Below are 57,244 nucleotides of genomic sequence, written 5' to 3'. Positions count from 1 at the left end.
CGGTGAGGATCGCGGCGATCTCGGCGGCCGCCTCGGCATGATCGAAACGCGCCGCATCGACGATCATCCGCGCCAACCGCGGCGGCAGCGCCATCGCCCGTAGCGCACGGCCCTCGTCGGTGATGCGGCCGTCGGCATCCAGCGCGCCGAGCTCGCGCAACAACTCGCGCGCCTCCTTCAGCGCGGGCGCCGGCGGCGAATCGAGGAACGCCAGGGAGGCCGGATCGGCGACGCCCCATTGCGCCAGATCGAGCAGCAGCGACGACAGATCGGCGCTGAGGATTTCCGGCTGCGTATAGGCCGGCAGCGACGCGGTCTGCGGCTCGTCCCACAGCCGGTAGCACACGCCGGGCTCGATACGGCCGGCACGGCCGCGGCGCTGATCGACCGCCGCGCGCGAGGCCCGCACCGTTTCCAACCGCGTCAGCCCGAGATCCGGCTCGTAGCGTGGCACGCGGGCGAGCCCGCAATCGACCACGATACGCACGCCCTCGATGGTCAGCGAGGTCTCGGCGATCGAGGTCGCCAGCACCACCTTGCGATGCCCCTTCGGCGCCGGCTGAATGGCGCGGTCCTGCACGGCGGCGTCGAGCGCGCCGAACAGCGGCACGATCTCGACCGCCGGGTCCTGCACCCTTTCGCGCAGCATCGTCTCGGTGCGCCGGATCTCGGCGGCGCCGGGCAGGAATGCCAGCACCGAGCCGGCATCGCCGCGCAATGCCGACGCGATCGCCTCTGCCATCTGCCGCTCTATCGGCGCATCGCTGCGGCGGCCGAGATAGCGGGTCTCGACCGGAAACGCGCGCCCAAGGCTTTCGACCACCGGCGCATCGCCGAGCAGCCTGGCGACACGCGCCCCATCGATCGTCGCCGACATCACCAGGATGCGCAGATCTTCACGCAGGCCCTGCTGCGCGTCGCGCGCCAGCGCCAATCCCAGATCGGCATCGAGCGAGCGCTCGTGAAACTCGTCGAACAGCACGGCGCCGGCGCCGGACAGTTCCGGATCGTCGAGGATCTGCCGGGTGAAGATGCCTTCGGTGACGACCTCGATCCGCGTCGCGCGCGACACTTTCGAGCCGAACCGGACGCGGTAGCCGACGGTCTCGCCGGGCTTCTCGCCAAGTGTCTTGGCCATCCGCTCCGCGGAGGCGCGCGCGGCAATGCGGCGCGGCTCCAGCACGATGATCTTCTGCCCCTGCAGCCACGGCGCATCGAGCAATGCCAGCGGCACCCGCGTGGTCTTGCCGGCGCCCGGCGGCGCGACCAGCACGGCGGTGCTGCCGGCCGCGAGCGCGGAGGTCAGATCACCGAGGGCATCATCGATCGGAAGCGGCGTGTCGAAAGTTCGGGGCAAGGATCACTCGGGGGCTGAACGGCGCGGTTGGTTAACAGAAACCATAATCCGCGGCAAAACCGCCGCGGCGATCACAATCCACCAAACCCGGCACATTCCTTGATCCGCGCAACACTAACGCAACCGATCATGCGGAAGATGCGACCGAGCCGCATCAGACAGGAACAATGATGACCGCGAACGGCACACATGCTCCGGCGCGCATGCACGGCGACCGCGTCGACTGGGTCGATTACGCCAAGGGGATCTGCATCATCATGGTGGTGATGATGCATTCGGTGCTGGGCGTCGAAGCGGCCGCGGGCCAGACCAGTTTCATGCACTACGTGGTCGAGTTCGCCAAGCCGTTCCGGATGCCGGACTTCTTCCTGATCTCCGGCCTGTTCCTGGCGGTGGTGATCGACCGCGACTGGCGGACCTATCTGGACCGCAAGGTGGTGCACTTCGCTTACTTCTACGTGCTGTGGGTGACGATCCAGTTCGCCGTCAAGGCGCCGAGCTTCGCGGCCGAGATGGGCTGGGCGGGCGTCGCCAAGCTGTATGCGCTGTCGTTCATCGACCCGTTCGGCACGCTGTGGTTCATCTACCTGCTGCCGATCTTCTTCGTCGTCACCAAGGCGACGCGCGGCCTGCCGCCGCTGCTGATCTGGGCAATCGCGGCGGTGCTGGAATCGCTGCATGTGCAGACCGGCTGGATGGTGCCGGACGAATTCTGCGCGCGGTTCTTCTATTTCTACACCGGCTATCTGTTCGCCCGGCATGTCTTCGCGTTCTCGGATGCGGCCCGCGCCCGGCCGGCGTTGGCGCTCGCGGGACTTGCGGTCTGGGCGGTGGTGAATGCCGCGCTGGTCCATGTCGGCGTCAGCGAATGGCCGCTGATCTCGCTGGTGCTCGGCCTCGCGGGCGCTTGCGCCATCATCACGGTCGGCACGCTGCTGGCGGAGAAGCGCTGGCTCGATGGCCTGCGGTTCTGCGGCGAGCATTCGATCGTGATCTATCTGGCGTTCTTTCTGCCGATGGCGATCAGCCGGTCGCTGCTGCTGAAATTCGGCGGCTTCCTCGATCTCGGCGTGATCGCGATTTTGGTCAACATCGCCGGCGTGGTCGGCGCGCTGGTCATCTGGTGGCTGGCGCTGAAAACCGGCGCTCGCTTCCTGTTCGACCGGCCCGATGCGTTCTGGATCGCACCAAAGAAGAAGGCGGCGAGACTGCAGGCGGCGGAGTAGCGCGATCCGAGTCCCGCCTCAGGCACATCCTCATCCTGAGGAGCCGCGCAAAGCGCGGCGTCTCGAAGGATGGGCCGCGGTTTCATCAGCTCATCCTCGAGACGCGGCCAAGAGGCCGCTCCTCAGGATGAGGGTTGTGCCAGTTGTCAGGTCAGCGCTTTCACCGCCATACATCCGCCTGCACCACCGCGTCCTCGCGCCAGGCTTCTCGCGCCGCCTTGTTGGCCATCCAGTTCGGCAGGAAGGTCAGCGCCTCGTCGAGGATGTGCGGGGTGTGGAGCCCGGGCGAGTATTCCAGCGCGCGCTTGTAGTATTCCTTCAGCGCCGGCTTGAAGGTGGGGTGCGCGCAGTTTTCGATGATGACCTTGGCGCGGGCTTTCGGCGACAGACCACGCAGATCGGCGAGGCCCTGCTCGGTGACAATCACCTGCACGTCGTGCTCGGTGTGGTCGACATGCGAGGCCATCGGCACGATGCACGAGATCTTGCCGCCCTTGGCGGCCGACGGCGTCATGAAGAACGACAGGAAGCTGTTGCGGGCGAAATCGCCCGAGCCGCCGATGCCGTTCATGATGCTGGTGCCGGTGATGTGGGTCGAATTGACGTTGCCGTAGATGTCGGCCTCGATCAGTCCGTTCATCGCGATCACACCGAGCCGGCGGATCACCTCGGGATGGTTGGAGATTTCCTGCGGCCGCAGCACGATGCGCTCGCGGTAGAAGTCGAGATTGCGCAGGAATTCGTCGTAGCCTTCGGGCGACAGCGACAGCGCGGTGGCCGACGCGTGGGTCAGCTTGCCCTTGCGCAGGAGCTGCAGCATGCCGTCCTGCAGCACCTCGGTGTATGCGGTGAGGTTTTCGAACGGGCCCTCTTCGAGTCCGGCCATCACCGCGTTGGCGACATTGCCGACACCGGACTGCAGCGGCAGCAGGTTCGGCGGCAGACGGCCCTTCTTCACCTCGTGACCGAGGAATTCGAGAATATGGCCGGCGATCGCCTGCGACGCCTCGTCGGGTGCCGAGAATGCGGAGTTGCGGTCCGGCAGATTGGTCTCGACGATCGCGACGATCTTGGACGGATCGCAGCGCAGATATTGCTCGCCGATGCGGTCGCCCGAGGCGACGATCGGAATCGGCTTGCGATGCGGCGGCAGCTGCGTGCCGTAATACACGTCGTGCATGCCTTCGAGGCGGATGTCCTGCCAGGAGTTCACCTCGAGGATCACCTTGTCGGCGAGGTCGAGCCAGGTCTTGTTGTTGCCGATCGACGACGACGGGATCAGGCTGCCGTCCTCGCGAATGCCCGCGACCTCGACGATGGCGATGTCGAGCTTGCCGAGGAAACCGAACCAGACGTGCTGGGCGACATGCGACAGATGGATGTCGATGTATTCCATCCGGCCGGAATTGATGCGTTTGCGGCAGGTCGGATCGGACTGATACGGCAACCGCATCTCGATGCCGTCGACCTTGGCGAGTGCGCCGTCCAGCTCCGGCGCCGTGGAGGCGCCGGTCCAGACGCTGACCTTGAATTTCTGACCCCGCGCGTGATGTGCGTTGATGCGTTCGGCGAGCGCCAGCGGCAGCAGCTTGGGATAGCCGGCGCCGGTGAAGCCGCTCATCCCGACATGAGCGCCGGACGGAATCTGGGCCGCCGCATCGGCCGCCGTCATGATCTTCGCACGGAGGTGGGGAGCAAGGACGCGAGAGCTGTCGAGGACCATCACGGCGCTTTCTGATCGCGGGCGGACCGCCCGCTGAAGTGGTTGATCCGATTCGTCTAATCGGTTCGCCGAAAAGAGCCATGCAACCATCGGCGAAGACGCCAAAGCGTTCTTGAGAAGCGTGTCGAATCGTTTGCCGAGGCCATCGGGCGGCTGCCGCTCGCGGACCGCTAGGACATTGATTTGTCACGCTCTCTTGGCCACGTCGGAGGCTCATGGATGCGTGCACCACGAGGGGCCGGTTCGGCAGACGCAGACATTCCGCCGTCGCAAGGCTGCTCAGCTTGAGCGCCGGCTCGAGGCGAAATCTCTTCAAGGACGCCAAGCGAGGCGATCTTGGACCCTCAGAAACTCGAAAACCTCCGGCAGGGCATTGCCGGAGGTTTCTTGGAGGTATTACAGAAGGAAAGAAGTCGTAGCGATCTCCTTCGCTCAGGCTCGGCGAGAGCACGCCGCGCATGAACAAGTATATGATCATTTCCGTTGAGTTCAATAGGTGATTTACTCATCTATTGTTCACGAGGCGTTCGGATCTGACATTTCCTCGCAGCGATGCACGCCGTACACACGCGTGGTTTCGAGGTCGTGGCACGTCGTCTGCACATCGTTACCAATCAGCCCGCCACCCGATCATCACCTCGCGGCGCGACTTCCGTCGGACAACTCGCATCGATCGCGCGAATGCAAACGAAAACCCCGGCGGTTGCCCGCCGGGGTTCGATGGCTGTCTGACTGATTTCGTCTCGGGGACGAGGATCAGAACGTGCGCTGAACGCGGAGGTTGCCGCTCCAGACGCCCTGGTCCTTGTACTCGTAGGTCGCGCCCGCCGGCTTGGTGGCGCCCGGCGCCGTCAGGACGACGAGGCCGCTGTTGGCCTGATCGAGGTAGGTGTACATGACTTCGCCCGACAGCGTCAGGTTCTTGACGGGAGTCCAGCGGGTGACGGTGCCGATCTGCGCAATCCGGAAGTTCGGATTGTACGGCGTGCCGTAAGCCGTCGAGATCAGAGCCGTAGCGTTCGAGTTGAAGTCCACCGCGCTGTACGATCCGAACAGCGAGCTCGACCAGTAGGGGTTCCAGTTGTGGTTGAACGCACCACGCACGCCCCAGGCGGTCGTCTTCTCGATGTTGGTCCCGACGACGTTGTTCAGGCCGCCGAACACACCGTCCGGCGCGCTGGCGAAAGCAATGCTCTGATACACGCCGGCGAGGCCGGAGTTGCCGTAGATCGCGAACGAGTTCGGGCCGACGCCGCCGATGACGTAACGGGTCGCGCCGTTCGAGTAGGTGGCGGTGATGTTGAAGCTGTCGCCGGGGCCGGTCGGCAGGTTCTTAATCGACAGGGCGGCCTGGACGGCGTAGCCCCACGTGTCGCTCGGGTGACCCGAGGTCTCGAGCGACGGCGTGTAGTAGCTGGCGCGCAGCTGATGCGCCGCGGCCGACACCTGGAACAGGCCCCAGGCCTGGTCGACGCGCACCTGACCGACGATATCCGGAACAGCGACGCCGGCGTAGGAGTTGGTGCCGAACACGCCAGCCGGATAGGCGGCGTTGATCTGAGCAGCCGTCAGGCCCGGATTGCTGGTGTTGTACAGGCCAGACTGCAGGTAGGACGACGGATCTTCCAGCGAGATCGCGGCCGACACGCCGTTGCCGAACTGCGCGGTGTACGAGATCTGGTTGATGCCGGTGACGTCATCATAACCGCCGATCAGGAAGGACGTGTTGTTGCCCGGGTAGCCGGTCCAGGGCGTATCGAACTGCGACACCGCCTTACCGAAGGTGAAGCCGGCGAACTGCACGAAGGCATAGTAAACGCCGAGCGTACCACCGGCGACGCCGTCACCCGAGGTCCAGTTGAAGGTCGCATCGAAGTACGTGCGGACCACGCCGTATTCGGTCGCGGTGCGGGTGTCGATGTTGAGATCCTGGCGCGACCGGAAGATGAAGTTGTTGGCGAGGCGGTTCTTCTGGCCCGCGTTGCCGTTCCAGGCGGGGGCGTTGTAGGCGCCGGAGCCGTAGAGCGTCGCGTCGGCGCGGGTATAGCCGCCGAGCTTGATGCAGGTGTCGGTACCCGGGATGTAGTAGAAGCCCGCCCCGTAGATCGAGCAGACCTTGACGTACTCAACGGCCTTGGCCTTCAGCGGCAGATCGGCGGCCTGAGCGCTCCCAACGGCGATCACCGCCGCGGCCGAACTCAGGGCCAGAAACTTGATGGTTTTCATACGACCCTCCAGGTCTACAAAGTGGAAGGGCCTGCAGGTCGATGCCTGAGGTCGGCCCTGGTACTTCGATGTCCGCCGGCCTCGATGCGCGGCGCACGTGACGGGACGATTCGTGTTTTGCCCCACCCGTCACGGAAAGATCATGATTGATTTTATCACCTGAGCAAATTCGTTTATGAACTCACTGATCTGATTTGTAGTTAGCGTGGTATTTGCGCAACACGCGCAACACACGCCCGCCCGTCAGCGCTTGCGCGCGCCGCAAGGAATTTATCCTTCGCAATACAGATGCCGCAACGCAGCGAAGGCGGGGCTCGACAGTCCCGCCGATGGCCTCGCGATACAGAACGAGTGGTTGTCTGGAACGGGCTGAAGTGAGCGTCCCGGCAAGCGGCAAATGACGCACTGCAAGGCAACAAGCGCCGCAGTTTTGCCCATTACCTAATCCACTCAACCGTGTAGAATACATTACCTCTCATTCGCACATGGAGCGCCGGAATCGGGATGCGAGAGAAGACCAAGCTCAGCCCTGTACCTTCGCGGTCGTCGGTACAGCCGGAAACAGCACGGCGCTTCACCGCGACGATTGCCAGCATCCACATCTTCCTCGACGAAATCCGGACCTTCTTCGCCAAAGACCTCGGTATCACCGGACCGCAGGTCTCGATCATGATGACCATCAAGGGCCTCGACGAAGCGGACGGCGTTTCGGTCCGCCATGTCGCGCGGGCCCTTCACGTCGACCCGTCGTTCATCACCACTCAGACCAAGCTGCTCGAGAAGAAGGGGCTGGTGCGGCGGCTGACCGATCCGACCGACGCGCGGGTCGTGAAGCTGTCGCTGTCCGACAAGGCCACCAAGCAGATTGCTGCGATGACGGTGGACGAATGCTCGGTCAACGATGTGGTGTTTGCCGATCTGACCGACGACGAGCTCGATCAGCTCAACGATCAGATGAACGAGTTCAAGGAGCGCCTGGAAAAGACCTGCCGGAGACTGGCGGGGGGCTTCTGAGCCGATTGGGACAGAAAGCTCGATAAAGCCAGAGGCCGGCAAGACGAACAGAGCCGAATGGTGCCCCTGGCCGGGATCGAACCAGCACTCCTTGCGGAACTCGATTTTGAGTCGAGCGCGTCTACCAGTTCCGCCACAGGGGCCCGCGCCGCCGGACGAGCCGGCAGCGAAGCGGCCGGGACTATAGCGGCCGGGGAGTCCGGGTCAACCCGGCGGGCCGAGCGCGGCGCCTACACCGCGGTTTGATCGGCGGCCGTCTCGACAGCGCCGCGGCTGCGCGATACGACGCGGCAGATCCGGAGATCACCGTGACGGCCAATCTCGTCGAACAATCCCGCATCGGCGCCCGGCTGGCGCGCGGCGCGCGCATCGCCCAGAACGTCGCGCTCACTTACGCGGTGATCGCCGCCGCGGCGCTCGGTGCCGCCTGGTATTTCCAGCTCGCGCTGGACCTGCAGCCCTGCCCGCTCTGCCTGGAGCAGCGCTACGCGTATTATGTGGGGATCCCGCTCGCAGCGCTGCTGGCCTTCGCGGCGTGGCGCGAGGCACCGGGTTCGCTGCTGCTGTCAGGCCTCGCCGTCGTGGCGCTGCTGGCGCTCGGCAATGCCGGTCTCGGCGCCTATCATGCAGGCGTCGAGTGGAAATTCTGGGCCGGCCCGACCGACTGCAGCGGGCCGGTGCTCGATCTCGGCAAGGCCGGCAGTCTACTCGACCAGCTCGACAAGGTGAAAGTCGTGCGCTGCGACGAGGTGCAGTGGCGCTTCCTCGGCCTCTCGCTCGCCGGCTACAACGTGCTGGTATCGCTGGCGCTGGCGGCACTTGCCGGCTGGGGCATCGTCCGGATGCGGCGCTGACGGCGCAATCTCAATCGTCGAGATCGTCCGGGCTGCGTCCGAACCAATGCACGATCCCTGGCGTCACGATCGACACGTAGATGAAGCGTGACAGATGATGCGCGCCGACGAACACCGGATCGATGTGCAGCGTCAGGGCAAGCGCCATCATGGCGTCCATCGCGCCCGGTGAAAACGCCACTACGAGGTCGGCCAGCCGCACCGGCGTGGTCAGGATGATGGCCACCACGAACACCGTCGAAATCGCGATCGCCACCGCGAACGAGCCGAGCGCGGCGCCCAGATAGCTGAGGATGGTGCGCAGCTTGATCGCCCCGAAGCGCGAGCCGATCAGGGTGCCGATCCCGACCAGCGCCGGCAGATAGGCCCATTGCGGCAGCGTTCCTTCGACCAGCCCGGAGCCGTGCAGCACCGAGGAGCCGAGCATCGCGCCGAACATCCAGCTCGCCGGGAAGTTGATCAGCCGCAGCAGCAGCGACGCGCCGATCGCCACCACGCAGAGCTCGATCAGAACCAGCGGCGTCGCCTCTGGGCCGCGCGACGGCAGCGGTCCGTGCGCCATCATGCCTGTCGCCGCCAGCAACAGCGGCACTGCGCTGGTCAGAATGATCACTCGCATGATCTGCACCACGGCGATGCCCGGCACGTTGGCCTTGCGCTCGGTCGCCAGCATGATGATCTGCGACAGCGCCCCGGGGCTGCCGGCGAGTAGCGCCGAGGTGCGATCCCAGCCGTGGACCCGCTGCAGATAAATGCTGCTGCCGAAGGTGGCGCAGAAGGTCGCGACCGCCAGCAATCCGATCGTCAGCGGATAGGACGACAGATTGTGGATCATCGCCGGCGACACCATCGAACCGAGCGAGACGCCGAGCGCCATCAACACGATGTGCGAGAGCGGCGGAGGCAGCCCCATCTTGCGGCCCGCGAGCCCCGCGGCCGCGACTGCCACCATCGCGCCGGTGATCAGCCCGCCCGGAAGCTGGGTCCAATAGAACAACCCGCCACCGGCCGTGCCGATCGCGATGGTTTCGATCACGTTGATGGTTTTGGACCGCCAGCCCGGGGCGGTGAGGGCAGGATTTTCTGACACGCGACCTTATCGCAAATCCAATTACCGCCGGCAAATGCGAACCACGCGCGCCGCCATGCCGACGACGCACGCGAGCGGTAATCGCCACGAGCTAATCAGTTCGCAATTGTAAGCTCACAGTCCATCGCTAGGATGCTGCCCGCTCATCATCCCCAGGAGACTGGACCATGACGGAACGACGATTTGCAGCGCCCGCCGGCCTTGCCGCAACGGCTCTGCTGTTGCTGGTCAGCGCGACGCCCGGCCATGCGCTCACCGCGCAGGAGTGCAGTGCCAAGTATCAGGCGGCGAAAAGCGGCGGAACGCTGAACGGACAGAGCTGGAACGATTTCCGCAAGGCGCAATGCGGCAGCGACGCCGCAGCTGCTCCGGCCGCGAGCGACGCCAAGACCGCCGAGACCAAAGCGTCCGAGACGAAATCGACGGAGGGCAAGGCCGACGACGCCAAACCTCCCGCGAAGCCGAAGGCTGCCGCAGCTCCGGCCGCGGCCCCGGCCGGGCCGGCCACCTTCCCCACCGCCGTCGATGCGAAATTCGCCAAGGAGCCCGCGGCGCGCGCCCGGCTGCACACCTGCGCCGAACAGTGGAAGGCCAATAAGGCCGCCAACACCACCGGCGGCCTGAAGTGGATCCAGAAGGGCGGCGGCTATTGGAGCGAGTGCAACAAGCGGTTGAAGGGCTGAGGCGGGCGCCCACCCAGCTGCGGCGCGCGGGGCGGTGATTTGACAGCCCCGCGCAAACCGGCTCATCCGTTCGCCTCACGGAAATTCGGGGTGTCGGATGATAGCTAGTCTCGGGCTGATTCTGCTGTGCCAGCTCGCCGCCGAGGTGGTGGTGCGTGCGCTCGCGCTACCGCTGCCCGGCCCGGTGGTCGGGCTATTGTTTCTGCTGCTGCTTTTGCTGGCGCGGGATCGCTTTGGCTGGCTGGCAATCGGGCCGCTGCGCGACAACGGCGTGGAAAACGCATCGAAGGGCATGCTGGCGCATCTGTCGCTGCTGTTCGTGCCGGCGGGGGTCGGCGTCATCCAGCAACTCGACATGATCGCCAGCCATGGCATCGCCATCGCGCTGGTGCTGGCCGGCTCGGTGCTGATCACGCTCCTGGCGACCGTGCTGACGTTTTTGATCACCGCGCGGCTGCTGTCGATGTGGGGCTCGCGATGAGCAGCAATCCGTTCTCGCTGTGGGTGTATCTGTCTCAGACGCCGCTGCTGTGGCTGACCGTGACGTTGCTGGTGTATGCGGCGACTGACGCGGTGTCTCAGGCGTCCGGCCGCAACCCATTGGTCAATCCGGTGCTGCACGCGATGTGGATCATCGGTGCGTTTCTTTGGGTCACCGGCACCTCCTACACGACGTATTTCGGCGGCGCGCAGTTCGTCCACTTCCTGCTCGGCCCGGCAACGGTCGCGCTGGCAGTGCCGCTTTATGAAAACCGCCACCAAGTGGTCGCCGCAGTTGTGCCGATGGCCGTGGCGCTGGTGGTCGGCTGCATCGCCGCCATCGTCTCGGTGGTGGTGCTCGCCCAGCTTGCCGGCCTGCCCGACGTCGTCGTGCTGTCACTGGCACCGAAATCGGTGACGGCCGGCGTCGCGATGGGGATCAGCGAGTCGCTGCACGCCGATCCGTCACTGACGGCGGTCGCGGTGATCATCACTGGCATCATGGGGGCCATCGTGGTCACGCCGCTGATGAACGCGATGGGCATCCGCGATTTCCGCGCGCGCGGCTTTGCGGTCGGCCTCGCCTCCCACGGCATCGGTACCGCCCGCGCCTTTCAGGTCGACGCCATCGCCGGCGTCTTCGCCGGCATCGCCATGAGCCTCAACGCGCTGATCACCGCCCTGCTGGTGCCGGTCTTGGTGACGCTCCTGATGAAGTAAGTGGCTTGCGCCTCGCGGCGCTCGGCTGGAATCGGCGCTGTCTTGGCAGCGCGCCGCCACGCATTGCAGCGCGATAGGAAGTAGCACGACCACTCTGAACAACTGGGTCGCCCGGTCGAGCCGCGCGATGACCTTGGTGCGTGGTTGTCGCCTTGTGATTTGACGCGCCCCTGCAACCCGCTAGGCTGTTGCCAGCCTCTTAGCCTCGAGGGCGCCGACCATGAGCAATGCGACGGCACGATCAGTGGCATCTGTTACTCCGCAGCAGATGCAGGCTCCGACCTATCGCCGAGCCATCGCACTGATCGCCGTGGCTGCCGCGATCGCAGTCGCGCTGCTGGCGTCACCGCCAGACGCCACCGCGGTCGCCATCCGGCAAACCGATCCCGAACTGATCCTGCTCCTGCGCTTCATGGCCGTGGTGAAAGCCACCCTCGCGCTGGCCGCGCTCGGCGTGTCACTGTGGCGGCTCGGTCATCCGGCCTCGCCGGTGCTGGCGTTGGGCTACTCGTTCGCCCCCGCGCTGATGTGCGCGGCGCCGATCGTGATCTGGCAGATGACCCACGTCGCCGCAGGCGCCGCGCTGTTTCAAGCCGGCTTCGCGACGCTGCTGCTGTCACTCTACGCGGATCGCGGCCAAGCGACGGAGCTGGCGAAAGCCGCGGCGCCGCGGCTTGGTCGCGCGTGAACCGGGCTCACTTCAGCCAGTCGAGCAGCGCCGTGTTGATCTCGCGCGGATAGGTGTGGCTGAGATCTTCGATCTCCCGATAGGTCACATCCGCACCGGCCACGACCAGCGCCTGCTGCGCCTGCCGGGCCATCTCGACAGGAAACATCCAGTCATGCCGGCCGTGCACGATCTGGATCGGCAGCCCGCGCAGCCGCTCGGCGTCGGCAATGCTGGCGATCATCGGATGAAAGCTCGCCGCGATCGGCGCCAGGTGCGTGAAGGGCGACGCGGCGCCGAGCCCGCTGACGTAACAGAACGTGCCGCCGTCACTCAGCCCGGTCAGTAGCAGCCGCTGCGGATCGATCGACCAGCGCGACCGCACGAAGGCGACGATTCGTTCGAGGTTTGGCGTATCCGCATCCTCGCCCATCAGTGCCCACGTCGGGCCGAGCGCGGTCGGCGCTACCACGATGGCACCGTGGCTGCGCGCCTCGCGTAGCCAGCTCCACAGGAACAATCGCCCATGGCCGCTGCCGCCGTGCAGCGCCACCACCAATGGCCAGGTCCGGTCCGGCGTGTAGGTCTCGGGCACGTAGAACGAGAAGCCGCCGCGACTGCCCGGATCGTTGTCGTGATGAAACACGCCGCTGTCCGGATGCTTCTGAGTCAGGCGGGCGCGCAGATCCTCGTCGGCGCGCGCCTGTTCGTCGAGAAACAGGTCGGAGACCGGCGGCAATGTCGCGGCCAGCGGATACAGCGCTTCCATCGCGCGGGGCAGATGCCGCAGCGCGCGAAACACGGTGACGAGATCGCCTTCGCCGGCCTCGGCGGCACGCAAAGCATCGAACGACGCCAAGACGTGATCGCCGGCGATCTGCAACGGGCCGCGCAGATGCGCGAAGGCGTCGGGCCAGTTCGCCAGCCGCGGCAGCTGCGCGCGCAGATCAGCGTCTGGCGAGCCCGCCATCCGCATCACCTCGCCGAAATCAGGCGGATGCAGATAGCGCGCAACGAAGCCGAGCGTCTCGACCGACTGCAGCAGCGGCGGCAGCAACGCCACGATGTCGTCGACCACCGCGTCGCTCATCGCTTGTCCTTCCAGATCAACCTCGCCGCGCCGCGTCGGCGCGCGCTCTCCGCGCGACACTGTCAGCCCTTCCGGCAAACCGCAAATCCGTCGGATGCGGCGCGCCGACAAAAAAGCGCCGCGCGAAACCGGTCGCGCGGCGCAGGCGGGATAAGACGATGGAACGTTCGGCAGCGCTCAGGCGGCCCGCACGGTCTCAAGGAATTTCGCGACTTCATTCTTCAGCTTGTCGCTGTCCTGCGACAGCGACCGTGCAGCGGACAGAACCTGATTGGAGGCCGAACCGGTCTCGGTGGCGCCGCGCTGTACGTCGGCGATATTGGCCGACACTTGCTGGGTGCCTTCGGCCGCCTGCTGAACGTTGCGCGAGATCTCCTGAGTGGCGGCGCCTTGTTCCTCCACCGCCGACGCGATGGTGGAGGCGATTTCGGACATCTTGGCGATGGTCTCGCCGATCTCGCGGATCGCCTTGACGGACGAGCCGGTCGCATTCTGGATTCCGCCGATCTGCGCGCTGATCTCGCCGGTGGCCTTCGCGGTCTGTTCGGCCAGCGCCTTCACCTCCGACGCCACCACGGCGAAGCCGCGACCCGCCTCGCCGGCCCTCGCCGCCTCGATCGTGGCGTTGAGCGCCAGCAGGTTGGTCTGCCCCGCGATGGTGTTGATCAGCTCGACCACATCGCCGATCCGCGCTGCCGCCGTCGACAGCTCGCCGACGCTGGCATTGGTGGCCCGCGCCTGCTCGACGGCTTCGCCGGCGATCCGGGCGGATTCCTGCACCTGCCGGCTGATCTCGGTGATCGACGACGACATTTCCTCGGTCGCCGACGCCACCGACTGCACGTTTGTGGAGGCTTCCTCCGAAGCCGCGGCAACTGCGGTGGTCAATTCCTGGGCATGTCCGGCCGTGGCGGTGAGGGTGCCGGCCGAGGCTTCCAGCTCGGTGGAAGCGGAGGTGACGGTCGCGACGATCTCGCTGATCGCGCTTTCGAACTGCCGGGTCGCCGTATCCACCCGTTGGCCGCGCGCGATCTTCGCTTCGGCTTCGCGGGCCGCCGCTTCATCGGCGGCCTTCTTGGCGATCAGCGCTTCCTTGAAGATCTGCAGCGCATCCGCCATCGAGCCGATCTCGGTGGTGATGCCGCGATACGGCACCTCCGCGGTCAAATCACCCTGTCCGAGCGACTGCATCGGCTTGATGATGCCGTCGATGCCGGCGATCACGTCGCGGATCACCAGGAAGCTGGCGACGACGCCGAACAGAATGCTGGCGGCCAGGATGGCGAGAATGATGTAGAAGGCGGACGAGTAGGTCGCGTCCGCCACCACCGTGGAGTCGTCCGCACCCTTGTCGTTCAGCGCCACATCCTTCTGCAGCAGCTCGTCCATCTTCAGACCGAGCGGATTGGCCTGCTTGAACAGGATATCGGTCCCTTCCATCGAGACCTGCCCCAGGGTCTTGCGGGACGCTTCGATGATCTTCGCCCCCACCGCCTTGTATTCGATCCATTGAGCCTTCCAGCTCTCGTAGATCTGTCGCTCCTCGGGGGAAGAGATCAGCGCCTCGTAGGTTTGCTGCGTCTTCTGGATCCGATCGTCGAGCTCGAGGATGCGCTTCTCGACGCCCGCCTTCCCTTCGGCGGTCATGTCGAGCATGTGGTTCCGGAGCGCCGTCCGATAGTTCAAGACATTGTAGCGTAGCTCGCCGAGGATACGGACGCTCGGCAGCCAGTTCTTGGCGATGTCGATCGTCGCAGTATTCATCGATTGAAGTTTGAATATCCCGAGGGCGCCCAGTCCCGACATGGCGATGAGGAGCGCAGCCACGAGCGTCGTGATCTTCGCGCGAATTGAAAATTTTGCCAGCATGGTTGTCTTCCTGCCGTCCGAGGACGTCCGGCGCCTGGTGTGTAGTTACGTGATGATGCCCGTGGTAATACGAGGTTGATACCAACGTCGTTCACCCGCAGCCCCGGAAATCGTCCGGCGTTGGTGAGCTGAATGTTGCGATCTGGAGATTTTTGCTTGGTTAATTATCCGGCTCGTATCTCTACGGAGATACTTGAGGCCAAGAGCGACAGGCCGCCGTGGCTCACGCGGCCGACGGCAAGATGACGCGCCGCGCGCCCTTTGCGCCGCCCAGCATTTCAATTCCCGATGTAATGACTTACCGTGACGCGCGAAGCGCCGGTTTTGCGGCGGCCACGCGAGGGGTTGTACCCCGGCGATCCGGCCCGCCACCCAGACCTGGCGTCGTATATTGTGCAGACCGTCACGGAGCGAATGGCGACCTGGGTCGTTAAGGTCCGCAACGGTCGAGGAGATCAAGTGGGAATGCGCGCGTCGGAGAATCCGTTCTTCATTCTGCTGCTGGTGGCGGTTTCGATCGGCTTCGGCTGGATCCTGCTGCCGCTCTACAGCGCGGTGCTGTGGGGCATGGTGATGGCGATCATCTTCGCGCCGCTCAACCGGCGCCTCGCCCAGCTGTACGATGGCCGCCGCAACCTCGCGGCGCTGACGACGCTGACGATCATCATCATGCTGGTGCTGCTACCGCTGTCGCTGATCGGCGCCGCACTGGCCCAGGAAGCCAGCCAGATGTATCGGCGGGTGGACTCTGGGGACGTCGACATCCTGCGCTATCTGAAGCAGGTCATTGCCGATCCCCCCAGCTGGATCAGCGGTTTCCTCGATCGCTTCAACATCGGCAGCCTCGCCGATCTGCAGCAGCGGCTGTCGAGCGGGCTGATGCAGGGCAGCCAGTATATCGCCAGCCAGGCGATCGGCATCGGCCAGGGCACGCTCGAGGTCGTGGTCAATCTCGGCGTGATGCTCTATCTGCTGTTTTTCCTGCTGCGCGACGGCGATCTGCTGGCTGGCCGCATCCGCCGCGCGATTCCGCTGCCGGTCGAGCAGGAGAGCCAGCTGCTGCGCAAATTCGCCGTCGTGATCCGCGCCACCGTCAAGGGCAACATGCTGATCGCGCTGATCCAGGGTGCGCTCGGCGGCGTGATCTTCTATCTGCTCGGCATCAAGGGCGCGCTGCTATGGGGCGTGGTGATGGCGTTTCTGTCGCTGCTGCCCGCGGTCGGCGCCGGGCTGGTCTGGCTGCCGGTCGCGATCTACATGATCGCCACTGGATCGATCTGGCAGGGCGTGGTGCTGATCGCCTTCGGCACGCTGGTGATCGGCATGGTGGACAACGTGCTGCGCCCGGTACTGGTCGGCAAGGATACGCGCATGCCGGACTATGTGGTGCTGATCTCCACGCTCGGCGGCCTGCAAGTTTTCGGCCTCAACGGCTTCATCATCGGACCGGTGATCGCCGCGCTGTTCATTGCCACGTGGGACATCTATTCGATCGCGCGGCAGCCGGCCGACACCCAGGCGCTGACCGCGAGCACGCCGGCGATCGCCCCTCTGGCCCCGAATGATCCGGCGCGCGCCGACAGCTAGCACGCAACCATCTTCAGGAGAGGGGCGCCGGGGCAGACAAGCTCCCGACCACGGCCTCGCAGCGTCCCTCTACATTCAAACGGAGGCGTGACCGAGCGTCTGGACCAGGCTGACGAACTGATCGACCAGCGGATTCGCTGTCGCGGTTCGCAGCGCATGTACATCAGCATGGATCGGCGCGCCGCCGAGCGGCCGGTACACCACATCCTGATGCGCCAGCTTGCTGACGAATTCCGGAATGATCGCGACGCCGAGGCCGGCGGCGACGAGGCTGGTCAGCGACGCCGACTCGACCACCTGATGGGTGATGCGCGGCGCGAATCCGGCCTCGAAGCAGCATTGCCACAGGTACTTGGCGAACAGCGAGTCATCGAGACGTAGAAACACGAAACTCTCATCGCGCAGATCCGCCAGCATCACCGCTTTGGCCGCGAGCTTGTGGCCCCTCGGCAGCACGACACGGACTTCCTCCATCCAAGCCAAGACGCTGACGATGTCGACGTCCTGCGGCGGACAGCGCAGAAAGCTCAGGTCGGTCTGCCCTGCCTTCAACGCAGCGATTTGCCGGTCGGGCGACATCTCGTGGATCCGCAGATCGACGTCCGGATAGTTCAGGGCGAATTGCTGGATGGCGCGCCCGAGCGGTCCGGTCAGGACCGATCCGGTCAATCCGAGATTCAGGATCCCGGCGGTGCCGGCTCCGATCGAGCGCGCGCGCTGCACGGCATCCTCGGCCCGCGCCAGAATAGCAAGCGCCTGCTTGAGAAAGTCCTCTCCGGCGCGCGTCAGCGCGACCCGCCGCGTCGTCCGTTCGAACAACGTCGTGCCGATCTCGGCCTCCAGATCCTTGATCTGCTGGCTGAGCGGTGGCTGCGCGACGCCGAGGCTCTCGGCGGCCGCCGTGAAGTTGAGGTGCCGCGCGACGGCGACGAAATAACGGAGGTGCCGGATTTCCATAAACGGCAATCATACTCCGAACCTCTCAATCCAGACATAGGAAATATTTGACGTCTAGAAACCCAGCAGTGATTGTTCGGCAGGCTCCAACGCTCAGAACCAGGACCATTCCGATGAGGCAGTTTTTCACGTCGCTGTTCGGGCAGGTGGTTGCTGCCCTCGTGCTGGGTATCGTCATCGGCGCGCTGTGGCCGGAGGTCGGCGTGGCGTTGAAGCCGCTCGGCGATCTGTTCATCAAACTAATCAAGTTCGCGATCGCACCGCTGGTGTTCGGCGTGGTCGTCCACGGCATCGTTGGTGCCGGCGACCTCAAGAAGGTCGGCCGCGTCGGATTGAAGTCGCTGATCTACTTCGAGGCGGTGACGACGATCGCGCTCGCTCTCGGTATCGTCCTCGCTTACGTGTTCCAGCCGGGTGCCGGCATGCACGTCAACACGGCGACGCTGGATGGATCGGCGCTGGATGGCTATACCAGCCACGTCAAGGAAGTCACCGGCTTCGTCGACTTCCTAATGCGCCTGGTCCCGACCACCTTCATTGATGCGTTCGCCAAGGGCGACGTGCTGCAGGTGCTGATCATCGCCCTGCTGTTCGGCGCCGGCCTGTCGATGCTCGGCGAGCGCGGCAAGCCGCTGGCCGACAGCATCGAGCGGATCACCGAGGTGCTGTTCAAGATCATCGGCATCATCGTCAGACTGGCGCCGCTCGGCGTGCTCGGCGCGGTGGCTTTCACGGTCGCCAAATACGGCATCGGCTCGCTCAAGCAGCTCGGCCTGCTGGTCGGCCTGTTCTACGCCGGCGTCGCGCTGTTCGTGTTCGGCGTGCTCGGCGGCATCATGCGGCTGGCCGGCTTCAGCCTGATCAAGCTGCTCGCCTATCTGCGCGAGGAATTGACCGTGGTGGCCGGCACCGCGTCGTCGGACAGCGTGTTGCCGCAGGTGATGCGCAAGCTCGAAGGCCTCGGCATCAAAGACTCGACCGTCGGCCTGGTGATTCCGACGGGCTACTCGTTCAATCTCGACGCCTTCTCGTTGTATCTGACCCTGGCGACGGTGTTCATCGCCCAGGCCACCGACACGCCGCTGTCGTTCGGCCATCTGCTGATCATCCTCGGCATCGCGCTGCTGACCTCGAAGGGCGCCCATGGCGTGCCCGGTTCGGCAATCGTCGTCCTGGCGGCAACGCTATCGGCGGTGCCCGACATTCCGCTGATCGGCCTCGTTCTCGTGCTGTCGATCGACTGGTTCGTCGGCATTGCCCGCGCGCTCGGCAATCTGGTCGGCAACTGCGTGGCCACCGTGGTGATCGCCGCGTGGGAGGGTGATATCGACCGTGCCCAGGCGAAGCGCGTCCTGAATGGCGAAGTCAGCACCGACGCCGCGGCGATCCTCGAAGCGCCCGCCGTGAAAGCACACGCCTGACGGCGGGGCCGGATCGACAGACGATAATGCAAGAAACGACTGGGAGAGGCCCGATGAACGCCCCGATCTACAATCCGGCCTGCGGCGGCCTGCCGCCGCAAAGCGCGCTGCACACCGGACGCGCGGTGTTCACCGAAGCCTATGCGGTGATCCCGCACGGCGTGATGAGCGACATCGTCACCAGCCTGCTGCCCGGCTGGACCGGCACCCGCGCCTGGATTCTGGCGCGGCCGCTGTCGGGCTTCGCCGAGACGTTCACGCAGTATCTGATGGAAGTAACGCCCGGCGGTGGCAGTGACGCGCCGGAGCCGGACCCGCAGGCCGAAGGCGTGCTGTTCGTGGTCGGCGGCGCCGCGACGCTGCATCTCGACGGCCAGCCGCACGAACTGCGCGCCGGCAGCTACGCGTATCTGCCGCCCGGCGCCGGCTGGAGGCTGCGCAACCACGGCAGGGAGCCGGTCCGCTTCCACTGGATCCGCAAGGCCTACGAATTCGCCCGTGGCTTCGACACACCCGATGCCTTCGTAACCCACGAATCCGAGATCGAGCCGACCGCCATGACCGGCACAAACGGAGCATGGGCGACGACGCGCTTCGTCTCGCCGGAGGATCTGCGCCATGACATGCACGTCAACATCGTGACGCTGCAGGCCGGCGCCTCGATCCCGTTCGAAGAGACGCATGTGATGGAACACGGGCTGTTCGTGCTCGAAGGCAAAGCGGTGTACCGGCTCAACCGCGACTGGGTCGAGGTCGAGGCCGGCGACTTCATGTGGCTGCGTGCCTTCTGCCCGCAGGCCTGCTACGCAGGCGGCCCCGGCCGCTTCCGCTATCTCTTGTACAAGGACGTCAACCGTCATCCGGCGCTTGGCCGCGGCGGCTTCCGCCGATGACGCCGCGGACCATCACCGCGCAGCCGCTGACCGCCGCGGCGTTCGCGCCGTTCGGCACGCTGATCGACACCACGCAGGTCGCGCCGCGCCCGATGAATGCCGGCATGGCCCAGCGTTTTCACGACCTCGCGGCGATTGAGGTCACCGGCGAAGGCGCGCGCGTGGTGGTCGGACTGGTTCAGGCGCAGCCTTATCCGCTGCCGCTACGACTTGGCCTGGTCGAGCGCCATCCGCTGGGATCCCAGGCATTCGTGCCGTTGAATGCCGCGCCGTTTCTGGTGGTGGTGTGCCCGGATGAGGCCCGCAGGCCCGGCGCGCCGCAGGCTTTTGTCACCGCCCCACATCAAGGCGTCTGCTACGCGCCGAATATCTGGCACGGCGTGCTGACGCCGTTCGGCGCCGCGCAGGACTTCGTGGTGATTGACCGCGGCGGCCCGGGAATCAATCTGGAAGAGTACCCGTTCGACGAGCCCTGGATCGTGCAGCTGCCGGCCAGCCGCTGAGGGTACACCGCGTCGGCTGTCGGTCACCTGCTTCGGATCCGATCTGATTTTCAGCGACCTTTGCGCTCAGCGCGCAAAAACCTTTGCGCCAGGAGACGGATCTAGCGGACGCCCCGTCGAATCCACCGGATCGGCGGGAGTCTGTTTCGCGGCCGCGACGATGCGGTCGGCCAAGCCGGCGGGAGCCCGCACCGGCGGCCCCGCCAGCGCTTCGCGCACCGCCCTGGCGCTATCCAGCAGGCTCTGCGCCGCCACGGAGGCGGCGAGCAGATGCTCGGCCGCGCGGCGCTGATCATCCGGCCAACGGGATGGATCATCCCCCAGCCGGTCGATCAGGTCCTCGAACTCCGCAATATCCATCGCACGCTCGATGAGAGGGCTGGCATGTCGTCGCACGGCGGGCCCCTCGGCCCATCGAACGGAATGATCCTGACGTGCAGCGGCTCCGATTCGATCGGCACCGCGCCACCAGGTCCGTCATAAAGCATTTGGCGCCCGCCGGAAATCGCTTTCCGGCCCGTGCCGGCCTCGGCCCATTACTCAGCGCTGCGGTGGACGGTCGGAGCTGCCGGCCCGCGCCGTGGTCTCGACGTATTCCCACGCTTCGCGCAGCTCGGCGATGCCGTCGATGATGCGCTGCAGGTTCGCGCCTGCGTGAGGCCGGCCGGACGCGCGCAGCGAGGCCAGCACCAGCGCATTGTAAGTGTGGAACAGCCGCTCGGCGAGCGCGCCACCCCGGCCGGAATCGAGATAATGGCTCAGGCCGCGCAGGATCGCGGTCGCCCGCACCACGCATTCATGCGCCTCTTCGAACCGGCGCGCCTCCTGCGCCTCGATCGCCCGGCGGAGCTGCGTGATGGCGCCGGCGTGAAGCATCACCACCGCCTTCAGCGGCGGCACGGCCACGGCGGCGCCGCGATAGGCCTGGTTGGCCCGCTGGGCCATCGAATGCTGGGTCATCAATTACTCGAACTGGCGTTGAGGAGGGCTTTCAGATAGGTCAGCGTATTGTCGGCGCTGGCGATCGCCGCCTGATAGTTGGCATATTGCGTCTGCAGCTGGCTCTTGTAGGTGGCCGCCGCCGCGGTGATGTCGTCGACCTTCTGCTGCAGATCGGAATCGCGGCTCTGCAGGCCGCTGATCATCGTTTGCAGCGAACCGCTGGTTGACGAGGTGCTGTTCGCGATCTGGTAGAGCTGCGACGCGATACCCGAGGTGGAAGTCACGGTGATCGACTGCGCTGTCGTGCCGCTGTAGGTGAAGGCCATCCCCGCATAGGCGGTGCCGGCCGCCCCGATGATGGTGGTGCCGCTCACCGTGAACAGCGACGAGTCGCCGTTGACCGACGCGCTGGCGAGATTGCCGCTGGAATCCACCGCGAGATCCAGCGTGAAAGATTGCGGCGCCGTGCCGGTGTTGACGACGGAAAGCTGGCTCGACGAGGTCGTGGTCTGCGCCGACAACAGCTTTGTGACACCGGCGAGATTAGTCGACAGGATGCTGGACAGCGTGCTGGTGTCGAGTTCGAGCTCGTTCTTCTCGTTGAAGGACAGACCGATCGCGGTCATCGATAGCCCGCCGACGGTGGTGTTCAACGCGGCTTCCAGCCGGCTGGTGATATCCCGCATCGTGCTGTCGCCGAACAGCACCGCGCTGTCGGACGCCGTCCCGTCCGAATTGGTCGCCTGCTGGGCGATCACCGCGTCGCGATAGGCGTTGTAGTTGGTGACGAAGGTCTGCAGCGCCGAGCTGATCTGACTGGTATCGGTGCCGATGCTGATGTTGATGCTGGAACCGGTCGGCGTCGCCTGCAGCAGATTGAACGTCACGCCAGTCAGCACGTCGGAGATGTCGTTGGTATCGCGCGTCATCGAGATGCCGTCGAGCGTGAACGCCGCGGACTGGGCGGTCTGCAGCACGTTCGAAAAGCTGCCGGAACTGTCGGTGAAGCCGAGCGTGTTCAGAACATCATCACCGGACACGCTGGAATACTGAATGTCGGCGGCGTCCTGCGTCGCGGTCAGCACCATCCGATACGACCCACTCGACACCTGTACGATCGAAGCCTCGACGTTGGTGGTCGAACTCTGTGCATTCACGGCATCGACGATGTCCTGCAGCGACATCGTGCTGGTGATCGAAATGTCCGCGCTGCTGCCGCCGGCGAGGCCGAGCGAGATGGTGCCGCTGCTGCCGAGCGCATCGGTGCTGCTCGATTGCGTCGCGCTCATCACCTTGTGGGCAGTCGCGATCTGGCTGATCGTCAGGGTGTGGTCGCCGGTCGCGGCGCCGTTCTTCACCGACATCGACAGCGCCGACGAGGCGCTTACGTCGCCGGTCGAACTCAGCGTCGCGGCGCGGGTGGCGAACACGTTGGTGGCCAGCGAATTCACCACGGCGGTCGCCAGCGAGGACAGCCCGGAGGACAGCGTGCTGAGGTTGGTCTGCAGCGTCTGATAGGCGGCGATCTTGGCTTCGTTGGCGGTGATCTTGGTCGAGATCGACGTCGCCGCCGCGAGCTTGGCGTTGACCGCCGAGGCGATCAGCGAATCCCAATCGACGCTGGTGGTGGTCGAGGTTCCGGACGTCGTCACCGACGTGCCGGACGACGACGAGGTCGCGCTGCTCGTGGTGGCGGCGGTGCTGGATGTCGTGCTGCTGACCGAAGTCATGGCGTCGGATCGATCTCACGGTGATGCCGGGCCGGCCGTGACCGGCCCGGCGAGGGCATCATCAGCCGAGCAGCTTCAGCAGATATTGCGGCATCTGGTTCGCCGCGGCTTCGGCCGAGACGGCTGCCTGGGTCTTGACCTCCGCGGAGGACAGTTTGGCCTGCTCGGAGGCGATATCGACATCCTTGATGGCCGAGTTCGCCGACTGCAGATTCTGGGTCTGGGTCGAGATCGAGTCGGCGCTGAAGTTGAACCGCGACTCCTGCGCGCCGATGCTGGCACGCGCCGCCGAGACCGTGTTGATCGCGGTGTCGAGCGAGCTCAGCGCCGTGGTGGCACCGGACTGCGTGCTGACGTCGAGGCTGGAGACGCCGAGCGTCGCCGACTTCAGGTCGGACAGCGTGATCGTGATGGTGTCGCTGCCCTGCGTGCCGACCAGCACCGAGACACCCGAAGCAAACACGCTGGTGCCGTCGAGCAGGCTCTGGCTCGAGTAACGCGTGCCGCTGGCGATCGAGTCGATCTGGCTGGAGAGCTGTGAGAATTCAGAGTTGATGTAGGCGCGGCTCGAATCCGTGGTGGTGCCCGAGGCGGATTCGGACGCCAGCGATTTCATGCGGGCCAGGATGTCGCTGATATTGGACGCGCCGCCGTCGGCGGTCTGCAGGATGGCGACCGCCTGCGACGCATTGGTGGCGGCCTGCTGCAGCGTCGTGACGTCGGAGGAGATCCGGGTGGAGATCGCAAGACCGGCCGCGTCGTCGGACGCCGAGGTGATGCGCGAGCCGCTCGCCAGTTTCGACAGCGAGCTGGTCTCCTGCGCGGAGTTGATGTTGAGATAGCGGACCGCCGAATTGGCCGCCGTGTTGGTCGAAATCGCGGGCATAGCAAGGCTCCTGTGCTGATCGGCGTGACCAGCCGCGTCGCGGCGATGACACCGGACGCGGATCGTCCCCGTCTGATGTTCGAACGGAAGGAGCCGCCTCGATCAGGCGGCAAAGACGCGCAGCGGCGAGTTTATGGTCAACAGTCGGTAAATGCGCCGCGCAGGTCGCGCTCGTGTCCGCGCAGCAGCGCGCGAAGCTGTTGGCGGCCGCGCTTCAACAGCGATTCGACCGCATAGACGGTGCTTTCCATGACTTCGGCGATTTCGCCGTTACTCATGTTCTCGTGATACGACAGGATCAATGCGAGGCGCTGCTGCTCCGGCAGCCGCTGCATCGCGGTTTCCAGCATCCCGCTGAGTTCGTTGCGCTCGATCACGCGGCTCGCATCGAGCTGGGCGTCGGCGACCTCGGGGACGGCATCGACATTCTCGGTGCGCGGCTTGCGGCGCAGATCGATGCAGCGATTGCTGATGACGCGGTACAGCCAGGTCGAGAATTTGGCGCGGCCGTGCTGCCACCGGCCGCGATGCGTCCAGACCTTCAGCATGGTGTCCTGCACCACATCCTCGGCATCGGCCGCGTTGCCGAGAATGCGCAGCGCGATCGCATAGCCCCGATCGATGTGCCGCTCCACCAGCGCGCGGAAAGCGGCTTCGTCTCCGGTCGCGAGCCGGTCGAGCAGCGGCGCGTCTTCGTCGAATACGAACTCGGAGCTCGCCGGCGGCACGTCGGGGACGAGAGTCGGCGCCATCTCGGGCGAGGTGTCGTGATCAGGCGCGAGCGCCGCGACGCTGGCCTCAGCAGGCGCCGAGATTTCGACCGCGTAAGTCATCCCACATCCTCCAACCCGCAACGCCGCTGGCGCCAAACCAGTCTGGCCTCGTCGTGTTGAACGGCCGTCCCGCCCCAAGCAGGCGCGGTATTTTGATTATTTTTCAAATAGTTAGTAGGAATGTTTTGCCGACCGGACGGCAATATTTGCCTCCTTGTCCGGCTGATCGGCGCTCCGATGCACAGCGCAGACCACATCGACACACCAAGGGGGCCCGCCGGCCGACCGAGCGGCTCTCCCCTCGCGACGCGCAGCGCGATCGGCGCGCGAGCCGGCTGACACCATCGGCACAGACGCGACGAACGATCACCATCGCGTTGGCGACGTAGCCGTTCTCGCGAATTAGCGACGAGTGGTGAGTTCCGAATCATGCACTCGACACTAACGCAATTTGTCGCGGTGTCAGTCGATGATCAGCAGCATTTCGATCACGAACTAACTTTTAGCGTCGCCCGCCGCCTGCTTATCGATTACCACGCGTTGAACCGACGACAAATAAGCGGATTACGACGCATGACGGCGCTATCGATCGGCGGCCTACGTCGAACGCAGACGCAGCGCGCGTGCTCGTTCGATGTTTTCGATACATTTCTGGTACGTGCCTGCACGACGCCAACCGGCGTATTTGAAAGGGCTTATCAGCTTTCGGGCATTTCCGATGATGATCGGAATATGTCTGATGGTTTCTGTCAGCATCGCATCCTTGCTGAATCCCGCGCGCGCGCGAAAGCAAAGCAGACACGCGGCTCGGCCGAGGTGCATATCGCCGAGATCTATTCCTGCTTCCCGTTCAAACTGTTCGGGCTCGATGCGGGCGCGATTGATCGACTGGTGGAAGCGGAATTCAGCGCCGAGCTCGACCTGTGCCGGACAAATCCGGAAATACTCGCGCAATATCTCGACAACAAGCGCGCCGGCCACCGCGTCGGATTCATCTCTGATACGTATTGGGATTCGGCGCGGCTCGGGCAACTGTTGCGGGCGTGCTGCCCCGAGCTCGCCTGGGATTTCCTCTACGCCTCCTGCGACCACCGCAGCAGCAAGAGCGAGTCGCTGTTCGCCGCCTATGTGGCGGAGCAAGGGATCGATACCGCCTTGGCCTTGCATGTCGGCGACAATCCGCAGGCCGACATCGAGGGCGCGCGGCGCTTCGGCATCCGGGCGCGGCACTATCCGCAGGCCGGCGCGAGGCTGACGTCGCGGCTGCAGCGCGAGGCCTCGCTGTTCGAACTGCTGTGCGACGATCACCCGCGGCAGCTCGATCATGGCGCACGCACGCTGCGGCGGATGGTGGCGGCGCGCAGCGCGGAGAAATCGCCGGCGCATCATCTCGGCGTCACCGTGGTCGGACCGGTGATGCGCGCGTTCGATGCTTTCGTGGCGGATCGTCTGGCAAAGCTCGAGCAGCAGGGCCGCCGCGTCGGCCTCGCCTTCCTCGGCCGCGACGGCTTCCTGTCGTACCGGGTCTGGCAACAGACGCGTGCGACACCCGCCTGCTATCTCGAAGTCAATCGCCGCGTCAGCCTGATCGCCTCGGCCGATACGCTCGAGCCGCTGTGCGAATTGTTTCGCAAGATTCCGAAGATCGACGCCGCGACGTTCCGCGACATGATGAAGCTGCTGCCGCCGGCAGTCACACGCTTCTTCGCCGACCATCCCGGCGGCATCGCCACTGGCGCCGATCTCGCCGACGCGCTGCCGACCCTGCTGCGCCCGCGCGATGTCGCCGACCTCGCGGCCGGGCTCCGGGCCCGGCTGATCGGCTATCTGCAACGGACGATAGCTGATTTCGACGCGCTGACCGACGTCGTGCTGGTCGATGTCGGCTATTCGGGCAATGTGCAGAAAGCGCTGAACCGCGCGCTACGCCTGGACGGCAGATCCGTCCGCCTGCACGGGCTGTATCTGTTCGCCCTCGACGACGCGCTCGAGGATATTCCGGAAGGCGACAGCGCCGAGGGCTTCATCTGCGATCGCACCGTAACGCCGCACGTCAATCGCATGCTGGTGCGCAATGCGCTGATTCTGGAGCAGATCTGCTGCGCACCGGAGGGATCGGTCCGCGACTATCAGCACGGCCGCGTGGTGCGCGAAGCCAATCCGCGGCCGGCCGCGCAGATCGCGCGATGCGCCGAGATCCAGGCCGGCGCGCTCGCCTTCACGGCAGCGGCCGGCGCCGTCGCCACGGATTATAGGCTGTCGCCTGACGACGACCTTGCGCGGTCGGCGGCCTGGAGCGCCGCCACGATCGGGCGATTGTTGCTGCTGCCCGACGACGAGGAGCTCGCGCTGTTCGGCGACTTCCAGCACGACGTCAATCTCGGCACCGCGACGCTGGCGCCGATGATCGACGGCGATTTCATCCGTAAGCAGATCGTGGCGCGCGGCCTCTCCGCCGCCTGCACCACCGCCCCGCCGCCGATGTGGATCGCCGGCAGCTTCGCGGCGCTATCACCGTCGCTGGCCTATTCCTATGCGCTGTTCGGCGCCAATCGACTGTCGTCCGATGTAGTCGGCGAGGCGCCTTGCGGCACGCTGCAGGTTGGTCTGTTCGGAGCCGACGGCAGCGCCACGCTGCAGACCGTCACGGTATTTCTCACCGGCCTCGGCGATCTGCGCCTCCGCGTCCCGGTCTCGCAGCAAATGGGCCTCGCGATGATCGCGCTGCCGCTCGGCAAGCTCGCGCGCGAAGGGCTACTCGACGGCGTCGTGCTGCAGCAGGGCAAGACAATCACCGAGGCTGCGCATGGGCAGGAGGTCGTGAGCGTTCCGGCCGCGCAACTGATCGATGCCGGACTGCGCCGCAGCGGCCGTCATTATCTGGCTGATCAGGACGAGGCGTGCCTGCTGGTCCAACTCGGCCCACTGCCATCACCGGTCGCGATCTACACGCTGGCGGTGACGCCGCTCGGCGCAGGCCGGCCGCTCGCCGCCAGCGCCGACGAAAACGCGCGCGCCTGATCCCGCGCGCTCGGCCGTTCAAGGGGCAGCTTTCCCTTTTGCGGTCCACCATCTTGCACGCTTCCGATCATGTCCCCGCAGACCTCGCCTCCCTGCTGCGCTCCGCCGAGCTTCGGCTCAACGCCGCGCAGCGCCGCCGGCTCGGCTGGCTGGTCATGCAGTTCGGCGCAGCCAGGCTATATCGGCGAGGCGACAAGCTTCGGCCCGAGGATGGGCTGATCATCGTCACCGATCCTCTCAACAGTGCCGGCGCCGAGCTGTTCTATCGCAGCCTGCGGCCCGGTTGCGTCGTCGTCGTGCCGTTCGGCGAGAATCCGGTGTTCGATTTTCTGAAATCGAAGCTGACCGAATACGGCACGGTGGGCACGCACGGCGCCGACGGCCCGCACGAGCTGTGGTGGGGTGGCATCGGCCCGATCGAGACGCTCGTGCCGCGCGCCGCGACGGCCGAGCGGCTACGGGTGGTGAGCTGTTATCCGCGCCGGGGCGACGATCAGGGTGCGATCCGGCTGCGGCAAGCCGTCGAGCGCCACCAGCTCGCCGCGCATATCGAACCGATCGACAGCGCATTCGACGATCGCCTGCAGTGCGCCGAGAAGGCCGACTTCATCGCGCGAATGTGGGACCGCTTCGCCGAACCGCTGCTGTTCGTCGAGGCGGGGGCCGATCTGCACGAGGCGCCGCTGATACCGACACGGCTGGCCTGCGATCTCGCGGTCCATAAATGGAATCGCTGGGAGATGTCGGCCCGAACGATCTACCTCGGCCGGACCGCCGCTGCCGAAGCCTTCCTCGCCGTCTGGCAGCAGCTCGCCGAGCTGTGCCCGACTGTGTGGGAAGGCGCGCTGCTCGATCAGGCCTGGTGCCTGGCGACCTCGCAGCGGTCGCTCGACACGGTCTGGCTGCCACGCTCATACCACGCGCTGGTCGGGGATCTGTCGGAGAGCAAGGCAACGATCGTCCACGATCTGCGCAGCACCACGGCCGATCTCGGACCCGACCCGAGCTTCGCGGCAATCGCCCGCGCGCCGCGACGGGCCGGCCGGACCGGACCTCGCGACGCCCTCGTGGTGATGCAGTCCCCCTCGCCTTCGACCGACAGCGTTGCGGTGATTCTGCACGATGTCGGCACGGCGGACGCCCGCGCTGTCGCCGCCACCATCGATGCCGCGACCAGCGCATTCGCCGCCGAATGCGGCGGCTTCGGCCGGCTCGAACTGACGCTGTGTGCCTGGCGCGACGAGGTCGATGCCGCGCGACGGGCAGCGCGCTCGGGCCGCGCCAGCGTGCTCGAAATCCTGCCCGGCCAGCCGATCCCGCCCGATCTCTTTGCCTCGCTCGCGAGCGGACGCGGCAGCGCCGTCGTCCCGGTGCCGCGCATCTGAAGGATACGCCCGATGCTCAAGACCATCATCCTGTTTGCCGGCCGCCCCGACTATCAGCACGCGCTGACGCTGCTGCTCCGCGAGCACAATCCGGGCCTGTCGATCTGGACCGACGTGTCGCCTTCCGATCTCGATCTGCTCGAGCCGGAGGTGCTGAAGGATTCGCGGCTGGTCTGCTTCGGCGACACGCCGCCGCTCGCCGATGATGTCGTGAAGCAACTCGGCCACGGCGCCTACCAGTTCTATGCGGCGCCGTTGCAGCACCCTGGCCTGCCGCCTCAAACCGACGCCGAAGCAGCCGATGACGCCCCCTGCGTATCGGTGATCGCGCAGGCGATCGGCCAGCATCCCACCTGCGACAACATCATCGGTATCGAGACGTTCACGTTGCCGCCGAGCGTCGAGGATTCGGCCCGCGAGCGGATCGCTTTCACACGCCTCGCCCACATGTTCTGGCGGATGTCGCACGCGCTCGCCTGCGACACGACGCTGTCGGATGTCCAGCGCACACGGCTGAACTAAGCGCCACGACCACGTCCCGCGCTAGGCAAATTCTGCCGACTAATCAATTCATTAGCTCCTCAGAATCCGCGCCTGGATTCGGCCGCCGCCCCGTTTGATCAGCAGGCGGCCCCACGGACTCCGCCCAAGACCATCCGTTTTCACCACGCCCTCGCTGCGCACCGTGCGGCGAAGCCTGGAGGCTTGCGACATGACCAGCGTTGCCGCGACCACCGCGTCGGCCGCCACCACCTCGACGAGCACGACGAGTTCGTCGTCGTCTTCCACCTCTCTCAGCTCCAGCGACTTTCTCAGCCTTCTGGTCAGCGAACTGCAGAATCAGGATCCGCTGAACGCCACCAGCACAACCGATTTCATCAATCAACTGACGTCCTACGCCAATTTCACCGAACAGCAGAACACCAATGCCAGCATGAGCTCGCTGGCGAGCTCGTTCTCGAGCCTGGTGACGCTGAATTCGGTCAACTACATCGGCCACACCGTCGAAGCCAAGACCGACACAGCCACGTTGTCCGGCGGTTCGGCGACATTCGGCTACACCCTGTCGTCGGCCGCGTCGGACGTGGCGATCAGCATCAAGGATTCGTCCGGCAACACGGTGTGGAGCGGCACCGGGAGCGGCACCGCCGGCTCCAACAGCTTCACCTGGGACGGCAAGAATTCAAGCGGCACGCAACTCTCCGACGGCGGGCAGTACAGCATCTCGGTGACAGCGACCGACGCCGCCGGAAACTCCGTCTACCAGTACTCGACCGTCAGCGGCACCGTCACCGGCATCGACACCTCGACCAGCACGCCGTCGCTGCTGGTCAACGGCGTGGCGGTCAGCGCCAGCAACGTCATCGGCGTCACGTCGTGATCGCAGCCGGAGCAGTGTCATGAGTCTCAGCGGCGCACTCTCTTCGGCGATCTCGGCGCTCAACGCGCAGAGCCAGTCCTTGTCGATGATCTCCGACAACATCGCCAATTCGGATACCACCGGCTACAAGACCACCTCGGCGATGTTCGAGAATCTGGTGACGGCGTCGAGTAGTTCGTCGTCCTACGCGTCGGGCGGCGTCACCGTCTCGGGCCGCGCCAATATCAGCCAGCAGGGCCTGCTGGCCGCGACCAGCAACGCCACCGACGTCGCCATCCAGGGCAGCGGGTTCTTCGTCACCTCGGATGCGGCCTCCGGCGGCACCACCTACTACACGCGCAACGGCGCGTTCTCGATCGACAATTCCGGCTACCTGGTCAACAACGGCTACTATCTCGAAGGCTGGCGCACCGACGCCGACGGCAACGTGGTCGGCGATGCGTCCTCGTCGAGCCTCACCCCGATCAACACCCAGGTCGCCTCGACCAGCGGCAGCGCTACCACCAAGACGACGTTCGCGGCGAATCTGCCGGCCGACGCCGAAACGGGCGCCACCTATTCGAGTTCGATGACGGTGTACGATTCACTCGGCACCGCGAATTCGGTCGCGGTGACCTGGACCAAGACCGCCGCCAACGCCTGGACAGCGAGCTTCGGCAACCCGACGCTGTCGTCAGACACCAGCAAGACCACGGGCACAACCTCCGGCTCGGTGGCGATCACCTTCAACAGCGACGGCTCGCTCGCTTCGACCAGCCCGAGCCCGGCGACGATTGCGGTAAGCGGCTGGACCGACGGTGCGTCGGACTCGACCGTCTCGCTCGACCTCGGCACCGTCGGCAGCACCAACGGGCTGACCCAATACGCCTCCGGCCTGACGACGCCGGCCATCAACGTCACCAGCATTTCGTCGGACGGCCTCGCCTACGGCAAGCTCTCCAGCATCAAGGTCGGCAGCAACGGCGTCGTCAACGCCACCTACTCGAACGGCCAGACCATCGCGATCTACAAGATCGCGGTCGCGACCTTCAAGGATCCGAGCGGCCTCTCCGGCAACAGCTACGGCATGTACTCGGCGACGGCGGACTCCGGCAGCGCGTCGGTGCAGACCTCGGGTGCGAACGGCGCCGGCACCATCTACGGCTCCGAACTGGAATCCAGCACGACCGACACGTCGAGCCAGTTCAGCAGCATGATCTCGGCGCAGCAGGCCTATTCGGCGGCCTCGCAGGTGATCACCACGGTGAACAAGATGTTCGATACCTTGATCTCGGCGATGCGATGACGCGCCGCCCGGACCACGACGAGCACCTCGATACGCTGCTGCCCAGCCTCGCGCGGCTGAAGTTGCGCGCCGCGCGGGCCGGCGGCGGCGCCGAGGCCGATCTCGTCGCCTTGATCGACGCGATCGAGCGGATCCGCCGCGAGCTGGCGCGCGGCCGCGAACGCGTCGCCGCCGAACTGGCGCGGGCGACCGAGCGGACGACAGCGATTACCGCCTATGCGCGTGGAGCCAACGCGGCCGGGCGATCCGGCCGGCACTGAACTCTGATGAAGACGGGAACGGCGACGATGAAACAGGCAGGCCATGGCAATCCCGCCCGGACGGGCATCAGCGACGAGCGCGCGCTGGCGATGATCCAACTGATCGACGAGCTGATTCTGGTGATCGACGACGAGAACACCGAACTCGCTAAAGGGCTGCCCGCCTCGCGGCTCAAGCAGGTCGACGAGAAGGCACGGCTGGCCGAGCTGTTCGAACGCTGGGTCGCGGACTGCACAGGCGGATCGAACGTCATCCACGTCCAGAACCCGCAGCTCCGAGACCGGCTGGTCGATCGCGTTCTGCAACTGCGCGGCGCGATGGACGAAAACCTGGTGCGGCTGCGCGCCGCGATGGAAGCGAGCCACCGCCGCATCGACGCGGTGATGCAGGCGATCCGCGAACAGCTCGCCAGCGCCTCGCCCTACGGCGCCGGCGGCGCGCGCGCGGTGCGTGCCACGTCGGTCGGGACCAGCATTCGCGCCTGACGTCGCAGCGGAGGAGGCCGCCATGTCGCTCAACATCGCCCGAAGCATCGCCTTCAGCGGCTTGTCGGCGACGCAGGTGCAGATCTCGGTGGCATCGGCGAACATCGCCAATGCCGACACCACCGGCTACACCAAGAAGACCGCCAACCAGGCCAGCAGCGTCACCGCCGGGGTCGGCACCGGCGTCACCGTCACCGGCATCACCAGCACGGTCGACCGCCTGCTGCTGAAGTCGCTGATCGCCTCAAACTCTGACCTCGGATCGGCCGATACGCTCAACAGCTATCTCGGCTCGCTGCAGCAGCTCTACGGCTCGACCAGCAGCTCCGGCAGCACGTCGACCGGCACTTCGCTGGCCAATACGCTCGCCTCGCTGGAGTCGGCGTTGTCGTCGCTGGCGGCGACGCCGTCGAGCAGTTCGCTGCAGTCGAACGCGGTGAGCGCACTGGAAGCGGTGGCGTCGCAGCTGCGCGAGACGTCGAGCGGCATCCAGAAGCTGCGCGGCAACGCCGACCAGGACATCGCCTCCGCGGTCAGCGGCATCAACGACGATCTGTCGCGCATCGCGGATCTCAACACCGCGATCCGGCAGGCCGCGGCGGCCGGTCAGTCCACCGCCGATCTGGAGGACGAGCGCAACACCGCGCTGCAGGACGTCTCCTCGCAGATGAACATCTCCTACTACACGGCGGCGAACGGCGACCTGCAGATCTCCACCACCTCCGGCCAGGCGCTGGTCGACAGTTCGGCACACACGCTGAGCTACACGCCGGCGTCGAGCGTCAGCGCCTCGACCTCCTACGGCAGCGGCGGCTTCAGCGGCATCATGGTCAACGGCGTCGACATCACGTCGCAGATCAGCTCAGGCAAGGTCAGTGCGCTGGTGACGCTGCGTGACAGCACGCTACCGGCGGTCCAGTCGCAGCTCGATACGCTGGCCACACAGCTCGCCACCACCCTCAACGCCGTCTCGAACGCGCAGACGTCTCTTCCCCCGCCAGCCAGCCTCACCGGCTCGGCCTCGGTGTCGAGCAGCGATGCGCTGTCGGCGACCGGCACGGTACGGCTCGCGGTCACCGATTCCAGCGGCAAGCTGGTGTCGTCGGCCGATCTCGACCTGTCGTCTTACGCGACGGTCGGCGACCTCGTCAGCGCCGTCAACGGCATCTCCGGATTGTCGGCCTCGATCAATGCCGACGGCCATCTGGTGATCAAGGCGACCGGCAGCGGCAACGGCGTCGCCATCAACCAGATGACCAGCGCGGCCGGCAGCAGCGGCGCAGGGTTCTCCAGCTATTTCGGCCTCAACGATCTGGTCACCGCGACCGGCGCCTCGGATTTCGCGGTGCGCAGCGATCTTCTGTCGGGGGCGACTTCGCTGCCGCTGGCGACGCTCGATTCGTCAGCGACGCTCACGACCGGCTCCGTCGTGGTGACGTCCAACGCCGCCAGCGTGGTCGATACGCTGTATCAGAAGCTGACCGGCGCCACGAGCTTTGCGGCGGTCGGCGGCCTGTCCGCCACGACGGGTTCGTTCGCCGATTACGCCGCCGCGATCGTATCGAACGTCGCCAGCCGGGCCTCGCAGGCGTCCAGCACCTACACCGCCAAGGAGGCGGCGCAGTCGACCTATGCCAGCTCGCTGTCGTCGCAATCCGGCGTCAATCTCGACGAAGAGACGGCGAACATGAGCGAGCTGCAGAACAAGTACTCCGCGGCCTCGGAGCTGATCCAGATCATCAACACGATGTTCTCGGCGCTGCTCACCGCCGTTCAGTCGGCAGGCTGAGCGGAGCGGCGCCATGACCATGCGGGTCGCGACCTTCGCGCTGTCGGGCCAGATGATCTCGGACGCACTGCGAATTCAGGCCAAGACCGCCGACCTTCAGCTGCAGGAATCCTCCGGCGTGAAGTCCGAGACGCTGGCCGGCTACGGCGCCGACGCGCAGCACGTCGTCAATCTCCAGGTCGGTCTCACCCGCGCGCAGTCTTACATCGACGCCGCGACGCTCGCGAGCGGCAAAGTCCAGGCGATGTACTCGGCCGTGGGGTCTATGACCGACGTGATGACGCAGCTGCGTTCGCAGCTCAGCGCCGCCTCGACCGGCAGCGCCACCGAGACCACCTCCGTGATCAGCTCGGCGCAGGACATGCTGAAGTCGATGGCCTCGCTGCTCAACACGCAATATGACGGCCAGTACCTGTTCGCAGGCGGCAAGACCGACACCGCGCCGGTCGATCTGTCGAGCTACGTGTCGGGCTCCGGCTCGACCACCGTCGCGGACACCGGTTACTACAAGGGCGACGATCAGGCTGCCGCGGTCCGCGTCAGCACCGATCGCTCGGTGTCGTACGGGGTCACCGCCGACAATTCGGCGTTCGAGCAGGCGATGCGGGCCCTGCGCTCCGTAGCGAACAGCAGTTCACTCTCGGCAAGCGACATCTCCAGCGCGCTCGATCTCGCCGGAACGGCGCTCGATTCGATCGCCGCCGTACAGGAGAAGCTGTCCAACAATGCTTCGGCGATCCAGGACGCCAGCACTCGCCAGAGCGACTACAAGAGCTTTACCGAGACGCTGGCGAGCGACCTGACCTCGGTCGATGTTGCCGCGGTCACGGCACAGCTTTCGACCTATCAGTCGCAGCTCACCGCATCCTATTCGGCGATCGGCAAGATCCTGAACCTCAATCTGGCCAGCTATCTGAAGTGACCGCTGCCCGCTTGGGTGCAACGACCCTCGCCGCGCCGGCGCAATGCGACTCCTGCTACGGATCGAGCTCGGTGTCCCAGTACAAGTAGTCGAGCCAGCTCTCGTGCAGATAGTTCGGCGGGAACAGCCGGCCGTTGCGGTGGAGCTGGTGGACCGTGGGGGCGAAGGCGGTCTGGCGGGGAAACATCTTGGCCTGGGCCGGCGTCAGATTGCCCTTGCGCAGATTGCACGGCGAGCACGCCGCCACGACGTTCTCCCAGGTGGTCTGGCCGCCCTTGGAGCGCGGGATGATGTGGTCGAAGGTCAGATCGTCCGGTGCGCCGCAATACTGACAGGAGAACTTGTCGCGCAGGAACACGTTGAACCGCGTGAAGGCCGGATGGGTCGACGGCTTCACGAAGGATTTCAGCGAGACGACGCTGGGCAGTCGGATGTCGAGATTGGGGCTGTGAACCGCGCGGTCGTAGTGCTCGACGATGTTGACGCGATCGAGAAACACCGCCTTGATCGCGTCCTGCCACGACCAAAGCGATAGCGGATAGTAGCTGAGCGGCCGGAAGTCCGCGTTCAACACCAGCACCGGCCAACCGCCTTGCGAGACATGCGCGTTCAAGAAACGCTCCTGACTCCCGTCCGATCGACGCTGCGAAGCAGCATGCACAAGGGATACTACAGCCAGCGTGACGCCGTTGTGAAGGGCGCGGGACGAATTGGCAGCCATTCCGCTACGGGATTTCCGTCCAAATCGGAAGTTTTCAGGAGAATGGTCGTTCCGGAACACGGATCTACGGAGGCGATTGTTCCATATTTACCGGCCGCGTTGACGACCGCGTGATCCGCATATCAGATGAGTAGCAAACAGCTCTCCCTTCGACCCTGAATCCAGCCAGGAGACGTCCATGTCCACTGCAGCCGCCGCTTCCATCAAACCGACCGCCCCCGCGCATCAGCCCGGCCGTGGCCGAGTCTACGACTCGATCGCCGACGCCTATGGCGATACGCCGCTGGTCCGGCTGAACCGGCTGCCCGGGCTGAACGGCGTCAAGGCGACGATTCTGGCCAAGCTGGAGTATTTCAACCCGGCCTCCAGCGTGAAGGACCGCATCGGCGCCGCGATGATCGCCGCCATGGAGCGCGAAGGCATCATCAAGCCCGACACCATCCTGATCGAGCCGACCTCCGGCAACACCGGCATCGCGCTGGCCTTCGTGGCCGCCGCGAAGGGCTATCGGCTGAAGCTGGTGATGCCGGAATCGATGTCGATCGAGCGCCGCAAGATGCTGGCCTTCCTCGGCGCCGAGCTGGTGCTGACCGAGGCTGCCAAGGGCATGAAGGGTGCTATCGCCAAGGCCGAGGAGCTGATCGCCTCGACCCCGAACGCGGTGATGCCGCAGCAATTCAAGAACCTCGCCAACCCGGAGGTGCACCGGCGCACCACCGCCGAGGAGATCTGGAACGACACCAACGGCGCCATCGACATCTTCGTCGCCGGCGTCGGCACCGGCGGCACCATCACCGGCGTCGGCCAGGTGCTGAAGCCGCGCAAGCCGTCGCTCAAGGTCGTGGCCGTCGAGCCGGTGGAAAGCCCGGTGTTGTCGGGCGGTGCACCCGGCCCGCACAAGATTCAGGGTATCGGCGCCGGCTTCGTGCCGGACATCCTCGACCGTTCGGTGATCGACGAAGTGGTGCAGATCGCCGGCCCGACCGCGATCGAGACCTCCCGCGCGCTGGCACGGCACGAAGGCATCCCGGGCGGCATCTCGTCCGGTGCCGCGATCGCGGCGGCGATCGAACTCGGCAAGCGCCCGGAAAACGCCGGCAAGACCATCGTGGCGATCGTGCCGTCGTTCTCGGAACGTTATTTGTCGACGGCGCTGTTCGAAGGCGTGTGAGGCGGCCTCACCCCACCGACGCGTCGCAGGTACCCGGGGCGCTGGCCCCACAGAAGCTGGTCATCGCCCGGCTCGTCCGGGCGACCCAGTATGGCAAAGCGCCCGCGTGGTGAGCACGCGGCGTAACAACGATCTCACTGGAATACTGGATCCCCGCATTCGCGGGGATGACGGCCGAGGATGCGATGGGCGCTGCCGCAAATGAGCGCCGCCGCATATGAGCCATGGCCCCAAGCGCGTCATTCCGGGACCGTGCAGCGGCGAACCCGGAATCTCGAATGTTGTTTGATACGACTGAGCCTGAGATTCCGGGTTCGCTCCGCTTCGCGGAGCGCCCCGGAATGACTCGGGGAGAGTCAGCGGACCGTAGTAAGCGTCAGCTCTCCGCCACCAGCTCGCGATACAGCTTCGCGTAGTGCTGCGCCGGATTCTTCCACGACACGTCTGTGGTCATGCCGTTGATCTGCAGATTGCGCCACGTCGTGTGGTCGGCGTAGAGCGCGCTGGTCTTGGTCAGGGCCTTGGCCAGCATCTCGGCCGTCACCGGCGAGAACTGCACGCCGGTCGCGACGCCGGTGGCGATCGCCATCTCGTTGGCGTCCACGACCGTATCGGCGAGGCCGCCGACCCGTGCCACCACCGGCACCGCGCCATAGCGCAGCGCGCAGAGCTGGGTCAGGCCGCAGGGCTCGAACCGCGACGGCACCAGCAGCACGTCGGCGCCGGCCTGGATCTGATGCGCCAGCGCTTCGTCATAGCCGATCACCGCGCCGACCTGCCCCGGATGTGCCAGCGCAGCAGCGCGGAAACCTTCCTCGAGCGGCGCGTCGCCGGAGCCGAGCAGCGCCAGCTGGGTCCCGTCCGCCAGCAGGCCGGGCAGCACCTCGAGCAGCATGTCGAGGCCCTTCTGCCAGGACAGCCGGCTGACCACGCCGAGCAGCAACGCGTCCGCATCGGTCTTCAGCCCGAACCGCGTCTGCAGCGCCTGCTTGTTGCGGGCGCGGGCGCCGATCGTCTCCAGATCGTAGGTCGCGGCGATCAGCGCGTCGGTGGCCGGGTCCCACACTTGGGTGTCGACGCCGTTGAGGATGCCGCTCAGCCGGTCGGCGCGCAGCCGCAGCAAGCCCTCCAGCCCCATGCCGGCTTCGCTGGCCTGGATCTCCTGCGCGTAGGTCGGCGACACCGTGGTGATGCGATCGGCGAGCTGCAGGCCCGCCTTGAGATAGCCGATGCCACCCCAATATTCGACGCCGTCGAGGCTGAAGGCGCGCGCCGGCAGGCCGAGCCGCTCCAGCAGCTCGCGTTCGAACCGGCCCTGATAGGCGAGATTGTGAATGGTGAAGACCGTCTTCGGTCCTTGCCGCTCCGAATAGCGCAAATAGGCAGGGACTAAGCCCGCCTGCCAGTCGTGCGCGTGCAGCACGTCCGGCACGAAGGCGGGCAGCAGCCCCTGGCCGATCTCGGCCGCGACCTTGGCGAGCGCGGCGAAACGGAAGGCGTTGTCGGGCCAGTCCTTGGCATCCGGACCAACATAGGGATTACCGGGGCGGACATAGAGATGCGGCGCATCGAGCACCAGCAGCTCGAGCTCCTCGCAACGCGCGGTCAGCAGCCGCGCGCTGCCGCCGAACAGATCGGCGAAGCTGTGCACCGGCTGCGGATTCTCGATGCCGCCGAGCACCGCCGGATAGCCGGGCACCAGCGTGCGCATCGCGATGCCGTGCGGCTTCAGCGCGGTCGGCAGCGCGCCGGTGACGTCGGCAAGACCGCCGGTCTTGATCAGCGGGAAGATTTCCGACGCGATCGACAGCGCCGTCAGCGTCGTCATTGGTCGAGCTTCTCGATCATGGCGCGGGTAATCAGACAGATGCCGTTCTCGGTGCGCCTGAACCGCTTGGCATCGAGTTCAGGATCCTCGCCGACCACGAGGCCGGGCGGCAACTTGACCTCGGCGTCGACCACCACGTTCTTCAGCCGGCACGAGCGGGCGATGTCGGCATAGGGCAGGATCACCGCGCCTTCGACATGCGAGTAGGAGTGCACGCGCACGCCGGTGAACAGCAGCGTGTGCCGCAGCGACGCGCCCGACACGATGCAGCCGCCCGACACCAGCGACGACACCGCCTCACCGCGGCGGCCATCCTTGTCGTGGACGAATTTGGCCGGCGGCGTGATCTCGCCATACGTCCAGATCGGCCATTCGCGATCGTACAGGTCGAGCTGCGGCACGATGTCGGTCAGGTCGATATTGGCGGCCCAATAAGCGTCGACGGTGCCGACGTCGCGCCAGTAGCTGGTCGCCTCGGAATTCGAGCGCCGGCAGGATTTGTCGAACAGATGCGCGACGGCTTTGCCGTTCTTGACGATGTAGGGGATGATGTCCTTGCCGAAATCGTGCGACGAATTCGGATCGGCCGCATCGCGGCGCAGTTCGTCGAGCAGGAATTTGGTGTCGAACACGTAGATGCCCATGCTGGCGAGCGACTTGTCGGGCTTGCCGGGCATGGCCGGAGGATCGGCGGGCTTCTCCAGAAACGACTTGATGACGTCCTTGGCGTCGACATGCATCACGCCGAACGCGCGCGCCTCGCTGCGATCGACCTCGAGACATCCGACCGTCACGTCGGCGCCCTGCTCGACGTGCTGCTGCAGCATCTTCTCGTAGTCCATCTTGTAGACGTGATCACCGGCCAGCAGCACGATGAATTTCGGATCGTAGCTCTCGATGATGTCGATGTTCTGATAGACCGCGTCCGCAGTGCCTCGATACCACATGTCGTCTGAGACACGCTGGCTCGCCGGCAGGATGTCGAAGCTCTCGTTGCGTTCCGGGCGGAAGAAGTTCCAGCCGCGCTGCAGATGCCGGATCAGGCTGTGCGCTTTGTACTGCGTCGCGACCGCGATGCGGCGGATCCCGGAGTTGAGCGCATTCGACAGCGCGAAATCGATGATGCGCGACTTGCCGCCGAAATACACCGCCGGCTTGGCGCGCCAGTCGGTCAATTCCATCAGCCGGCTTCCGCGCCCTCCTGCCAGCACATAGGCCATGGCGTGGCGGGCGAACGGAGCGGTGACACCTTGACTCATGAAGCCTCTCAATATGCCGTCCATGGCGGACGTTGCGGTTCAGGCGATCTGCCGCATCCGGCTTGGGCCGAGGCCTGCGCCAGGCAAGCCTCAGTTTGGCGGACGCGGTGAAGCGTTGCAATGCCGCGGCGCGGGCGGCGACGCGGCGAAATGACATTTCGGTTGGCGGCTCGAAGGAGTTCGAGACGTCCGGCATGGCATGATTCGACGTCCACGGGTTTGCGCCGAATCATCCCAGACAAACGATCGATGCAAGTGAACTTCCGATGACGTCCGCGGACCACGCGGCTCAGGCGCGAATCCGGACCGGCACGGATTTGTTGGCGGGGGTTTTCGATTCCTTGTCGTGGTGGGTCAGCGGGATCAGCGGATTGAGCTCGGGGTAATAGCCGGCGAGGCAGCCATCGGGCAGCCGGAACGGCGTTACCTTCAAGGGCCCGACCTCACGATGCAGGCCGTCGGCCGCGTCGCTCTCCAGCCACACCATCTGGCCATCCGCGAGGCCGGCCTTGGCCATCTCGTCCGGATTGATCAGCAGCACGTCGCGCCGGCCTTCGATGCCGCGCAAGCGGTCGCTCATGCCGTAGATCGTCGTGTTGAACTGATCGTTGGAGCGCAGCGTCATCAGCCGGTAGCGGCCGGGCGCGTCGTCGAAGCCGAGCGAACTCAACCGGTCCGGCGTGGTGAATTCCGCCTTGCCGCTTTCGGTTTTCCAGATCCGCTCGCGCGCCGCGTTGCCCTTGTAGAAGCCGCCGGGCGTGAACATCCGGCCGTTGAAGTCGTGGAACATGTCCGGGTAGCTCTCGGCGATCAGGTCGCGCACCTTGCCGTAATCGCCGACCCACTCGTCCCAGCGCACCTTGGGATTGGATGGCAGCGTCGCCTTGGCGATGCCGGCGACGATCGCGAGCTCGGATTTCAGATTGGCGCTGGCCGGCTGACGCAGGCCGATTGACCCCTGGATGCAGCTGAAGGTGTCCTCCATGGTCACGGTCTGCGGGCCGCTGGCCTGGACGTCCTGCTCGGTGCGGCCAAGGCACGGCAGCAGATAGGCGACTTGGCCGTTCATCAGATGGCTGCGGTTGAGCTTTGTGGCGATCTGCACGGTGAGCTGCATCCGCGTCCAGGCTTTCTCCAGCACCTCCTGATCGGGAATCGCACGAACGAAATTCCCGCCGAGACCGATGAATGCCTTGACCTTGCCTTCGAGCAGGCCGTGGCAAGCTTCGACCGTGTTCATCCCCTTGTCGCGCGGCGGGGCGAAGCCGAACTGCTCGGCCATCTTGTCGAGCGGCACCAGCTCCGGCTTTTCGGAGATGCCGACGGTGCGCTGGCCCTGCACATTGGAATGGCCGCGCCCCGGCGAGATGCCGGTGCCGTCGCGGCCGATATTGCCCGTGAGCAGCAGGAGATTGAGCAGCATCGCGACGTTGTCGAAGCCGTGCACATGCTGGGTGAGGCCCATGCCGTAAACGCCGATGACGCGGTCGGCTTCGACATAGACCTGCGCGGCGGCTTCGATCGCGGCGCGCGTGAGGCCCGACTCCGCCTCGATCTGCTGCCACGGCGTCGCCCGCACCTTGGCCTCGAATTCATCGAGCCCGTGGGTGTGCGCCTCGATGAACGCAACGTCGAGCACGCGCTTGCCTTGCAGCTTCGCCTCGTCGTCCCTGGCGAAGACGTGCTTGCACATGCCGATCAGCACGGCGATGTCGCCGCCGGCCTTGACCTGGTGATACTGGCTCGAGATCGGCGTCTCGCGCCCGGTCAGCATCTCGGTCGGGCTCTGCGGATTGACGAAGCTTTCGAGGCCTTTCTCGCGCACCGGGTTGAAGGTGACGATCGGCACGCCCCGCTTGGCGGCCTCCTGCAGCGGATGCAGGAAGCGCGGGCTGTTGGTGCCGGTGTTCTGGCCGAAGAAGAACATCGCGTCGCACTTGGCCAGATCGTCGAACACCACCGTGCCGACGCCGACACCGATCAGCTTCTTCAGCGCCACCGAGGTCGTCTCGTGGCACATGTTGGAGCTGTCCGGCAGGTTGTTGTTGCCATACAGCCGCGCGAGCAGCGCGTAGAGGTACGACGTCTCGAGGCTGGCGCGTCCGGACGCGTAGAAGATCACCGATTTCGGATCGAGTGCGCGCAGGTGCTCGCCGATCGCCTGAAACGCCTCGTCCCAGCCGCAGGGCACGTAGCGATCGGTCGCGGGATCGTAGCGCAGCGGATCGGTCAAGCGGCCCTGCATTTCAAGATCGTGATCGCTCCAGCCGCACAGCTCGGTCACCGTGTGGTCGGCGAAGAATTCGGGCGTGCAGCGCGCGGTCGTCAGCTCCCATAGCGTCGCCTTGGCACCGTTCTCGCAGAACTCAAAAGTGTGATAGTCGGCCGGCTTGGCCCATGAGCACGACACGCACATGAAGCCTTTCGGCTTGTTCTGGCGCATCAACGTCTCGATCACGGTCGGCGTATTCCATTCCTTGCCGAAAATCCGCGCGATGCCCTGCAGCGAGCCCCAGCCGCCGGCCGGGCCGTCATACTCGACCATGCGCTCGCCGGATTCGGGAAGGTCGGCTTCGTGCAGTCGGGTATCGTCCTGGGCCATGTTCCGCTCCTCGCTCGCGCGCCCGCGCAGCGGTCGGACAACAGGCGGTTCCGGCAACAGTTCCGAAATGAACGATGGCGCTCGGCATTGTGAGCCGAGGCCCCTGAGCAACGCCTCAGAGCCGCTCGATCACCACCTCGCGGCAAAGCCGCTCGACATCCGCAGGCCGGCACAGTTCGGTGCCGTGCATCGTGAGCGAGGCCGAGCCCGACGCCAGCGCGCGGCGGAAGGCGTCCTCGATCGACAGGCCTTGCGCCAGGCTGTAGGCGATCGCGCCGAGAAAGCTGTCGCCGGCCCCCACCGTCGAAACCTGAGCGACCGGCAGCGCCGGCGAACGCAGCGCCTCGTCCTTGGTGACCAGCAGCGCGCCGAGATGGCCGAGCGACAGCGCCACGATCTCGACCTTGCCGGCCTCGATCTGCTGCCGCGCCGCCGCGACGTAGTCCTGGTCGTTGGCGAGCGGCCGGCCGGCCAGCTCCTGCATCTCGCGCAGATTCGGCTTGATCAGCGTGACGCCCTGCGCCAGCGCGGCCACCAGCGGCGCCCCGGAGGTGTCGAGAAAGAACTTGGCGCCGATCCGCTTCGCCACCGCGGCGGCCTGGGCGTAGAAATCGGCAGGCACGCCGGGCGGCAGGCTGCCGCTGCCGACCACGATCTTCGGGGCCGGCGAGGTGCCGCCGAGAATTTCCAAGAGCCCGCGCCATTCGCCTTCTGCCAGCGGCAGTCCGGGCAGCACGAAGCGGAATTGCTGGCCAGTTGCGGCCTCGGTGACGGAGAAATCCTCGCGGGTTTCGGCTTCGGATTCGACGACGCGGCTCGGGATCTGCTCGCGGTCGAGCAGCGAACGCAGCAGCCGGCCGGTGAAGCCGCCGGCCGGGAAGATCGCCTCGACATCGCCGCCGAACCGCTTCACCACCCGCGCCACATTGATGCCGCCGCCGCCCGGATCGCGCTGCTGCGCGGCGCAGCGCAGCTTGCGGCTGGGCACCATGCGCTCGATCGAGGTCGACAGATCGATCGCAGGATTGGGCGTAAGGGTGACGATATCGACCATCGCGAATGGTCTCCGGGTCTGGCGTGCGTGGGGAAACGCGAGGGATGAAAGACATGGGCGCGCGCCAACTGCCGGCGCCCGTTGGAATCTGGCGTGCGGCTGCCGTTCTGCCGTTGACGCGGGTCAACCGGCGACGTGCCGCAATGTCGCAGCGACGCGATGCGGCACGCAGAGGCGTGATTCTAGTGCGACATCAGCACCGGCACGGTCATCGACGCCAGCATCTCGCGGGTGACGCCGCCCAGCACGAATTCCCGCAGACGCGAATGACCGTAGCCGCCCATCACCAGCAGATCGGCGGCGGTGTCGGCGACATGCGACAGGATGGTGCCGGAGACACTGACATCGGGTGCGGTGATCACCTTGATGTCCAGCTTGATGCCGTGGCGCGCGAGGTGATTGGCCATCTCGATGCCGCGTAGTTCTTTCTCGTCCCGCACCTTGTGGTCGCGCACGATCAGCAGTTCGACGACGGCGGCGCGGCGCAGGAACGGCCGCGCGTCGTTGATGGCGCGGGTCGCGGCGCGGCTGCCGTCCCAGCCACACACCACGCGGTCGAGCTTGACCGGGTTCTTCTGGATGTAGGGCACGATCAGTACCGGCCGGCCGGAATCGAACAGCACCTGCTCGATCAGTACCTCGTTGTCGCCGTTGTCCGGATCGGACTGCATGATCACCGACAGATCGAACCGCCGCGCCATCTTGGGGAAACGGCCGGACGTGCCGTAGGGTGTCTCCAGCAGATGATGCTCGGCCGAGACGCCTTCGCGCTTGCAGGCGGCTTCGAACCGCTCGACCGCACCGCGCGCCGCCGCCTCGTTGGCGGCCAGCATCTTGGTCAGCACGTCGGACGGAAAGTCCGGCATCGTGAAGCTCGGCAGCGAATCATAGGCGAAGCAGACGCCGGAGACATGCGCATCGAACGTCCGCGCGATCGCCAGCGCAACGTCGACGACCCGATCCCGCGACGCGTTCTGTTCGAGATTGACGATGAGATCCTTGATCATGGTACGTCCCCTTGCAGGTCATCGGTAGGCGGCGCGGCCGCCGGCATGTGAAACGAAGCCGGCCGGCGCGGCGCGCCGCGGCTGTATAGCAGTGGCGATCCGGCTTCGGCCGCTGCGCGATGTCGCGCCGATGCAGCGCTCATGTCGGCTCCGCGCGTGCCGGAGCGGCCTCGTGCGGCACGGCCGCGCTCCAGCCCTCGGCGCCGATCAGCGGCACGAAGCGTACATCGGTCAGCGTTTCGGTCGCGTACGTCGTTTGTGACGTGCGGGTGATGCGGACGAGTTTCTGGCCAAGCTGATCGGCGCCGACCGGCATCACCAGCCGGCCGCCGATCGCGAGCTGCGCCTTCAGCGAGTCCGGTACCTGCGGTCCACCGGCCGCAACAACGATGGCGGCGAATGGCGCGCGCTGCGGACAGCCGCGGCTGCCGTCACCGTGCAGCACCTCGACATTGTGGATGCCGAGCGCCGAGAGCGTCCGGCGCGCACGGTCGGCGAGCGAGGCCAGCCGTTCGATGCTGATCACTTCGCCGGCGACGCCAGCCAGCACAGCGGCCGCATAGCCGGAGCCGGTACCGACCTCGAGCACACGCTCGGCGCCCTTGAGCTGCAACGCGGCGATCATCACGGCGACGATGTAAGGCTGCGAGATGGTCTGGTCGTTGCCGATCGGCAAGGGCTGGTCGTCATAGGCGTGCGCTCGCGTCAGCTCTGGCACGAAGGCCTCGCGCGGCACGCCCGCCATCGCGGCCAGGACGCGCGGATCGGATAGGCCACGCGCGCGGATCTGCTCTTCGACCATGCGGGCCCGCTGCGCCGCAAAATCTTTGCCCGGTTCGCAGCCCGGTGAATGCCGAGTCTCCGGAGATGCCATCGCACCCTCCCTGATCGCCGGCCACCACTGTCCCCACCCCGCTTTGAACGACTCGATCCTAGAGCCACTGCCCGCGCGGGATTTGATCCGTATCAAGGACAGCGTCGCTCCAGTCGCTCCGACGACGCGACGCCGCCGCATTCGGGCGCGAACTTCGGCGGCGTTGGTTTGCCAACGCGCCGTCCGCCGCGGGGTTCATCGCGGCGGGACGTGCGTTCGACGCAACAAGGGGAGCGACATGCCGTACAGTTCGACCGACGATCTGCCGCCGCCGCTGCAGGTACGCCTGCCGCTGCACGCGCAGGAGATCTACGTGGCGGCCTTCAACAATGCCTTCACGGAGTACCAGGATCGCGGCGCCGAAGAACAGGAGAGCAGCGCCCACCGCGTCGCCTGGGCGGCGGTGAAGAAGCAGTATCGCAAGCAGGGCGAAAACTGGGTCGCGCGCGAACGGAAGTAACGCTTCGGTTTTGATCGGCGCGCGACGCCGCGATATACTGCCGGCTGACCGATTTCAGCATCGGGGCTCGCCATGGAGGCGATGGTACTCACCGCGCCGCGGATGCCGCTGCAATGGCAGCAGCGCGACACGCCGTGCCCCGACGACCACCAGGTGCTGGTCAGCGTCAGCGCCTGCGGCGTCTGCCGCACCGATCTGCACGTCGTCGACGGCGATCTGCCGAACATCCGCTATCCGATCATTCCGGGCCACGAGATCGTCGGCCGTATCAAAGCGGTCGGCGCCGGCGTCACCACGCACCGGATCGGCGATCGTGTCGGCATTCCGTGGCTCGGCCATACCTGCGGAACGTGCCCCTACTGCCGAAGCGGCCGGGAGAATTTGTGCGACGCGCCGCTGTTCACGGGCTACACACGCGACGGCGGCTTCGCCACCCATGCGATCGCCGACGCCCGCTACGCGTTTCCGCTCGGAGAAGCCGGCGACGACGTTGCGATCGCGCCGCTGCTGTGCGCCGGCCTGATCGGCTGGCGCTCCCTGGTGATCGCCGGCGAGGCGGAGCGGCTGGGCATCTACGGCTTCGGCGCGGCGGGCCACATCGTGGCGCAGGTTGCGCGCTGGCAGGGCCGGCAGGTCTATGCCTTCACCCGCGGCGGCGATGCCGCGGCGCAGGACTTCGCCCGCCGCCTCGGCGCGGTGTGGGCCGGCGCCTCCGAGGAGGCGCCGCCGCAGCCGCTCGACGCCGCTATCATCTACGCACCGGTCGGCGGCCTGGTGCCGGCCGCGCTGCGGGCGGTGCGCAAGGGCGGCCGCGTGGTCTGCGCCGGCATCCATATGAGCGACATCCCGAGCTTCCCCTACGACCTGTTGTGGGAAGAACGCCAGCTCGTGTCGGTCGCCAATTTGACCCGGCAGGACGGCGTCGATTTTCTCGAGGTGGCGCAGCAGGCAGGCATCCGCACCGAGACGCACGCCTTCCCGCTGCGCGAGGCCAGCGCGGTGTTGACCAAGCTCCGCGCCGGCGAACTGCTCGGCGCCGCCGTGCTGGTGCCGTGACTCTGCCTCACGTCGTTTGTGAGCGAAGCAGTCCGGTCTCGAACCGGAGGGCTCGTAGGCTTCGCCGTCTCGCAATGGCGCGGAACGCGACTACATCTGTCCGCGAGGAGATCCGATCATGCCCGATCATCTGGTGGTGTGTACGCATTGCGGCGGCGTCAACCGGCTGCCGGAGCAGCGCTCGGCGCTGGACGGAAAGTGCGGCAAGTGCGGTGCCAAGCTGTTCGAAGGCCATCCGGCCGATGTCGGCGGCGAGCTGTTCGACAAGCAGCTTGCGCGCAGCAGCGTGCCGGTGCTGGTCGACGTCTGGGCGCCGTGGTGCGGACCGTGCCGGGCGATGGCGCCGGCTTATGAGCAGGCGGCGCGCGCGCTCGAGCCGGACGTGCGGCTGATCAAGCTGAATTCCGACAACGAGCAGCAGATCGCCGCCCGGCTCGGCATTCAGGGCATTCCGACCATGATCCTGTTCGAGAACGGACGCGAGCGGGCGCGGACCTCCGGCGCGATGCCGGCGCAGCAGATCGTGCGTTGGGTGCGGCAGCATCTGCCTGCGTGATCATGCCGGCAGCGGCAACGGCCCGTTGAGTTTGTAGCTGCGCATCGCGAACGAGGTGCGGATATCCCGCACCGTCGGCAGCGCCAACAGGCCGCGCAGCACGGTCGCCTCGTAGCTGGCGATGTCCGGCACCACCACTTCGAGCAGGAAGTCGCTGTCGCCGGACACCAGATGGCAGGCGATCACTTCCGGCATGGTCTGCACCGCGGCGATGAAGCTTTCGGCGTTGTCGCGCGAATGCCGTTCGACCCGGATGAAGGCGAACGCCGTCACCGCCAGCCCGACCGCGGCCCGGTCGACCAGCGCCCGGTAGCTCGCCAGCGCCCCGGCCTGCTCCAGCAGCTTCACCCGGCGCGAACATGGCGACGGTGACAGCCCCACCCTCTCGGCCAGCACGATGTTGGGAATCCGGGCGTCGGCCTGTAGCTCGGCGAGAATTTTCAGGTCGATCGCATCGAGGGCGAGTTTGGCAGGATTGGTCATTTGCTGCGCAGCATGGTGATGAACATTGCCAATCGAGACACTCAGAATGGCATGATTGGCGAGTTTCGTCACCGGTTTCGCGTCATACTGGCCGCAAAGGAGCCCGCCGATGACCGATCCAATCCGCTCGCCCGGCTTCGCCACCACGGCGATCCACCACGGCTATGACCCGCTGGCCCATCACGGCGCGCTGAACCCGCCGCTGTTTCTGACCTCGACCTACGCGTTCGCCAGCGCCGCCGAGGGCGCTGCCCGGTTCGCCGGCGAGGCCGAGGGCTTCGTCTATTCGCGGGTCGGCAATCCGACCGTGGCGGTGCTGGAAAGCCGGCTGGCGGCGCTGGAAGGCGGCGAGGCCGCGCTCGCCACCGCCTCGGGTGTCGGCGCGCTGACGGCGCTGATCTGGACGCTGCTGAAAGCCGGCGACGGCATCGTCGCCGACCAGATGCTCTATGGCTGCACCTTCGGGCTGTTCGAGCACCATCTGCCGCGCTTCGGCATCGAGGTGGTGTTCGCCGATCTCACCGATCCGCCCAACCTGCAGGCCGCGCTGCGGCCGAATACCAGGCTGGTGTTCACCGAGACGCCGACCAATCCGAACATGCGGCTGGTCGATATCGCCGCCTGCGCCGAGATCTGCCGCCGCGCCGGCATCCGCCTCGTCGTCGACAACACCTATTGCACGCCCTATCTGCAGCAGCCCCTCGCGCTCGGAGCCGATCTCGTCACCCATTCGGCCACCAAATATCTCGGCGGACACGGCGACCTCTTGGCCGGCGCGGTGGTGGGACCGAAGGAACTCATCGACCAGCTTCGCTTCGTGGGCATCAAGGAACTGAACGGCGCCTGCATCTCGGCGTTCGATGCCTTCCTGATCCTGCGCGGCCTGAAGACGCTGACCCTGCGGATGGATCGCCACAGCGCCACGGCGTCGAGGCTCGCACACGACCTGCAAGCCCATCCCGCCGTCGCCGCCGTGTACTACCCCGGCCTCGACAGCCACCCGCAGCACGCCTTGGCACAACGACAGATGCGTCAGCCCGGCGGCATGATCGCGCTCGAACTGAAAGGCGGCCTCGCCGCCGGCCGCAGTTTCATGGACAAGGTGAAGTTGGCCACACGCGCCGTCAGCCTCGGTGACGCCGAGACGCTGATCCAGCATCCGGCCAGCATGACCCACGCCACCTACGACCCCGCGGAACGCGCGCGTCATGGTTTCACCGACGGGCTGATCCGGATCTCGGTGGGGCTGGAGGACTACGAGGATCTGCGGGAGGATCTGCAGGGAGCGCTGTGAGGGAAGCGAGTCCATCAGCAGAGGCGCGCATCAACGTCGGCCGGAACTGATTGCAGCGCTGGAAGCTCCACGCCCGATTATTTCAGGGATCATCGGTTGCCTGCATGGTCGCTCGCCTACCAAGGGTCGCGGCGCCGCGCGGTTCCATTTTCTGGGTTCACGCAAATTATACCACGATGCAGAACGCTCTGATCTCATTGAAACTTGCTGCTCCGACGCGCAGCCGCTTCATGCTACGCCATGTATCATGGTGCGCGTTCGTCTTGGGTGGGGAGAGATGGCCGTTCGTGAAGCGTCCTTGCGACAGCCCTACCCACGCGAGGCGTGGGGGTGGCATCAGGAGTGGTCGCTGCGCCGGGCGATGAAGATGGCGCGCATCGCGTATTGGGAGTCGTTCAGCCCCGCTGCAACCGACTTCTGGATGTCGCCCGAATTCGTCTCCCTCTACGACGTCCAAGCGCTGCATGACTCCGCACCGTTCGCCGCAATGCGCGAGCGCGACCTTATCGAGCGCCGCGACGTTCTGCAGGCCCACTACGCGGCGTGCTGGGCCGAGGGGCGGCCGTTCGCGGTCGAGACCAGGCTGCTGAGACCCGATGGCAGCCAGCTCGATTGCGTCGTGCAGGGCGAGCCGGAGTTCGATCCGAACGGTCAGGTGCAGCGGGTGTTCGGCGTCGTCCGGGACGTGACGCTGGAGACGTTCGCGCTGCGGCGCCTGGCCGAGAGCGAGCAACGCTTCGCCGATTTCGTCAGCACCGCGTCCGACTGGTGCTGGGAGAGCGGCCCCGACCATCGGCTGCTGCCCTATCCCGAATCGGTCGACGGCAACGCCGCGTTGCAGATCGTCGCGTCCGGCGGCAAGGCGCGGTGGGAACTCTCCTACGCGCCCGAAGAGCGTGACGCGATGGCGCTGCATCGCGCCGACATGGAGGCGCATCGCCCGTTCCGCGACTTCATCTACACCTCGGTCGGCAGCGACGGCTCGCGCATCAGTATCCGGACCAGCGGCAAGCCGATCTTCAGCGATGACGGTGCGTTTCTCGGCTATCGCGGCACAGCAAGCGATATCACCCAGCTCGAGGCCGCGCGCGCGTTGCTCGACCAACGCACGCGCGCGCTGGAGGAAGCGCATCAGCTCGGCCGCATCGGCACCTGGCATCACCGGCTCGACACCGGCCGCACGGTGTGGTCGCCCGAGCTGTATCACCTGCTCGGTCTGGAGCCGGATGCGTTCGAGCCGACCTACGAGAACACCAAGGCTTACTTCCTGGACGACGACGCCCACCGTCTTCTCAAGATCCAGGCGCGGGTTCTTCGCAGCAGCAAGACCGAAGCCACCGACATCCGGATTCGCCACAGCGACGGAGCGCCGCGCGACCTCGCCATCATCTGCAAGGCCGAGATGTTCAACGGCCAGATCGTCGGCCTGATCGGCACCGCGCAGGACGTCACCGACCGCAAGGAAGCCGAGCGCCGGCTCGAGCAGCTTGCCTATACGGACCCTCTGACCGGCCTCGCCAATCGCGCGCTGTTCAAGCGCAAGCTCGCGAGCCTGTTCGAGACCTCCGTCGCCGCCGACGCACACACCGCGCTTCTGCTGATCGACCTCGATCGCTTCAAGGAGGTCAACGACTCGCTCGGCCATTCCACCGGCGACAGCCTGCTGATTCATGTCGCGGGCGTGCTGAGGCAGGAGCTCGATCCGCAGGCCTTCATCGCCCGGATCGGCGGCGATGAATTCGCGGTGCTGACGAAGAGTCCGTCCGGTTCGGCAGGCGCGCTGATCGCGCTTGCTGATCGCCTGATCGCCCAATTGTCGCGCCCGGTCGAGCTCGCCGAGGGCGAAGCCTGCATCGGCGCGACGATCGGCATCGCGGTGTTGCCCGAGCACGGCGCCACCGCCGAGAAGGCCTCGCGCAACGCCGACCTCGCGCTGTACATGGCCAAGGAGGCCGGACGCGGCCGGGCGCAGATGTTCGAGCCGGTCTATGCCGAGACGGTCGATCAGAAGCTCGACCTCGGCCGGCGACTGCGCCACGCCGTCGAGAGCGGCGACCTGCAGACGCACTATCAGCCGCAGATCGATCTGAAGACCGGCCGCGTCATCGGCTTCGAGGCGCTGCTGCGCTGGAGCCATCCGCAGCGCGGCCCGATCGCGCCGTCGGAGTTCATTCCGATCGCGGAAAGCACCGGCCTGATCGTCGATCTCGGCCATTGGGTGCTACGCGATGCCTGCCGGCAGATGCGGGCCTGGCTCGATGCCGGACTGCCGCCGCGCACCATGTCGGTGAACGTCTCGCCGGCGCAGATCTGGAACGGCGATTTCGAGAAGGTCGTCTCGACGGTGCTGGCCGAAACCGGCCTGCCGCCGAAGCTGCTCTGCCTGGAGCTGACTGAAAGCCTGTTCGTCGATCACACCAAGCAGAAGGTCAACACGACGCTGGCGGCGCTGTCGAAGCTCGGCATCCAGCTCGCACTCGACGATTTCGGCTCGGGCTATTCGTCGCTCGGTTACCTGACACGCCTACCGTTCAATTGCCTGAAGATCGACCGCACCTTCGTGAGCGGCATCGCCACCGTGCCGGAGAAACGCAAACTGCTCGGCGGCATCATCGCCCTCTCGCACGGCCTCGGCATGAGCGTCGTCGCGGAAGGCGCCGAACTGCCCGAAGAGGTCGAATTACTTCGCGCGTTCGATTGCGATTGCGTGCAGGGGTATGTGTTCGCGAAGCCGGTCGCGGCGGATGAGGCGCCGAAGGTTGCGGCGGAAATCGAGCAGGGGCGTGGGATGACGACGGCGAGAAACCGCGCCGACTGGCGGCGTTAACGCCGGAAATCTGAACGGCGGCGAAGGCCGCCTCGCAAGCCGCGCCGGCCACGAACCTTGCTACCGACGAGACGATGCATCGCGCGAGATCACTTAGTCTCGAAGTGAACTTGCGCTCCATTCAGGACAAATCGGCGAACTCATTCCTCAATAAATGACGTGGACCCGGACGTCTCTGAGCGATGGGCTTCGTCGCCAAATACCAGTTTAGCCGGCTGATTAACCCATGATTAGGCGTCCTTTCTCGATACGCCGCGATATTGCACGCACTGCAAAATCTTAAGTAGACCTTCAGGCCGCAGGCATCTAACTGCGCCGAAATGGTGTCGAATACACGATGCTTAGGAGCCATCATGAGCGCCCGACATAGTGAAGCTGAACGGCTGGACGCTCTGATGCGGCTCAGATTGCTCGATACGCCGCCGAGCGAAACATTCGATCGAATTACACGTACCGCGCGTAAGTTGTTCGACCTCCCGATCGCCGCGGTGTCTCTGACAGATAGCGAGAGACAATGGTTCAAATCGCGGATTGGCGTCGACCACGACACGATCCCGCGCGATAAGGCACCATGCGCGCAGGTTGCCGAGACATGTCACGTCGTCGTCATTCCCGACCTGCTGGCGGACCCTTGCTATTCGACGAGTCTGCTGGCGACACAAGGAGTTCGATTCTATGCCGGCGCGCCGCTCGTTACCCGTGACGGACATGGGCTCGGCGCTCTATGCGTGCTCGGTGTGGAACCGCGAACAGCCTCGGAATCCGAACTGACTGCATTGACGGACATGGCCGCGATGGTCATGGCGCAGATCGAGCTGCAGCACGCATTCGGCCGAGTCGACCCGGTCAGCGGCCTGCCGAACCGCCTGCAGTTTTTTGACGATCTGACGGATCTTGGACGCGCCCCCAACGACACCCAGCGGATTGCCGTTCTGGTCGATCTTGCGAGGATCGAGCAGATCAGCAACGGCACGCGGGTGATGGGCGCCGGCTATGTGGACGATATGGTTCGGGTCGCTGCTCGGACGATCCGCGAGGCCCTTGGACCGGATCGAACGGCTTACCACGTCGGTGCGACACAATTCGCCTTCCTTGCGCCTCCTGATGTCGATCCATCCGACTATCAGGAAATCGTGCAGGGCGTTCTGGACGGAATTCCGAAAGGAGCGACCGATGGCTTCATGGTGACGGCCGCTATCGGGTTGGCACCGTTCAATCCCGGCGAGACCGAGCCGTCGGTTATCCTGAGAATGGCCCACAGCGCCGCGCTGGAAGCGCGGGGATCGCGAGATTCCGTTCGGATCTACTCATCTGAGGAAGATCAGGTCCACGCACGGCGCTTCCAACTCTTGAGAGAATTCGGGGCTGCGCTGCACGAAGGTGGCAATCAGTTTAGCCTGGTGTTTCAGCCTCGCGTCGATATGAGCACCGGTGACTGTACCGGCGCCGAGGCCCTGATGCGGTGGCGTCATCCGCTGCTGGGTGCGGTACCGCCGAGTGAGTTCATCCCGATCATCGAGCAGACGACGCTGGCTCGTGAAACGACGCATTGGGTCCTCGAAAACGCGATCGGACAACTCGGACACTGGCACGCCGAGGGCCGCCGCCTGACGCTTTCGGTCAACATCTCTGCGGCAAATCTCGAAGAGCCAGATCTCGTTCAGCGCATTCAGTTGCTATTGCTGAAGCATCGCGTCCGCCCGAATTTCTTGGAGTTGGAACTGACCGAGAGCGCGGTCATGCGCGACAGTGAACGGTCGATGTGGCAGCTGAACGCGCTCCGTTCTGCGGGCGTGCGGCTGGCCATCGACGACTTCGGGACGGGGCAAAGCAGCTTGTCTTATCTGCAGAAGCTGCCCATGGACGTCGTGAAGATTGATCGGTCGTTTATCAAGGAGCTCGGTACAGGCGCTAAGCCGGAATTGTTGGTCAACTCCATGATCATTCTGTCGCACGAGCTGGATTATCGCGTCGTCGGCGAAGGCGTCGAGACCGCGGACATTGCAGAGATCCTGCGTCAACTCGGATGTGACGAGGCGCAAGGCTATCTCTACGCGAAACCGATGGGGGCGGCTGAATTCGAGTCGTGGTTGTCCGCCTCTTCCGAGCGGATTTCACATCGAATCGCATCCTAGAGTAGGTGCGACTGAACTCGAATTGTCGGTGCTGAGCTGCTGCCGATGTGATCGACGCCGATCGGGCAGTGTGGCGCTCCCTAGGGGAAACACGTCGCGAGCGACCAAGCCGCTGAAACTAAAAGGCTTTTACAGCCGCCAATTTACTCCTGTGTAGCAGACGCAACCAGGGTTGTCGAGCTGCATGGTTCGTGCACGTCCCCTTAAGCCGCCTTACCAACCCGTCGATCCGCATTACGGAGAGCATCTACGAAACCGGGAGGAGTATATAAACCACCAGCGATCACCCTATCAGTGAAGCCGTTCAATGCTCGATCCGAAAGTCGCGTCCAGTCGCCGTTGCGAAAGCTGGATATTGAGGGTCTGGCCATCACGATGGGCTGATCACTGGCCGACACGCCAATACGCTTACCACTCACGTTCCATGCAGCTTCGGGCCACTTCTTTCCTTCGACTATTTCTTTCTGTTCGTACTCAAGTACGGCTCCTGGGGTCTTGATACGGCTGGCGACCCAGTGAGCGACCGGTACCGACACCGCGTTTCCAACTAACCGCCATTCCGGCCGCTTCGGCAAGACCTCGCCGGTATTCGTCCAGCCGCGCGGAAACCCCTGAAGCTCTTCGCAAGAAGAAAGACTCGGCATAAGCACTTCGCCGTCCGGAAAAAGTACTGCCGGGGCGGAGGGGATTCCCAGGGCGGAGCCTACTTTCAGAGGGGGGATTCCATCGATAGTTAAGCCAATCCCTGACCGACCTTCGGTCCAATAGAAGCCGAGAGGCTTTTCTAGTGTAGGCTTGCCCGGCGGGTTTAATTGAGACTCGTCCGCAAACAGAACCGAACGCGGATCAAGCGCTTTGCTTGCGATCAGGTACACTCTTCGCCGTCGCTGGGGGAGCCCGAATCCAGATGTATCAAGCACTCTATATGCCCAGTGATACCCCAGCCGCTCGAAGCGTTCGACCAGCCAGCGCATTCCGTTGCCGCGGTCCAGCTGAAGCATGAAATAGACATTCTCGATAAGCACCGTAGGAACGCGAGATGCCTCAATCAAATCGAACATCTTTTCGACGACACCGGACTTTGCGCCGGATATGCCAGACTTATCCCCGGCCATGCTCAAATTCTGGCACGGGAACCCTGCGGTCATCACATCCGGCCTCGCCGGGAGATGCCTCACGTCAGCTACATCCGCTTTGAGGACTACGTCCGGAAATCTCTTCCTCAGTACGGCCGCCGCCGCCGGGTCAATCTCGGCCAACATTGTCGTTTCGAAGCCAGCCCGAGAAAAAGCCAACTCGAAACCGCCGATTCCCGAGAATAAGCCGACAACCTGCATCGAGTTAAGCAGATAAGAGGAAAAAAGAAGTCATTATGCTGAAGCCCTTGCCATCAGTAACTTCGCGTTAAGATTTTCATTTGGGTTATCATGCTCAAGATCGACTTTCGACAAGAATCTATGCCTATTCCACCGTCTTCTAGGGCGAGGCCTCGGCGCGTAGAAATCGAGGCTCTTCACGAAAGATGCGGCGTCTACACCAAACCAAGCGTAGTCGCCCATATTTTGGATGCAGTCGGCTGGCAATCAACGTCCAAGCTGTTCCAGCATAGGCTCCTCGAGCCGGCAGCCGGTAACGGCGAGTTTGTCGTCGAAGCGGCACGTCGCCTAATCCTCGCTTGCCATGCCCATGGCCAGAAGCCAACCGCAAAACTGCTTCACCGCGTCATTTGCGCCTTTGAGATTCATCCGCGCGAAGCGCAACGAGCCCGGGACAGGCTCATATATACACTTGAAGAGCTGAACGTTCATCCTCGGACGGCAATCGCTCTAACGCGTTCGTGGATCACTACCGGCGACTTCCTACTTGCTCAAAATTTGGCTTCAGACTTCACACACGCCGTCGGGAATCCTCCCTACATTCGATGGTCGAAGATACCGGCTGGACTCGAATCCAAGTACCGGCAAGCCCTTCCTCGCGAGCTTATCGGTGGCGATATCTTCATACCTTTTTTGGATCGCTCCTTTGGTTTATTGGTCGCGGGAGGCCGCTGCGGATTTCTCTGCTCAGACCGATGGCGATATACGGCGTTTGCTGAAAGCTTTCGTTTGAAGTGGCTGCCACAAATCGACATCGCGAGCGAAGACGAACTGTTAGCGCAAGACGCCTTCAAAAAGAACGTCGATGCCTACCCCTCCATCTTGATCGCTCAAGTTCGGAAACCTGGCGAAACGCGCATCCAAGCTCCGGCTGTGCACCTAAAGAAAACTTTGGTCGAACGTGGCTACACCATCAAAGTCGGCCCTGCTCTAGGCTGCACTCCGGCGTTTGTCTTGGATCCAAACGTGGATGACGTTGAAAGCGAACTCCTGTTTCCTTGGATTGACGGCTCAGAAATCGCGGATGGTGCCATTCAATGGCGCGGTCGCCGGATTGCCGCTCTGCACGCAAGCGACGGCTCATTGCTTCAACTTCGGCGTTTTCCACTTCTGAAGAAGCGCTTACAGAAATTCAAAACACAGCTGGAACAACGAGCCATCGTCCGAAATGGGGCGCACTGGTTTCAGCCGATCGACAGAGTACGCGCCGTTGATTGGGCGTCACCGAAATTGCTGATTCCGGAGATCGCGAAGGTGCCCCGCCTAGCCCTTGATCGTTCGGGCGCAATTCCTTCTCATGGCGTCTACGCTATATTTGCGC

General features: G+C 65.2%; 49 protein-coding genes and 1 tRNA gene (1 of these 50 cut by a window edge). 28 read left to right on the top strand and 22 right to left on the bottom strand.

What is annotated here, in order from left to right; translation table 11 throughout:
* Window positions 1–1,357, bottom strand: the 5' portion of a protein-coding gene (hrpB, locus tag ACOJTD_RS21190; protein WP_420134834.1) for an ATP-dependent helicase HrpB. It extends 1,205 nt beyond the left edge of the window; 1,357 of the gene's 2,562 nt are visible here — the first part of the coding sequence; it begins with the start codon at window positions 1,355–1,357; the stop codon falls past the left edge of the window.
* 170 nt (window positions 1,358–1,527) lie between these two features.
* Here hrpB and ACOJTD_RS21185 point away from each other — a divergent pair, with 170 nt between their 5' ends.
* The gene (locus tag ACOJTD_RS21185) at window positions 1,528–2,583 is read left to right on the top strand and encodes an acyltransferase family protein (protein WP_420134833.1); all 1,056 of its coding nucleotides are present in this window, start codon (window positions 1,528–1,530) and stop codon (window positions 2,581–2,583) included.
* Window positions 2,584–2,743: 160 nt separating this feature from the next.
* On the opposite strand, the gene ACOJTD_RS21180 is transcribed toward ACOJTD_RS21185, so the two are convergent.
* Window positions 2,744–4,306 carry an acetyl-CoA hydrolase/transferase family protein gene (locus ACOJTD_RS21180; protein WP_420134832.1) on the bottom strand — a complete coding sequence of 521 codons (1,563 nt, stop codon included), beginning with the start codon at window positions 4,304–4,306 and terminating at the stop codon, window positions 2,744–2,746.
* Between the two features lie 756 nt (window positions 4,307–5,062).
* Window positions 5,063–6,532, bottom strand: coding sequence for a porin (locus ACOJTD_RS21175; RefSeq protein ID WP_420134831.1), 1,470 nt, complete (start codon window positions 6,530–6,532; stop codon window positions 5,063–5,065).
* Between the two features lie 504 nt (window positions 6,533–7,036).
* On the opposite strand from ACOJTD_RS21175, the gene ACOJTD_RS21170 reads away from it, so the two are divergent.
* Window positions 7,037–7,546, top strand: a complete 510-nt coding sequence (locus ACOJTD_RS21170) for a MarR family winged helix-turn-helix transcriptional regulator (RefSeq protein WP_420134830.1) — start codon at window positions 7,037–7,039, stop codon at window positions 7,544–7,546.
* Between the two features lie 58 nt (window positions 7,547–7,604).
* Here the strand turns inward: ACOJTD_RS21170 and ACOJTD_RS21165 are convergent.
* Window positions 7,605–7,689, bottom strand: a tRNA-Leu gene (locus ACOJTD_RS21165).
* A gap of 165 nt (window positions 7,690–7,854) precedes the next feature.
* On the opposite strand from ACOJTD_RS21165, the gene ACOJTD_RS21160 reads away from it, so the two are divergent.
* The gene (locus ACOJTD_RS21160) at window positions 7,855–8,400 is read left to right on the top strand and encodes a disulfide bond formation protein B (RefSeq protein WP_420134829.1); all 546 of its coding nucleotides are present in this window, start codon (window positions 7,855–7,857) and stop codon (window positions 8,398–8,400) included.
* Window positions 8,401–8,410: 10 nt separating this feature from the next.
* On the opposite strand, the gene ACOJTD_RS21155 is transcribed toward ACOJTD_RS21160, so the two are convergent.
* On the bottom strand, window positions 8,411–9,490 hold the full coding sequence (locus tag ACOJTD_RS21155) for an AbrB family transcriptional regulator (protein ID WP_420134828.1): 1,080 nt from the start codon (window positions 9,488–9,490) through the stop codon (window positions 8,411–8,413).
* A gap of 167 nt (window positions 9,491–9,657) precedes the next feature.
* Between ACOJTD_RS21155 and ACOJTD_RS21150 the strand changes: the two genes are divergently transcribed.
* The 4 genes from ACOJTD_RS21150 to ACOJTD_RS21135 all read left to right on the top strand — a co-directional run bounded on the left by ACOJTD_RS21150 (window position 9,658) and on the right by ACOJTD_RS21135 (window position 12,061).
* Entirely contained in the window at window positions 9,658–10,173 is a 516-nt protein-coding gene (locus ACOJTD_RS21150) for a hypothetical protein (RefSeq protein WP_420134827.1), read from the top strand.
* A gap of 97 nt (window positions 10,174–10,270) precedes the next feature.
* Window positions 10,271–10,654 (top strand): CidA/LrgA family protein, encoded by a 384-nt coding sequence (locus ACOJTD_RS21145; protein ID WP_420134826.1) that lies wholly within the window; start codon window positions 10,271–10,273, stop codon window positions 10,652–10,654.
* The gene (locus ACOJTD_RS21140) at window positions 10,651–11,373 is read left to right on the top strand and encodes an LrgB family protein (protein ID WP_420134825.1); all 723 of its coding nucleotides are present in this window, start codon (window positions 10,651–10,653) and stop codon (window positions 11,371–11,373) included. Before ACOJTD_RS21145 ends, ACOJTD_RS21140 begins: the two co-directional genes overlap by 4 nt.
* A 244-nt stretch (window positions 11,374–11,617) precedes the next feature.
* Window positions 11,618–12,061, top strand: a complete 444-nt coding sequence (locus tag ACOJTD_RS21135) for a hypothetical protein (RefSeq protein ID WP_420134824.1) — start codon at window positions 11,618–11,620, stop codon at window positions 12,059–12,061.
* A gap of 7 nt (window positions 12,062–12,068) precedes the next feature.
* Here ACOJTD_RS21135 and ACOJTD_RS21130 read toward each other — a convergent pair whose 3' ends face one another.
* Together ACOJTD_RS21130 and ACOJTD_RS21125 are read right to left on the bottom strand one after the other, a co-directional pair.
* Entirely contained in the window at window positions 12,069–13,130 is a 1,062-nt protein-coding gene (locus ACOJTD_RS21130; RefSeq protein WP_420134823.1) for a phospholipase, read from the bottom strand.
* A gap of 177 nt (window positions 13,131–13,307) precedes the next feature.
* Complete coding sequence (locus ACOJTD_RS21125; RefSeq protein ID WP_420134822.1) at window positions 13,308–14,999, bottom strand: methyl-accepting chemotaxis protein; 1,692 nt, start codon at window positions 14,997–14,999, stop codon at window positions 13,308–13,310.
* A 465-nt stretch (window positions 15,000–15,464) separates the two neighbouring features.
* Between ACOJTD_RS21125 and ACOJTD_RS21120 the strand changes: the two genes are divergently transcribed.
* A complete protein-coding gene (locus tag ACOJTD_RS21120) occupies window positions 15,465–16,586 on the top strand; it encodes an AI-2E family transporter (protein WP_420134821.1) in 1,122 nt (373 codons plus the stop codon).
* 75 nt (window positions 16,587–16,661) lie between these two features.
* On the opposite strand, the gene ACOJTD_RS21115 is transcribed toward ACOJTD_RS21120, so the two are convergent.
* A complete protein-coding gene (locus ACOJTD_RS21115; protein ID WP_420134820.1) occupies window positions 16,662–17,543 on the bottom strand; it encodes a LysR family transcriptional regulator in 882 nt (293 codons plus the stop codon).
* A 113-nt stretch (window positions 17,544–17,656) separates the two neighbouring features.
* On the opposite strand from ACOJTD_RS21115, the gene ACOJTD_RS21110 reads away from it, so the two are divergent.
* The 3 genes from ACOJTD_RS21110 to ACOJTD_RS21100 are packed head-to-tail and all read left to right on the top strand — an operon-like array spanning window position 17,657 to window position 20,360.
* Window positions 17,657–18,964, top strand: coding sequence for a dicarboxylate/amino acid:cation symporter (locus ACOJTD_RS21110; protein WP_420134819.1), 1,308 nt, complete (start codon window positions 17,657–17,659; stop codon window positions 18,962–18,964).
* Between the two features lie 53 nt (window positions 18,965–19,017).
* On the top strand, window positions 19,018–19,857 hold the full coding sequence (locus ACOJTD_RS21105) for a bifunctional allantoicase/(S)-ureidoglycine aminohydrolase (protein WP_420134818.1): 840 nt from the start codon (window positions 19,018–19,020) through the stop codon (window positions 19,855–19,857).
* Complete coding sequence (locus tag ACOJTD_RS21100; RefSeq protein WP_420134817.1) at window positions 19,854–20,360, top strand: ureidoglycolate lyase; 507 nt, start codon at window positions 19,854–19,856, stop codon at window positions 20,358–20,360. The genes ACOJTD_RS21105 and ACOJTD_RS21100 overlap by 4 nt, the downstream gene beginning before the upstream one ends.
* Window positions 20,361–20,426: 66 nt before the next feature.
* On the opposite strand, the gene ACOJTD_RS21095 is transcribed toward ACOJTD_RS21100, so the two are convergent.
* The 5 genes from ACOJTD_RS21095 to ACOJTD_RS21075 form a co-directional block, all read right to left on the bottom strand.
* Entirely contained in the window at window positions 20,427–20,720 is a 294-nt protein-coding gene (locus ACOJTD_RS21095; RefSeq protein WP_420134816.1) for a hypothetical protein, read from the bottom strand.
* Window positions 20,721–20,900: 180 nt separating this feature from the next.
* Window positions 20,901–21,320 (bottom strand): flagellar export chaperone FliS, encoded by a 420-nt coding sequence (gene fliS / locus ACOJTD_RS21090; RefSeq protein WP_420134815.1) that lies wholly within the window; start codon window positions 21,318–21,320, stop codon window positions 20,901–20,903.
* Complete coding sequence (gene fliD, locus ACOJTD_RS21085) at window positions 21,320–23,032, bottom strand: flagellar filament capping protein FliD (protein WP_420134814.1); 1,713 nt, start codon at window positions 23,030–23,032, stop codon at window positions 21,320–21,322. Before fliD ends, fliS begins: the two co-directional genes overlap by 1 nt.
* Before the next feature lie 61 nt (window positions 23,033–23,093).
* A complete protein-coding gene (locus ACOJTD_RS21080; protein WP_420134813.1) occupies window positions 23,094–23,918 on the bottom strand; it encodes a flagellin in 825 nt (274 codons plus the stop codon).
* A gap of 137 nt (window positions 23,919–24,055) precedes the next feature.
* Window positions 24,056–24,751: an RNA polymerase sigma factor gene (locus tag ACOJTD_RS21075; RefSeq protein ID WP_420134812.1), complete on the bottom strand. Its 696-nt coding sequence runs from the start codon at window positions 24,749–24,751 to the stop codon at window positions 24,056–24,058.
* Window positions 24,752–25,423: 672 nt separating this feature from the next.
* Here ACOJTD_RS21075 and ACOJTD_RS21070 point away from each other — a divergent pair.
* The 9 genes from ACOJTD_RS21070 (at window position 25,424) to ACOJTD_RS21030 (ending at window position 35,220) form a co-directional block, all read left to right on the top strand.
* Window positions 25,424–27,712 carry a hypothetical protein gene (locus tag ACOJTD_RS21070; protein WP_420134811.1) on the top strand — a complete coding sequence of 763 codons (2,289 nt, stop codon included), beginning with the start codon at window positions 25,424–25,426 and terminating at the stop codon, window positions 27,710–27,712.
* 53 nt (window positions 27,713–27,765) lie between these two features.
* A complete protein-coding gene (locus tag ACOJTD_RS21065) occupies window positions 27,766–29,097 on the top strand; it encodes a hypothetical protein (RefSeq protein WP_420134810.1) in 1,332 nt (443 codons plus the stop codon).
* Window positions 29,098–29,109: 12 nt separating this feature from the next.
* Entirely contained in the window at window positions 29,110–29,619 is a 510-nt protein-coding gene (locus tag ACOJTD_RS21060; protein WP_420134809.1) for a hypothetical protein, read from the top strand.
* Window positions 29,620–29,809: 190 nt separating this feature from the next.
* On the top strand, window positions 29,810–30,478 hold the full coding sequence (locus ACOJTD_RS21055) for a flagellar hook assembly protein FlgD (RefSeq protein WP_420134808.1): 669 nt from the start codon (window positions 29,810–29,812) through the stop codon (window positions 30,476–30,478).
* Window positions 30,479–30,497: 19 nt separating this feature from the next.
* Window positions 30,498–31,763, top strand: coding sequence for a flagellar hook protein FlgE (flgE, locus tag ACOJTD_RS21050; protein WP_420134807.1), 1,266 nt, complete (start codon window positions 30,498–30,500; stop codon window positions 31,761–31,763).
* Window positions 31,760–32,023: a hypothetical protein gene (locus tag ACOJTD_RS21045; RefSeq protein ID WP_420134806.1), complete on the top strand. Its 264-nt coding sequence runs from the start codon at window positions 31,760–31,762 to the stop codon at window positions 32,021–32,023. The genes flgE and ACOJTD_RS21045 overlap by 4 nt, the downstream gene beginning before the upstream one ends.
* A 27-nt stretch (window positions 32,024–32,050) precedes the next feature.
* The gene (locus tag ACOJTD_RS21040) at window positions 32,051–32,509 is read left to right on the top strand and encodes a flagellar protein FlgN (protein WP_420134805.1); all 459 of its coding nucleotides are present in this window, start codon (window positions 32,051–32,053) and stop codon (window positions 32,507–32,509) included.
* 22 nt (window positions 32,510–32,531) lie between these two features.
* Window positions 32,532–34,298, top strand: coding sequence for a flagellar hook-associated protein FlgK (flgK, locus tag ACOJTD_RS21035; RefSeq protein ID WP_420134804.1), 1,767 nt, complete (start codon window positions 32,532–32,534; stop codon window positions 34,296–34,298).
* Between the two features lie 13 nt (window positions 34,299–34,311).
* Window positions 34,312–35,220, top strand: a complete 909-nt coding sequence (locus tag ACOJTD_RS21030; protein WP_420134803.1) for a flagellin — start codon at window positions 34,312–34,314, stop codon at window positions 35,218–35,220.
* Between the two features lie 55 nt (window positions 35,221–35,275).
* On the opposite strand, the gene ACOJTD_RS21025 is transcribed toward ACOJTD_RS21030, so the two are convergent.
* Window positions 35,276–35,833 (bottom strand): HNH endonuclease, encoded by a 558-nt coding sequence (locus ACOJTD_RS21025; RefSeq protein ID WP_054163507.1) that lies wholly within the window; start codon window positions 35,831–35,833, stop codon window positions 35,276–35,278.
* Between the two features lie 286 nt (window positions 35,834–36,119).
* Between ACOJTD_RS21025 and cysK the strand changes: the two genes are divergently transcribed.
* A complete protein-coding gene (gene cysK / locus ACOJTD_RS21020) occupies window positions 36,120–37,112 on the top strand; it encodes a cysteine synthase A (RefSeq protein WP_420134802.1) in 993 nt (330 codons plus the stop codon).
* 376 nt (window positions 37,113–37,488) lie between these two features.
* Here cysK and glgA read toward each other — a convergent pair whose 3' ends face one another.
* From glgA to ACOJTD_RS20990, 6 genes are all read right to left on the bottom strand, one after another.
* The gene (gene glgA / locus ACOJTD_RS21015) at window positions 37,489–38,940 is read right to left on the bottom strand and encodes a glycogen synthase GlgA (protein WP_420134801.1); all 1,452 of its coding nucleotides are present in this window, start codon (window positions 38,938–38,940) and stop codon (window positions 37,489–37,491) included.
* Window positions 38,937–40,199 (bottom strand): glucose-1-phosphate adenylyltransferase, encoded by a 1,263-nt coding sequence (gene glgC, locus ACOJTD_RS21010; RefSeq protein WP_420134800.1) that lies wholly within the window; start codon window positions 40,197–40,199, stop codon window positions 38,937–38,939. The genes glgA and glgC overlap by 4 nt, the downstream gene beginning before the upstream one ends.
* A 289-nt stretch (window positions 40,200–40,488) precedes the next feature.
* Window positions 40,489–42,801: an FdhF/YdeP family oxidoreductase gene (locus ACOJTD_RS21005; protein WP_420134799.1), complete on the bottom strand. Its 2,313-nt coding sequence runs from the start codon at window positions 42,799–42,801 to the stop codon at window positions 40,489–40,491.
* A 115-nt stretch (window positions 42,802–42,916) separates the two neighbouring features.
* Entirely contained in the window at window positions 42,917–43,855 is a 939-nt protein-coding gene (locus tag ACOJTD_RS21000) for a 1-phosphofructokinase family hexose kinase (RefSeq protein WP_420134798.1), read from the bottom strand.
* 182 nt (window positions 43,856–44,037) lie between these two features.
* Window positions 44,038–44,862 carry a universal stress protein gene (locus ACOJTD_RS20995; protein ID WP_420134797.1) on the bottom strand — a complete coding sequence of 275 codons (825 nt, stop codon included), beginning with the start codon at window positions 44,860–44,862 and terminating at the stop codon, window positions 44,038–44,040.
* Window positions 44,863–45,001: 139 nt separating this feature from the next.
* Window positions 45,002–45,736: a protein-L-isoaspartate(D-aspartate) O-methyltransferase gene (locus ACOJTD_RS20990; RefSeq protein WP_420134796.1), complete on the bottom strand. Its 735-nt coding sequence runs from the start codon at window positions 45,734–45,736 to the stop codon at window positions 45,002–45,004.
* Between the two features lie 238 nt (window positions 45,737–45,974).
* On the opposite strand from ACOJTD_RS20990, the gene ACOJTD_RS20985 reads away from it, so the two are divergent.
* The 3 genes from ACOJTD_RS20985 (at window position 45,975) to trxC (ending at window position 47,808) form a co-directional block, all read left to right on the top strand.
* A complete protein-coding gene (locus ACOJTD_RS20985; RefSeq protein WP_420134795.1) occupies window positions 45,975–46,196 on the top strand; it encodes a ChaB family protein in 222 nt (73 codons plus the stop codon).
* 72 nt (window positions 46,197–46,268) lie between these two features.
* A complete protein-coding gene (locus ACOJTD_RS20980; protein ID WP_420134794.1) occupies window positions 46,269–47,252 on the top strand; it encodes a zinc-dependent alcohol dehydrogenase family protein in 984 nt (327 codons plus the stop codon).
* Window positions 47,253–47,370: 118 nt separating this feature from the next.
* Window positions 47,371–47,808, top strand: a complete 438-nt coding sequence (gene trxC, locus ACOJTD_RS20975) for a thioredoxin TrxC (protein WP_420134793.1) — start codon at window positions 47,371–47,373, stop codon at window positions 47,806–47,808.
* Here trxC and ACOJTD_RS20970 read toward each other — a convergent pair whose 3' ends face one another.
* Window positions 47,809–48,291, bottom strand: a complete 483-nt coding sequence (locus ACOJTD_RS20970; RefSeq protein WP_420134792.1) for an Lrp/AsnC family transcriptional regulator — start codon at window positions 48,289–48,291, stop codon at window positions 47,809–47,811.
* Between the two features lie 109 nt (window positions 48,292–48,400).
* Between ACOJTD_RS20970 and megL the strand changes: the two genes are divergently transcribed.
* The 3 genes from megL (at window position 48,401) to ACOJTD_RS20955 (ending at window position 54,547) form a co-directional block, all read left to right on the top strand.
* Window positions 48,401–49,585, top strand: a complete 1,185-nt coding sequence (gene megL / locus ACOJTD_RS20965; protein ID WP_420134791.1) for a methionine gamma-lyase — start codon at window positions 48,401–48,403, stop codon at window positions 49,583–49,585.
* Between the two features lie 298 nt (window positions 49,586–49,883).
* Entirely contained in the window at window positions 49,884–52,412 is a 2,529-nt protein-coding gene (locus tag ACOJTD_RS20960) for an EAL domain-containing protein (protein WP_420134790.1), read from the top strand.
* 353 nt (window positions 52,413–52,765) lie between these two features.
* Entirely contained in the window at window positions 52,766–54,547 is a 1,782-nt protein-coding gene (locus tag ACOJTD_RS20955) for a putative bifunctional diguanylate cyclase/phosphodiesterase (RefSeq protein WP_420134789.1), read from the top strand.
* Between the two features lie 203 nt (window positions 54,548–54,750).
* On the opposite strand, the gene ACOJTD_RS20950 is transcribed toward ACOJTD_RS20955, so the two are convergent.
* On the bottom strand, window positions 54,751–55,884 hold the full coding sequence (locus ACOJTD_RS20950; RefSeq protein ID WP_420134788.1) for a DNA cytosine methyltransferase: 1,134 nt from the start codon (window positions 55,882–55,884) through the stop codon (window positions 54,751–54,753).
* A 90-nt stretch (window positions 55,885–55,974) separates the two neighbouring features.
* Between ACOJTD_RS20950 and ACOJTD_RS20945 the strand changes: the two genes are divergently transcribed.
* On the top strand, window positions 55,975–57,244 hold a 1,270-nt coding region (locus ACOJTD_RS20945), incomplete at its 3' end, for an Eco57I restriction-modification methylase domain-containing protein (RefSeq protein WP_420134787.1).

The sequence above is a fragment of the Rhodopseudomonas sp. genome, from assembly GCF_048594845.1.
Classification (GTDB): Bacteria; Pseudomonadota; Alphaproteobacteria; order Rhizobiales; family Xanthobacteraceae; genus Rhodopseudomonas.
This window is presented reverse-complemented; position numbering and strand designations above follow the sequence as displayed.

What these genes read in the sequence shown, in the direction of transcription:
- ACOJTD_RS21185 (WP_420134833.1), top strand. Translation starts at nt 1,528, where the DNA reads ATGACCGCGAACGGCACACATGCTCCGGCGCGCATGCACGGCGACCGC.
- ACOJTD_RS21180 (WP_420134832.1), bottom strand. Translation starts at nt 4,306, where the DNA reads ATGGTCCTCGACAGCTCTCGCGTCCTTGCTCCCCACCTCCGTGCGAAG.
- ACOJTD_RS21175 (WP_420134831.1), bottom strand. Translation starts at nt 6,532, where the DNA reads ATGAAAACCATCAAGTTTCTGGCCCTGAGTTCGGCCGCGGCGGTGATC.
- ACOJTD_RS21170 (WP_420134830.1), top strand. Translation starts at nt 7,037, where the DNA reads ATGCGAGAGAAGACCAAGCTCAGCCCTGTACCTTCGCGGTCGTCGGTA.
- ACOJTD_RS21150 (WP_420134827.1), top strand. Translation starts at nt 9,658, where the DNA reads ATGACGGAACGACGATTTGCAGCGCCCGCCGGCCTTGCCGCAACGGCT.
- ACOJTD_RS21145 (WP_420134826.1), top strand. Translation starts at nt 10,271, where the DNA reads ATGATAGCTAGTCTCGGGCTGATTCTGCTGTGCCAGCTCGCCGCCGAG.
- ACOJTD_RS21140 (WP_420134825.1), top strand. Translation starts at nt 10,651, where the DNA reads ATGAGCAGCAATCCGTTCTCGCTGTGGGTGTATCTGTCTCAGACGCCG.
- ACOJTD_RS21130 (WP_420134823.1), bottom strand. Translation starts at nt 13,130, where the DNA reads ATGAGCGACGCGGTGGTCGACGACATCGTGGCGTTGCTGCCGCCGCTG.
- ACOJTD_RS21125 (WP_420134822.1), bottom strand. Translation starts at nt 14,999, where the DNA reads ATGCTGGCAAAATTTTCAATTCGCGCGAAGATCACGACGCTCGTGGCT.
- ACOJTD_RS21120 (WP_420134821.1), top strand. Translation starts at nt 15,465, where the DNA reads ATGCGCGCGTCGGAGAATCCGTTCTTCATTCTGCTGCTGGTGGCGGTT.
- ACOJTD_RS21115 (WP_420134820.1), bottom strand. Translation starts at nt 17,543, where the DNA reads ATGGAAATCCGGCACCTCCGTTATTTCGTCGCCGTCGCGCGGCACCTC.
- ACOJTD_RS21110 (WP_420134819.1), top strand. Translation starts at nt 17,657, where the DNA reads ATGAGGCAGTTTTTCACGTCGCTGTTCGGGCAGGTGGTTGCTGCCCTC.
- ACOJTD_RS21105 (WP_420134818.1), top strand. Translation starts at nt 19,018, where the DNA reads ATGAACGCCCCGATCTACAATCCGGCCTGCGGCGGCCTGCCGCCGCAA.
- ACOJTD_RS21100 (WP_420134817.1), top strand. Translation starts at nt 19,854, where the DNA reads ATGACGCCGCGGACCATCACCGCGCAGCCGCTGACCGCCGCGGCGTTC.
- ACOJTD_RS21095 (WP_420134816.1), bottom strand. Translation starts at nt 20,720, where the DNA reads ATGGATATTGCGGAGTTCGAGGACCTGATCGACCGGCTGGGGGATGAT.
- fliS (WP_420134815.1), bottom strand. Translation starts at nt 21,320, where the DNA reads ATGACCCAGCATTCGATGGCCCAGCGGGCCAACCAGGCCTATCGCGGC.
- fliD (WP_420134814.1), bottom strand. Translation starts at nt 23,032, where the DNA reads ATGACTTCGGTCAGCAGCACGACATCCAGCACCGCCGCCACCACGAGC.
- ACOJTD_RS21080 (WP_420134813.1), bottom strand. Translation starts at nt 23,918, where the DNA reads ATGCCCGCGATTTCGACCAACACGGCGGCCAATTCGGCGGTCCGCTAT.
- ACOJTD_RS21075 (WP_420134812.1), bottom strand. Translation starts at nt 24,751, where the DNA reads ATGACTTACGCGGTCGAAATCTCGGCGCCTGCTGAGGCCAGCGTCGCG.
- ACOJTD_RS21070 (WP_420134811.1), top strand. Translation starts at nt 25,424, where the DNA reads ATGTCTGATGGTTTCTGTCAGCATCGCATCCTTGCTGAATCCCGCGCG.
- ACOJTD_RS21060 (WP_420134809.1), top strand. Translation starts at nt 29,110, where the DNA reads ATGCTCAAGACCATCATCCTGTTTGCCGGCCGCCCCGACTATCAGCAC.
- ACOJTD_RS21055 (WP_420134808.1), top strand. Translation starts at nt 29,810, where the DNA reads ATGACCAGCGTTGCCGCGACCACCGCGTCGGCCGCCACCACCTCGACG.
- flgE (WP_420134807.1), top strand. Translation starts at nt 30,498, where the DNA reads ATGAGTCTCAGCGGCGCACTCTCTTCGGCGATCTCGGCGCTCAACGCG.
- ACOJTD_RS21045 (WP_420134806.1), top strand. Translation starts at nt 31,760, where the DNA reads ATGACGCGCCGCCCGGACCACGACGAGCACCTCGATACGCTGCTGCCC.
- ACOJTD_RS21040 (WP_420134805.1), top strand. Translation starts at nt 32,051, where the DNA reads ATGAAACAGGCAGGCCATGGCAATCCCGCCCGGACGGGCATCAGCGAC.
- flgK (WP_420134804.1), top strand. Translation starts at nt 32,532, where the DNA reads ATGTCGCTCAACATCGCCCGAAGCATCGCCTTCAGCGGCTTGTCGGCG.
- ACOJTD_RS21030 (WP_420134803.1), top strand. Translation starts at nt 34,312, where the DNA reads ATGACCATGCGGGTCGCGACCTTCGCGCTGTCGGGCCAGATGATCTCG.
- cysK (WP_420134802.1), top strand. Translation starts at nt 36,120, where the DNA reads ATGTCCACTGCAGCCGCCGCTTCCATCAAACCGACCGCCCCCGCGCAT.
- glgA (WP_420134801.1), bottom strand. Translation starts at nt 38,940, where the DNA reads ATGACGACGCTGACGGCGCTGTCGATCGCGTCGGAAATCTTCCCGCTG.
- glgC (WP_420134800.1), bottom strand. Translation starts at nt 40,199, where the DNA reads ATGAGTCAAGGTGTCACCGCTCCGTTCGCCCGCCACGCCATGGCCTAT.
- ACOJTD_RS21005 (WP_420134799.1), bottom strand. Translation starts at nt 42,801, where the DNA reads ATGGCCCAGGACGATACCCGACTGCACGAAGCCGACCTTCCCGAATCC.
- ACOJTD_RS21000 (WP_420134798.1), bottom strand. Translation starts at nt 43,855, where the DNA reads ATGGTCGATATCGTCACCCTTACGCCCAATCCTGCGATCGATCTGTCG.
- ACOJTD_RS20995 (WP_420134797.1), bottom strand. Translation starts at nt 44,862, where the DNA reads ATGATCAAGGATCTCATCGTCAATCTCGAACAGAACGCGTCGCGGGAT.
- ACOJTD_RS20990 (WP_420134796.1), bottom strand. Translation starts at nt 45,736, where the DNA reads ATGGCATCTCCGGAGACTCGGCATTCACCGGGCTGCGAACCGGGCAAA.
- ACOJTD_RS20985 (WP_420134795.1), top strand. Translation starts at nt 45,975, where the DNA reads ATGCCGTACAGTTCGACCGACGATCTGCCGCCGCCGCTGCAGGTACGC.
- ACOJTD_RS20980 (WP_420134794.1), top strand. Translation starts at nt 46,269, where the DNA reads ATGGAGGCGATGGTACTCACCGCGCCGCGGATGCCGCTGCAATGGCAG.
- trxC (WP_420134793.1), top strand. Translation starts at nt 47,371, where the DNA reads ATGCCCGATCATCTGGTGGTGTGTACGCATTGCGGCGGCGTCAACCGG.
- ACOJTD_RS20970 (WP_420134792.1), bottom strand. Translation starts at nt 48,291, where the DNA reads ATGACCAATCCTGCCAAACTCGCCCTCGATGCGATCGACCTGAAAATT.
- megL (WP_420134791.1), top strand. Translation starts at nt 48,401, where the DNA reads ATGACCGATCCAATCCGCTCGCCCGGCTTCGCCACCACGGCGATCCAC.
- ACOJTD_RS20955 (WP_420134789.1), top strand. Translation starts at nt 52,766, where the DNA reads ATGAGCGCCCGACATAGTGAAGCTGAACGGCTGGACGCTCTGATGCGG.
- ACOJTD_RS20950 (WP_420134788.1), bottom strand. Translation starts at nt 55,884, where the DNA reads ATGCAGGTTGTCGGCTTATTCTCGGGAATCGGCGGTTTCGAGTTGGCT.